At 69.3% G+C, this 55,999-nt stretch carries 53 protein-coding genes, 3 pseudogenes and 2 riboswitches (1 of these 58 cut by a window edge); of the genes and pseudogenes, 30 read left to right on the top strand and 26 right to left on the bottom strand.

Going from position 1 to position 55,999, the window contains the following annotated elements:
- On the bottom strand, positions 1-492 hold a 492-nt coding region (locus A5678_RS20030), incomplete at its 3' end, for a serine/threonine-protein kinase (protein ID WP_231983724.1).
- Between the two features lie 308 nt (positions 493-800).
- Between A5678_RS20030 and A5678_RS28220 the strand changes: the two genes are divergently transcribed.
- Positions 801-932: a hypothetical protein gene (locus tag A5678_RS28220; protein ID WP_255396929.1), complete on the top strand. Its 132-nt coding sequence runs from the start codon at positions 801-803 to the stop codon at positions 930-932.
- A gap of 67 nt (positions 933-999) precedes the next feature.
- Here A5678_RS28220 and A5678_RS20035 read toward each other — a convergent pair whose 3' ends face one another.
- A complete protein-coding gene (locus tag A5678_RS20035) occupies positions 1,000-1,257 on the bottom strand; it encodes a hypothetical protein (protein ID WP_068045678.1) in 258 nt (85 codons plus the stop codon).
- A 529-nt stretch (positions 1,258-1,786) separates the two neighbouring features.
- Here A5678_RS20035 and A5678_RS28040 point away from each other — a divergent pair.
- Positions 1,787-2,275, top strand: a complete 489-nt coding sequence (locus A5678_RS28040; RefSeq protein WP_068045680.1) for a UvrD-helicase domain-containing protein — start codon at positions 1,787-1,789, stop codon at positions 2,273-2,275.
- Positions 2,276-2,686: 411 nt separating this feature from the next.
- On the opposite strand, the gene A5678_RS20045 is transcribed toward A5678_RS28040, so the two are convergent.
- Positions 2,687-3,448, bottom strand: a complete 762-nt coding sequence (locus A5678_RS20045; protein WP_068045683.1) for a 4'-phosphopantetheinyl transferase superfamily protein — start codon at positions 3,446-3,448, stop codon at positions 2,687-2,689.
- A 1-nt stretch (position 3,449) separates the two neighbouring features.
- Positions 3,450-4,202 carry an MBL fold metallo-hydrolase gene (locus A5678_RS20050; RefSeq protein ID WP_068045686.1) on the bottom strand — a complete coding sequence of 251 codons (753 nt, stop codon included), beginning with the start codon at positions 4,200-4,202 and terminating at the stop codon, positions 3,450-3,452.
- An 82-nt stretch (positions 4,203-4,284) separates the two neighbouring features.
- Between A5678_RS20050 and fgd the strand changes: the two genes are divergently transcribed.
- The 4 genes from fgd to A5678_RS20070 all read left to right on the top strand — a co-directional run bounded on the left by fgd (position 4,285) and on the right by A5678_RS20070 (position 9,570).
- Positions 4,285-5,298, top strand: coding sequence for a glucose-6-phosphate dehydrogenase (coenzyme-F420) (gene fgd, locus A5678_RS20055; protein WP_068045689.1), 1,014 nt, complete (start codon positions 4,285-4,287; stop codon positions 5,296-5,298).
- Between the two features lie 14 nt (positions 5,299-5,312).
- Positions 5,313-7,409, top strand: a complete 2,097-nt coding sequence (pta, locus tag A5678_RS20060) for a phosphate acetyltransferase (protein WP_068045692.1) — start codon at positions 5,313-5,315, stop codon at positions 7,407-7,409.
- Entirely contained in the window at positions 7,402-8,559 is a 1,158-nt protein-coding gene (locus A5678_RS20065) for an acetate kinase (RefSeq protein ID WP_068045696.1), read from the top strand. Before pta ends, A5678_RS20065 begins: the two co-directional genes overlap by 8 nt.
- Before the next feature lie 150 nt (positions 8,560-8,709).
- Positions 8,710-9,570 carry a DUF559 domain-containing protein gene (locus A5678_RS20070; protein ID WP_068045702.1) on the top strand — a complete coding sequence of 287 codons (861 nt, stop codon included), beginning with the start codon at positions 8,710-8,712 and terminating at the stop codon, positions 9,568-9,570.
- A gap of 89 nt (positions 9,571-9,659) precedes the next feature.
- Here A5678_RS20070 and A5678_RS20075 read toward each other — a convergent pair whose 3' ends face one another.
- Genes A5678_RS20075 through glnX form a run of 3 tightly spaced genes read right to left on the bottom strand, consistent with a single transcriptional unit; the run spans position 9,660 to position 14,238 of the window.
- Positions 9,660-11,942, bottom strand: a complete 2,283-nt coding sequence (locus A5678_RS20075; protein WP_068045706.1) for a serine/threonine-protein kinase PknG — start codon at positions 11,940-11,942, stop codon at positions 9,660-9,662.
- Positions 11,942-12,922, bottom strand: a complete 981-nt coding sequence (locus A5678_RS20080) for a glutamate ABC transporter substrate-binding protein (RefSeq protein ID WP_068045709.1) — start codon at positions 12,920-12,922, stop codon at positions 11,942-11,944. Before A5678_RS20080 ends, A5678_RS20075 begins: the two co-directional genes overlap by 1 nt.
- The gene (gene glnX, locus A5678_RS20085) at positions 12,919-14,238 is read right to left on the bottom strand and encodes a protein kinase G-activating protein GlnX (protein ID WP_068045713.1); all 1,320 of its coding nucleotides are present in this window, start codon (positions 14,236-14,238) and stop codon (positions 12,919-12,921) included. Before glnX ends, A5678_RS20080 begins: the two co-directional genes overlap by 4 nt.
- Before the next feature lie 134 nt (positions 14,239-14,372).
- Here glnX and A5678_RS20090 point away from each other — a divergent pair, with 134 nt between their 5' ends.
- Positions 14,373-15,005 carry an NUDIX hydrolase gene (locus A5678_RS20090; RefSeq protein WP_068045716.1) on the top strand — a complete coding sequence of 211 codons (633 nt, stop codon included), beginning with the start codon at positions 14,373-14,375 and terminating at the stop codon, positions 15,003-15,005.
- On the opposite strand, the gene thiE is transcribed toward A5678_RS20090, so the two are convergent.
- Entirely contained in the window at positions 14,977-15,657 is a 681-nt protein-coding gene (thiE, locus tag A5678_RS20095) for a thiamine phosphate synthase (RefSeq protein WP_068045719.1), read from the bottom strand. The genes A5678_RS20090 and thiE overlap by 29 nt on opposite strands.
- 36 nt (positions 15,658-15,693) lie before the next feature.
- A riboswitch (TPP riboswitch) is annotated at positions 15,694-15,825 on the top strand.
- Here thiE and thiO point away from each other — a divergent pair.
- The 4 genes from thiO to A5678_RS20115 all read left to right on the top strand — a co-directional run bounded on the left by thiO (position 15,817) and on the right by A5678_RS20115 (position 18,530).
- Positions 15,817-16,830 carry a glycine oxidase ThiO gene (thiO, locus tag A5678_RS20100; RefSeq protein ID WP_068045722.1) on the top strand — a complete coding sequence of 338 codons (1,014 nt, stop codon included), beginning with the start codon at positions 15,817-15,819 and terminating at the stop codon, positions 16,828-16,830. Its footprint overlaps the riboswitch before it by 9 nt.
- A complete protein-coding gene (thiS, locus tag A5678_RS20105) occupies positions 16,827-17,024 on the top strand; it encodes a sulfur carrier protein ThiS (RefSeq protein ID WP_068045725.1) in 198 nt (65 codons plus the stop codon). Before thiO ends, thiS begins: the two co-directional genes overlap by 4 nt.
- Positions 17,017-17,775: a thiazole synthase gene (locus A5678_RS20110; protein WP_068045728.1), complete on the top strand. Its 759-nt coding sequence runs from the start codon at positions 17,017-17,019 to the stop codon at positions 17,773-17,775. The genes thiS and A5678_RS20110 overlap by 8 nt, the downstream gene beginning before the upstream one ends.
- On the top strand, positions 17,772-18,530 hold the full coding sequence (locus tag A5678_RS20115; RefSeq protein ID WP_068045731.1) for an SGNH/GDSL hydrolase family protein: 759 nt from the start codon (positions 17,772-17,774) through the stop codon (positions 18,528-18,530). The genes A5678_RS20110 and A5678_RS20115 overlap by 4 nt, the downstream gene beginning before the upstream one ends.
- A 3-nt stretch (positions 18,531-18,533) precedes the next feature.
- Here the strand turns inward: A5678_RS20115 and A5678_RS20120 are convergent.
- Positions 18,534-19,054, bottom strand: a pseudogene (locus A5678_RS20120) (serine/threonine protein kinase).
- A 64-nt stretch (positions 19,055-19,118) separates the two neighbouring features.
- A complete protein-coding gene (locus A5678_RS20125; RefSeq protein WP_068045734.1) occupies positions 19,119-19,646 on the bottom strand; it encodes a serine/threonine protein kinase in 528 nt (175 codons plus the stop codon).
- Between the two features lie 392 nt (positions 19,647-20,038).
- Between A5678_RS20125 and A5678_RS20130 the strand changes: the two genes are divergently transcribed.
- Genes A5678_RS20130 through A5678_RS20150 form a run of 5 tightly spaced genes read left to right on the top strand, consistent with a single transcriptional unit; the run spans position 20,039 to position 25,346 of the window.
- Entirely contained in the window at positions 20,039-20,374 is a 336-nt protein-coding gene (locus tag A5678_RS20130) for a CD225/dispanin family protein (RefSeq protein ID WP_046183018.1), read from the top strand.
- A gap of 15 nt (positions 20,375-20,389) precedes the next feature.
- On the top strand, positions 20,390-20,815 hold the full coding sequence (locus tag A5678_RS20135) for a DUF2752 domain-containing protein (RefSeq protein ID WP_068045737.1): 426 nt from the start codon (positions 20,390-20,392) through the stop codon (positions 20,813-20,815).
- A 53-nt stretch (positions 20,816-20,868) separates the two neighbouring features.
- On the top strand, positions 20,869-22,362 hold the full coding sequence (locus A5678_RS20140) for a M28 family metallopeptidase (protein WP_068045740.1): 1,494 nt from the start codon (positions 20,869-20,871) through the stop codon (positions 22,360-22,362).
- On the top strand, positions 22,359-23,831 hold the full coding sequence (locus tag A5678_RS20145; protein ID WP_068045743.1) for a M28 family peptidase: 1,473 nt from the start codon (positions 22,359-22,361) through the stop codon (positions 23,829-23,831). Before A5678_RS20140 ends, A5678_RS20145 begins: the two co-directional genes overlap by 4 nt.
- Before the next feature lie 45 nt (positions 23,832-23,876).
- Positions 23,877-25,346: an HNH endonuclease signature motif containing protein gene (locus A5678_RS20150; RefSeq protein WP_068045746.1), complete on the top strand. Its 1,470-nt coding sequence runs from the start codon at positions 23,877-23,879 to the stop codon at positions 25,344-25,346.
- Between the two features lie 16 nt (positions 25,347-25,362).
- On the opposite strand, the gene A5678_RS20155 is transcribed toward A5678_RS20150, so the two are convergent.
- Together A5678_RS20155 and A5678_RS20160 are read right to left on the bottom strand one after the other, a co-directional pair.
- Positions 25,363-26,688 carry an adenylate/guanylate cyclase domain-containing protein gene (locus tag A5678_RS20155; RefSeq protein WP_068045749.1) on the bottom strand — a complete coding sequence of 442 codons (1,326 nt, stop codon included), beginning with the start codon at positions 26,686-26,688 and terminating at the stop codon, positions 25,363-25,365.
- A gap of 264 nt (positions 26,689-26,952) precedes the next feature.
- Positions 26,953-27,525 carry a hypothetical protein gene (locus A5678_RS20160; RefSeq protein ID WP_068045752.1) on the bottom strand — a complete coding sequence of 191 codons (573 nt, stop codon included), beginning with the start codon at positions 27,523-27,525 and terminating at the stop codon, positions 26,953-26,955.
- 85 nt (positions 27,526-27,610) lie between these two features.
- Here A5678_RS20160 and A5678_RS20165 point away from each other — a divergent pair, with 85 nt between their 5' ends.
- Entirely contained in the window at positions 27,611-27,925 is a 315-nt protein-coding gene (locus A5678_RS20165) for a hypothetical protein (RefSeq protein ID WP_068045755.1), read from the top strand.
- A gap of 227 nt (positions 27,926-28,152) precedes the next feature.
- Positions 28,153-29,652: a peptidase gene (locus A5678_RS20170; RefSeq protein WP_156747003.1), complete on the top strand. Its 1,500-nt coding sequence runs from the start codon at positions 28,153-28,155 to the stop codon at positions 29,650-29,652.
- Between the two features lie 17 nt (positions 29,653-29,669).
- On the opposite strand, the pseudogene A5678_RS27295 reads toward A5678_RS20170, so the two are convergent.
- From A5678_RS27295 to thiC, 4 genes and pseudogenes are all read right to left on the bottom strand, one after another.
- A pseudogene (locus tag A5678_RS27295) lies at positions 29,670-29,771 on the bottom strand (LLM class F420-dependent oxidoreductase); the annotation flags it as partial.
- Between the two features lie 37 nt (positions 29,772-29,808).
- The gene (locus tag A5678_RS20175; RefSeq protein WP_068045760.1) at positions 29,809-30,441 is read right to left on the bottom strand and encodes an alpha/beta family hydrolase; all 633 of its coding nucleotides are present in this window, start codon (positions 30,439-30,441) and stop codon (positions 29,809-29,811) included.
- Positions 30,438-31,265, bottom strand: coding sequence for a bifunctional hydroxymethylpyrimidine kinase/phosphomethylpyrimidine kinase (gene thiD, locus A5678_RS20180; protein WP_068045763.1), 828 nt, complete (start codon positions 31,263-31,265; stop codon positions 30,438-30,440). Before thiD ends, A5678_RS20175 begins: the two co-directional genes overlap by 4 nt.
- The gene (gene thiC, locus A5678_RS20185) at positions 31,262-32,896 is read right to left on the bottom strand and encodes a phosphomethylpyrimidine synthase ThiC (protein ID WP_068045767.1); all 1,635 of its coding nucleotides are present in this window, start codon (positions 32,894-32,896) and stop codon (positions 31,262-31,264) included. Before thiC ends, thiD begins: the two co-directional genes overlap by 4 nt.
- Positions 32,888-32,998, bottom strand: a riboswitch (TPP riboswitch). It overlaps the preceding gene by 9 nt.
- 122 nt (positions 32,999-33,120) lie before the next feature.
- On the opposite strand from thiC, the gene A5678_RS20190 reads away from it, so the two are divergent.
- From A5678_RS20190 to A5678_RS20200, 3 genes are all read left to right on the top strand, one after another.
- Positions 33,121-33,813: a PAS and ANTAR domain-containing protein gene (locus tag A5678_RS20190; RefSeq protein ID WP_068045770.1), complete on the top strand. Its 693-nt coding sequence runs from the start codon at positions 33,121-33,123 to the stop codon at positions 33,811-33,813.
- Positions 33,814-33,891: 78 nt separating this feature from the next.
- The gene (locus A5678_RS20195; protein ID WP_068045773.1) at positions 33,892-34,248 is read left to right on the top strand and encodes an STAS domain-containing protein; all 357 of its coding nucleotides are present in this window, start codon (positions 33,892-33,894) and stop codon (positions 34,246-34,248) included.
- Positions 34,245-38,084: an ATP-binding protein gene (locus A5678_RS20200; RefSeq protein ID WP_068045776.1), complete on the top strand. Its 3,840-nt coding sequence runs from the start codon at positions 34,245-34,247 to the stop codon at positions 38,082-38,084. Before A5678_RS20195 ends, A5678_RS20200 begins: the two co-directional genes overlap by 4 nt.
- Here A5678_RS20200 and A5678_RS20205 read toward each other — a convergent pair.
- Positions 38,081-38,356, bottom strand: a complete 276-nt coding sequence (locus A5678_RS20205) for a hypothetical protein (protein WP_156747009.1) — start codon at positions 38,354-38,356, stop codon at positions 38,081-38,083. The genes A5678_RS20200 and A5678_RS20205 overlap by 4 nt on opposite strands.
- 63 nt (positions 38,357-38,419) lie before the next feature.
- Between A5678_RS20205 and A5678_RS28225 the strand changes: the two are divergent.
- Positions 38,420-38,497 (top strand): annotated as a pseudogene (locus A5678_RS28225) (hypothetical protein); the annotation flags it as partial.
- Here the strand turns inward: A5678_RS28225 and A5678_RS20210 are convergent.
- From A5678_RS20210 to A5678_RS20230, 5 genes are all read right to left on the bottom strand, one after another.
- Entirely contained in the window at positions 38,463-42,863 is a 4,401-nt protein-coding gene (locus A5678_RS20210) for a cation-translocating P-type ATPase (RefSeq protein ID WP_156747004.1), read from the bottom strand. The pseudogene A5678_RS28225 and the gene A5678_RS20210 sit on opposite strands and share 35 nt — an antisense overlap.
- A 50-nt stretch (positions 42,864-42,913) precedes the next feature.
- A complete protein-coding gene (locus A5678_RS20215; RefSeq protein ID WP_068045785.1) occupies positions 42,914-43,363 on the bottom strand; it encodes a hypothetical protein in 450 nt (149 codons plus the stop codon).
- Positions 43,364-43,581: 218 nt separating this feature from the next.
- Complete coding sequence (locus A5678_RS20220) at positions 43,582-44,415, bottom strand: exodeoxyribonuclease III (protein WP_068045788.1); 834 nt, start codon at positions 44,413-44,415, stop codon at positions 43,582-43,584.
- Positions 44,416-44,417: 2 nt separating this feature from the next.
- On the bottom strand, positions 44,418-45,209 hold the full coding sequence (locus tag A5678_RS20225) for a GCN5 family acetyltransferase (RefSeq protein ID WP_068045790.1): 792 nt from the start codon (positions 45,207-45,209) through the stop codon (positions 44,418-44,420).
- Positions 45,209-45,802: a peptide deformylase gene (locus tag A5678_RS20230; protein WP_068045794.1), complete on the bottom strand. Its 594-nt coding sequence runs from the start codon at positions 45,800-45,802 to the stop codon at positions 45,209-45,211. The genes A5678_RS20225 and A5678_RS20230 overlap by 1 nt, the downstream gene beginning before the upstream one ends.
- A gap of 203 nt (positions 45,803-46,005) precedes the next feature.
- Here A5678_RS20230 and A5678_RS20235 point away from each other — a divergent pair, with 203 nt between their 5' ends.
- Genes A5678_RS20235 through A5678_RS20265 form a run of 7 tightly spaced genes read left to right on the top strand, consistent with a single transcriptional unit; the run spans position 46,006 to position 51,160 of the window.
- Positions 46,006-46,314 (top strand): DUF3263 domain-containing protein, encoded by a 309-nt coding sequence (locus A5678_RS20235; RefSeq protein ID WP_007167558.1) that lies wholly within the window; start codon positions 46,006-46,008, stop codon positions 46,312-46,314.
- Between the two features lie 18 nt (positions 46,315-46,332).
- Complete coding sequence (locus tag A5678_RS20240) at positions 46,333-46,806, top strand: LytR C-terminal domain-containing protein (RefSeq protein WP_068045797.1); 474 nt, start codon at positions 46,333-46,335, stop codon at positions 46,804-46,806.
- A 28-nt stretch (positions 46,807-46,834) separates the two neighbouring features.
- Complete coding sequence (locus A5678_RS20245) at positions 46,835-47,554, top strand: superoxide dismutase family protein (protein ID WP_068045800.1); 720 nt, start codon at positions 46,835-46,837, stop codon at positions 47,552-47,554.
- The gene (locus A5678_RS20250; RefSeq protein WP_068045803.1) at positions 47,544-48,686 is read left to right on the top strand and encodes a glutamate--cysteine ligase; all 1,143 of its coding nucleotides are present in this window, start codon (positions 47,544-47,546) and stop codon (positions 48,684-48,686) included. Before A5678_RS20245 ends, A5678_RS20250 begins: the two co-directional genes overlap by 11 nt.
- A complete protein-coding gene (locus tag A5678_RS20255; protein WP_068045807.1) occupies positions 48,686-49,312 on the top strand; it encodes an LON peptidase substrate-binding domain-containing protein in 627 nt (208 codons plus the stop codon). The genes A5678_RS20250 and A5678_RS20255 overlap by 1 nt, the downstream gene beginning before the upstream one ends.
- 16 nt (positions 49,313-49,328) lie before the next feature.
- Complete coding sequence (locus A5678_RS20260) at positions 49,329-50,351, top strand: TIGR03617 family F420-dependent LLM class oxidoreductase (RefSeq protein WP_068045810.1); 1,023 nt, start codon at positions 49,329-49,331, stop codon at positions 50,349-50,351.
- On the top strand, positions 50,348-51,160 hold the full coding sequence (locus A5678_RS20265) for an enoyl-CoA hydratase/isomerase family protein (RefSeq protein ID WP_068045814.1): 813 nt from the start codon (positions 50,348-50,350) through the stop codon (positions 51,158-51,160). Before A5678_RS20260 ends, A5678_RS20265 begins: the two co-directional genes overlap by 4 nt.
- Here the strand turns inward: A5678_RS20265 and A5678_RS20270 are convergent.
- Positions 51,141-52,055 (bottom strand): SDR family NAD(P)-dependent oxidoreductase, encoded by a 915-nt coding sequence (locus tag A5678_RS20270; RefSeq protein ID WP_068045817.1) that lies wholly within the window; start codon positions 52,053-52,055, stop codon positions 51,141-51,143. The genes A5678_RS20265 and A5678_RS20270 overlap by 20 nt on opposite strands.
- Positions 52,052-52,837, bottom strand: a complete 786-nt coding sequence (locus tag A5678_RS20275) for a DUF2867 domain-containing protein (protein WP_068045820.1) — start codon at positions 52,835-52,837, stop codon at positions 52,052-52,054. Before A5678_RS20275 ends, A5678_RS20270 begins: the two co-directional genes overlap by 4 nt.
- A 21-nt stretch (positions 52,838-52,858) precedes the next feature.
- Between A5678_RS20275 and A5678_RS20280 the strand changes: the two genes are divergently transcribed.
- On the top strand, positions 52,859-53,467 hold the full coding sequence (locus A5678_RS20280; RefSeq protein WP_068045822.1) for a TetR/AcrR family transcriptional regulator: 609 nt from the start codon (positions 52,859-52,861) through the stop codon (positions 53,465-53,467).
- Here the strand turns inward: A5678_RS20280 and A5678_RS20285 are convergent.
- Both A5678_RS20285 and pssA read right to left on the bottom strand, forming a co-directional pair.
- Positions 53,441-55,627: an AAA family ATPase gene (locus tag A5678_RS20285; RefSeq protein ID WP_068045824.1), complete on the bottom strand. Its 2,187-nt coding sequence runs from the start codon at positions 55,625-55,627 to the stop codon at positions 53,441-53,443. The two genes, A5678_RS20280 and A5678_RS20285, sit on opposite strands and share 27 nt — an antisense overlap.
- Positions 55,624-55,999, bottom strand: partial view of a CDP-diacylglycerol--serine O-phosphatidyltransferase gene (pssA, locus tag A5678_RS20290; RefSeq protein WP_068045827.1) — the end only. It continues 488 nt past the right edge of the window; 376 of the gene's 864 nt are visible here — the last part of the coding sequence; its start codon lies off the right edge, out of view; its stop codon occupies positions 55,624-55,626. Before pssA ends, A5678_RS20285 begins: the two co-directional genes overlap by 4 nt.

A 55,999-nucleotide genomic window follows, 5' to 3' on the forward strand; every position in this document is an offset into this window, starting at 1 on the left:
CGCGATCCCGAAATCGATCAGATAAGCGAAGTCGTGCTCGGCGATCAAGATGTTGGACGGTTTGACGTCGCGGTGGACCAACCCGACCCGGTGTGCGGCGTGCAGTGCGGAAGCGATCTGGTCGATGATCGCGATCGCCCGCGCGGGTTCCAGCGGGCCCTGGGCCAGCAGGGTTTGCAGGTCGCGGCCGGTGACTAGCCGCATGGTCACATACAGTCGTCCGTCGATCTCGCCGAAGTCGTAGATGGGAATGACGTGCGGCTCATCTAGACCCGCCGCGGCGTGGGCTTCGCGGCGAAACCGCTCGACATAGGCGGGATCCTCGGCGACAGTGGCCAACAGCACCTTGAGCGCCACCACCCGATCCATGGCGGTGTCATAGGCCCGCCAGACCTCACCCATGCCGCCGCGACCCAACAACTCCACCAACCGGTAACGCCCAAACGGCGTGCCCTCCACCATGGGCCCCGCCGGCGTCTTTACAGACTCCATCCCCTCGCCCCTAATCCGACGCAATTCCCGCGCGCCGCAGCCTGTGTGCTGATCAACGCAGCGGCCCTCCGCTGTGTGCTGAAATCCTCATTCTGGCCCGGGCTTAGAGGCTGGGCGTAGGGCCGCTTGTCCCCGGCTGCCAGGACCATTGGTCCCACGACCCGGGCCGGTGCGTGCCACCAACCCAACCGGGCCGGCGTCGGTGACAACCAGGTCGATGGCGGCGATCGCCACCACGCCGCCGTCGCTTCGCACGCGAACAGACTCCAGGTGCCGTTGACGAAAGTCCCGTTGCTGCAGTAAGCCTCGTGCATCTTGGCGCCGACCGGGATCGCAGCCAACCCGGCGTAATAGCGCAACGCCACGACGTCCTCAACGACGATCTCGCCGTCGAGGGCAACAACATCGGCCGGCGCCAGATCGGCGTCCGACTGCCGTGAGCGCCAAGACCACGACCACACGTCGGCGCGAGGACCCAGAGCTTCGTCGCATCCGCGCCCAACATGCCTAGTCGCCGGTGCGCACAAACTTTTCGTTGAAATCGACGCCCTTGACATTGCAGGCGCCGGTCTGCTCCTGGTGACCGTACCCGGTCAGCACCGGGATCGGATCCTGCGATGGCCGCGGCAGCGGATACGCCGCGGTGATGTTCGTGTGCCCCGTGCCGCCGCCCGGACATGGCTTGTCGTACCCGGCGTCCTCGCTCCACGTCGCGCCGGCAAACACCAGCGGCACGGCACCGTCGGGCTTGTGGAAATATCTCATGCACCGATCGCCGGTGCGCAGGCAATCCGTGTGGACCGCCAAGTCGTACTCCTGTGATTGGCTCCCGTCCGCGAAAGGTTCTCGTCAGGTGGTAGTGGCCGTGTAGCGCTTCGGCCGGCGACACCACCCGCGGCGGCTGGCCGGCCGGGTCAGGCAACGACGGGCGAGTCCTCGTCACCACCTTCACCTCCCAGCCCGTCTGACACCCTGCAGCTCCGACTGGACACGATCGTCGACGACGAGGACGTCGAGAACCGCATCGAGGTCGCTCGCGTCGACAAACTCGCCCATCGGGTGTTTCGCCGCGTCCACGTTGCCCCCCGCCTCGTCGGCGCCGATAAGGAGAAACAGCTCTGGCGCAGCATCATCGACACACTCGGCCTCGCCTTCACCGAGGTGTCCTGGCCGAGGAGTGGCGCCAGGTCATCCTGGCCCGCAAGATCAACTCCGCCGACGCCTATCTGGCCGCCAAACGCACCGGGCGGGGCCGACCGCTGGGCTCCGCGCAGCGCGCCAGGCCTGGCAGGCGATGTGGGAGTTCGAACAGCTGCTCACCGAGTTGGGCGCCTGGACCCACGAGACCATCCGGCGGGAAGCGACCACCCTGCTTAACGCCAGCACCGACAAGCCCTACCGCCACATCATCATCGACGAAGCCCAAGATCTCAGCCCCGACCAATGGCGACTGCTGCGCGCCGCCGCACCGCAGGCCGGCGACGATATCTTCATCGCCGGCGACACCCACCAACGCATCTACGACAACCGGGTCAGCCTGCGCGACGTCGGCATCAACATCGCGGGCCGCTCGGCGCGGCTGACCCTCAACTACCGCACCACCGCCGAAACCCTGGGCTGGAGCCTGAGACTGCTGCGTGGCGAGCCCATCGACGACATGGACGGCGGCCTGGACTCCATCGCCGGCTGCAAGTCCTACATGCACGGCGCCGCGCCGGCGCAGGCCGGCTTCGACACCGCCAACGCCGAAGCCAAATTCATCGCCGGTGCGGTCAAAGAGTAGATAGCTCAGGGCATCTCCCCAACAGAGATCGGGATCGCCACCCGGGCCCGTTGGTTGGGCTCCAAGCTCGAAGACGTCCTGCACACCCACGGCATTCCGACGGCGACGACGCTGTCAACGTCGCGATCAGTCCGTTTAACACGAGCGCGACAATAACGACGTCGGTCAATGTTTTCCAACCGATTCGGGGTCGGTTTGCATCAATCACAGAGCAGCCCAACGGGGCACGCCCATGCGCGGCAGAAGTCCGCAAGTGCCCTGCAAGTCCCGATACGCCCCGAAGGGGTGCGAGCCGTTGGCCACACCGTGGCCACACATTGTCCACATTCAGAGATATCTTGGGATAGTCACAGACATGTGTTTCCGCTGCTCACACACGACTTAATGCCCTTAACCAGTGAGCGCAGCATGTCAACGGTGTAGCGGCCGGTCGAGCCAAGAATGCCGCGGTTGGGCCGCCGCCAGCGCGCCCGGATCACCAAGGGCGACAGGCGGTTCGGCCGCCACCTGTGCGGTCACCGTGAGCACGAAACGACCGTCTCGGCGCCACCAGCCGGGAAACACCGTCCCCTCCGAGGCGGCCACCGTCAGTTCGCCCCAGCCGTCACCGCGCGGAGCCGTCAGTGCCACCTCCACGGAGCGGGTGTCCCGGCGCAGCCCGGTGCGCAACACCTTCAGCGCGCTTTCTTTTGCGGACCAGATCAGGTTCGCCGCCATGTCGCGCTCTTCACCGGCGGGGCGCGAGGCGACGAGTTGTTGCTCGGTCGCGGTGAGGAAGTCGAGCACGAAACCGGGTGTGCGCGGCTCCACCAGCTCCAGGTCGCAGCCGACGGGCGCCTCCGCGCCCTCGCCCGCCCCCGGCCACGTCACGCAGACCGCCCAACCGGCGCGGTCGGTGATCGACACCTCCAACTCGAGCGGGTCTCCCTCGACGCACACGTACGGGGCGCCACTGGGCGCATTGCGGATCTCGATGCCGGCGAGGGCGGTCGGGTCGGTGGGCCGCTCCGTCACCGCGGCGACGGCGTGCTTGGCGACCAGCCGGCGCAGCAGATATTCGGTGCGCCGCTTGGTGAACCGCAGTGCGGCCAGGTTGGCCGCCTCCGCCGGCGCCAGCCATTGTTCACCGGCGGGCAGGTCGTCCTCGCCCATGGCGAGCCAGCGAACTTCCACCTCATCCCCCGCGGGCCAGTGCGGTCGCCCGATCGGTGGCCTCACGGATCGGGCCCCGCCACAAATCGCCGTGGCCGGGCGCCAGCGTCTCGGTCTCCAGCAGGGCCAGCGCGGCGAGGCTGCGGACGCAGTCGTCCTGGTTGTGGCTGAACACCGCGGGCAGCAGCTGCGGCCCGCCGCGGCGCAGCAGCGGGTGGCCGGTGATCAGCGCGTCACCACTGGCCAGCACCCCGTCGACCAGATACGAGCAGTGCCCGCCGGTGTGCCCCGGGGTGGGAATGGCCATCGGGCGGCCCGGCAGGCCGGCCGCCACCTCGGCGGTCAGCGGCCGGGTGGACGGGATGCCGTCGCGGTTCAGGCCGCCGCTGCGCACCACGTGCAGACCCCACACCGCCCATCGGGGACGCCAAATGCGAACCGCGACATCGAAAACCGAGACCTGCTCCAGGTACTCGCGCTTCGCGTGACCCACTTCGTCCGGGTGGCAGTACACATTCGTGCCGTAGGTGTCGGCGAACCAGATCGCCGAGCCCAGGTGGTCGATGTGCGCGTGCGTCAGCAGGATGGCGCGCACGTCGCCGACCTCGTAGCCCAGCTGCCGCAGCGAGGCCAGCACGTCGTCGCGGTCCCCGGGATAGCCGGCGTCGATCAGCATCACCCCGGTGTCGTCGGCGACCAGCGTCCAGTTAACGGCGTGGCCCTGAGCGAGGTACACCGTGTCGGTGACTTGGACAAGAGTCGGCGCCGGTCCCATGCCCGCGAGTGTAGGAGCGATCGCAAGGGCGGCGTGGCCCCACCGCCGCGCTTGCATTCGCGACGAGGAGTAGAAATAACGGGTGGCCGAACTGAAACTTGGATACAAAGCGTCCGCGGAACAATTCGCACCGCGTGAGCTCGTCGAACTGGCCGTGGCCGCCGAAGCTCACGGCATGGACAGTGCGACCGTCAGCGACCATTTCCAGCCGTGGCGGCACGAGGGCGGGCACGCGCCGTTCTCGCTGGCCTGGATGACGGCAGTCGGGGAGCGCACCGAACGGATCGTGCTGGGCACCTCGGTGCTCACCCCGACGTTCCGGTACAACCCCGCGGTGATCGCGCAGGCGTTCGCCACCATGGCCTGCCTGTACCCGAACCGGATCTTTCTGGGCGTCGGCACGGGGGAGGCGTTGAACGAAATCGCCACCGGCTACGAGGGCGACTGGCCGGAGTTCAAGGAGCGCTTCGCGCGGCTACGCGAATCGGTGCGGCTGATGCGGGAGCTGTGGCGCGGTGACCGCGTCGACTTCGATGGCGAGTACTACCGGCTCAAGGGCGCCTCGATCTACGACGTGCCGGAGGGCGGCGTGCCCATCTACATCGCCGCCGGCGGTCCGGCGGTGGCCAAATACGCCGGTCGCGCCGGCGACGGCTTCATCTGCACGTCCGGCAAGGGCGAAGAGCTGTACCAGGACAAGCTGATCCCCGCGGTCAAGGAGGGAGCGGCCGCCGCGGAACGCAACGTCGACGACGTCGACAAGATGATCGAGATCAAGATCTCCTACGACCCGGACCCCGAGCTGGCGCTGGAGAACACGCGGTTCTGGGCGCCGCTGTCGTTGACCGCCGAGCAGAAGCACAGCATCGACGACCCGATCGAAATGGAGAAGGCGGCCGACGCGCTGCCGATCGAGCAGGTCGCCAAGCGCTGGATCGTGGCGTCGGACCCCGACGAGGCCGTCGAGAAGGTGGCCCAGTACGTGGGATGGGGCCTGAACCACTTGGTGTTTCACGCACCCGGCCACGACCAGCGTCGCTTCCTGGACCTGTTCGAGAAGGACCTCGCGCCCAGGCTGCGCAGGCTGGCCGCATAGGGCGGGCGTTCAGCGTGCCCGACGGCGCCCGGCCGGATTCCCAACCCTCCGCGATCTACATCGCCGCGCCGGAGGGGGACACCGGCAAATCGACGATCGCGCTGGGAATCATGCACCATCTCGCCGCGACGGTGGCCAAGGTCGGGGTGTTCCGGCCGATCACCCGGTTCGGCGAGGACCGCGACTACATCCTGGAGCTGCTGCTGGCGCACAGCACCGCCGGCCTGCCCTACGAGCGGTGCGTGGGCGTGACCTATCAGGAGCTGCACGCCGACCGTGATGCCGCGCTCGCCGACATCGTCGACCGGTACCACGCGATGGCCGAAGCGTGCGACGCGGTGGTGATCGTCGGCAGTGACTACACCGACGTCGCCAGCCCCGCCGAGCTTTCCGTGAACGCGCGTATCGCGGTCAACCTCGGCGCGCCGGTGCTGCTGGTGGTGCGGGCCAAAGGCCGCACCGCCGAGGACGTCGTACACGTCGTGCAGGCGTGTCTGGACGAGTTGGCCGCCCAGCACGCGCACACCGCGGCGGTGGTGGCCAACCGCTGCGAGCCGTCGCAGGTGAGCGCCGTCGCGGAGGCGCTGCGCGCGTCGTTCACCCCACAGAGCTACGTGCTGCCGAACGAGCCGCTGCTGCCCGCCCCGGCGGTCTCAGACCTGCAGAAGGCGGTGAACGGAACGGTGGTCAGTGGTGACACCGCGCTGATGGGACGCGAAGTCCTGGGCGTGATGGTCGCGGGGATGACCGCCGACCATGTGCTGGAACGGCTGGCCGACGGGGTCGCGGTCATCACCCCCGGCGACCGCTCGGACGTGGTGCTGGCGGTTACCAGCGCCCATGCGGCCGAAGGCTTTCCGTCACTGTCGTGCATTGTCCTCAACGGCGGGTTCGATCTGCATCCTTCGATCAGCGCTCTGGTGGCCGGGCTGCGGCTCCGGCTGCCCATCGTCACCACCACGCTGGGCACCTACGACACGGCCAGCGCCGCGGCCTCGGCTCGCGGTCGGGTGACGGCCACCTCGCAGCGCAAGATCGACACCGCGCTGGAGCTGATGGACCGCTACGTCGACGTCGGGGATATGTTGGCCCAACTCGCCATTCCGATCCCAACCGTGACGACGCCGCAAATGTTCACCCACCGCCTGCACCTGCTGGCTCGCGCGGATCGCAAGCACATCGTGCTTCCCGAAGGAGACGACGACCGCATCCTCAAGTCGGCCGGCCGCCTGCTGCAGCGCCAGATCGCCGACCTGACGATCCTGGGCGATGAAGCCGGAATCCGTTTGCGTTCAGCGGAACTCGGCGTGGACCTCGGTGGCACGAAGGTGATCGACCCACGCACCAGCGAATTGCGCGACCGGTTCGCCGACCAGTACGCCGAGTTGCGCAAGGCCAAGGGAATCACCGTCGAGCATGCCCGCGAGATCATGTGCGACGCAACGTATTTCGGCACCATGATGGTGCACAACGGCATGGTCGACGGGATGGTGTCCGGCGCGGCCCACACCACGGCGCACACCGTTCGGCCGGCGTTCGAAATCATCAAGACCATTCCCGAAGTCTCCACCGTCTCCAGCGTCTTCTTCATGTGCCTGCCCGACCGGGTGCTGGCCTACGGCGACTGTGCGATCGTCCCAAACCCGACACCGGAACAGCTGGCCGACATCGCCATCTCTTCGTCGCGCACCGCCGCGCAATTCGGCATCGAGCCGCGGGTGGCCATGCTGTCCTATTCCACGGGCGACTCCGGCGCCGGAGCAGATGTGGAGAAGGTCAGGGCGGCAACGGAACTGGTGCGCTCCAGGGCGCCCGAGCTGCCCGTCGAGGGCCCGATCCAGTACGACGCCGCGATCGAGCCCTCGGTTGCCGCCACCAAACTGCGCGACTCGCCGGTGGCAGGCCGTGCCACCGTGCTGATCTTCCCCGACCTCAACACCGGCAACAACACCTACAAGGCGGTGCAGCGCAGTGCCGGGGCGATCGCGATTGGGCCGGTGCTGCAGGGCTTGCGCAAGCCGGTGAACGACCTGTCGCGGGGCGCGTTGGTCGAAGACATCGTGAACACGGTTGCCATCACCGCGATCCAGGCGCAGGGCGCCCGTGGGTAACGCCAACCGCGCAGTCCTGGTGATCAACTCCGGCTCGTCCTCGCTGAAATACCAGTTGGTCGACCCCGACTCCGGCACGGCCCGGGCGACGGGCAACGTCGAACGGATCGGGGAGGAGTCGTCCCCGGTTCGCGACCACGACATGGCGCTGCGGCAAGCGTTCGACGCGCTGTCCGACGAGGGCATCGACCTACGCAATTGCGATCTGGTGGCGGTTGGCCACCGAGTCGTGCACGGCGGCAAGACGTTTTACAAGCCCACCCCGGTGGATGACGCGGTGCTCGACAAGCTGGACGAGTTGTCGGAACTGGCGCCGCTGCACAATCCGCCCGCCATCAAGGGCATCGAGGTGGCGCGCAAGCTGCTGCCGGACGTTCCGCACATCGCGGTCTTCGATACGGCGTTCTTCCATGACATGCCGCCCGCGGCCGCGACCTATGCCATCGACCGCGACGTGGCCGAACGCTGGCGGATCCGTCGCTATGGCTTTCACGGCACGTCGCACCGGTACGTGAGCGAGCAGGCCGCCGACTTCTTGGGCCGGCCCCTGCGCGGCCTGAAACAGATTGTGTTGCACCTCGGTAACGGCTGCTCCGCCTCGGCGATCGCCGGCACTCGGCCCCTCGACACGTCGATGGGCCTGACGCCGCTGGAGGGCCTGGTGATGGGCACCCGCAGCGGTGACATCGATCCCAGCGTCGTCAGTTATCTCTGCCACACCGCGAAGATGAGCGTCGACGAGGTCGAGTCCATGCTGAACCAACGGTCGGGGGTGCTGGGCCTGTCCGGCGAACGCGATTTCCGGCGGCTGCGCTCGATGATCGAATCGGGCGACGGCGCAGCACAATTGGCCTACAGCGTGTTCACTCACCGGCTGCGCAAATACATCGGCGCCTACCTGGCGGTGCTCGGACACACCGACGTCATCACCTTCACCGCCGGCATCGGGGAGAACGACGCCGCGGTGCGCCGCGACGCGGTGGCCGGGCTGGAAGAGTTGGGCATCGTGCTCGACGAACGCCGCAACCTCGGTGGCGGCAGGGGCGCCCGGCAAATCTCCGCCGAGGCATCGCCGATCGCCGTGCTGGTGATCCCGACCAACGAAGAACTCGCCATCGCCCGCGAATGCGTTAGCGCGCTGTCTTCTTGACCGTGCGCTCACGGCTTTGAGTGTGCGCTGAGGGCGGCGCCTTCCGGCGTGTCGCCGCCCTGAACGCACACTCGATGTGGAGGAAGGCGTGTCGCCGGCCTGTGGATAACCGAAATCGGGATCCGCTACTGATGTGGGAACCTTCGCGTCATGCGGGATGCGGGGCCGTTCATCGGCAGCGAGGCGCTGGCGTCCGGGGCGATGACCCGGCATCAACTGAGAACGTGCTACCGCGCGGTGCTTCCGAACGTCTACTTCTCGATCGGCGTCGAGCCCTCGCTTGAACAGCGGATCCTGGCGGCCTGGCTGTGGTCGGGACGCCGGGCCATTGTTGTCGGGGCGGCCGCCGCCAGATTGCATGGCGCCGAATGGATTCCCGACGACGTGCCCGTGGAGCTCGCGCATACCAATTCCCGCGCGCCACGCGGCGTGCTGACGCGGCGATACGCGCTGCTCGACGGGGAGACGCAGACGACGGGCAGATACCCGGTCACCACGCCCGAACGCACCGCCTTCGACATCGGCCGGCATGGCGCGGTGCGCTCGGCCGTGGTGCGCCTCGACGCGCTGGCCAGGGCAACGGGCTTCAAGGCCGACGATGTGCTGCGAGTGGCGCGATGCCACCCCCGCTCGCCCGGCCTGCGGAGGCTGGAAGCCGCGCTGGAACTGGTCGACGCCGGTGCCCAGTCGCCCCGGGAGAGCTATCTGCGACTGCTCCTCATCGATGCCGGTCTGCCACGGCCGCGGACCCAGGTACCGGTGTTGGGTGACGACGGGATCCCGTTCGCCTTCCTGGATTTGGGCTGGGAGGACGCCATGGTCGCCGTCGAATACGACGGCGACCAACACCGCACCGACCGACGGCAGTACGTCAAGGACATTCGGCGGATCGAAACGCTGGAGCGGATGGGGTGGATCGTCGTCCGGGTCGTCGCGGAGGACCGGCCCGCCGCCATCGTGCGCCGGGTTCGGGACGCGCTGGCCGCATCGAGCGTGCGGTCACGGCTTTGAGTGTGCGTCCAGGGCGGCGCCTTACGGCGTGTCGCCGCCCTGGCCGCACACTCGATGCAAGAGGGCGAGAGCCAAATGGCGCAACCCCGCTAGAACGTGCTCGTGGGCCGTACTTTGTTCGCCATGTCCACCAGCGCGTAGCGGTGGCGCTGGGTGGGCGCCACCCGGGCCAGGTTGCGCAGCGCGGCCTCGACGCCCAGCCGCAGCCCGTGCTCGGTGAACGGGAAGCCGAGGATGTGGTTGGTGCTGGCCTTGTTGTCCTCCAGCCAGTCCATCGCGCAGCCCAGCACCAGCGCGCGGATCTGCAGGACGCGCGGTTCGGTGGGCGGCAGCGCCTCGACGCGCCGGGCGGCGTCGCGGATGTCCTCCTCGCTGATCTCGCTCTTCGTCCGCCCGGACAGCAGGGTGACCGCGCTGGTGAGGCGTGCGGTGGTGAAATGCCTTGAGGTGGGCGGCACCTCGTCCAGGGTGCGCACCGCGGCGGCTCGATCGCCTTCGGTGGAAAGCCATCTGGCCAGCCCGAAAGCCGCCGAGATCACCCCGTCGTTGGTCTTCCACACCGTCTGGTAGTACTTCTGCTCGTCGACATCGCCGGCCAGCTCGGCGGTCGCGGCCAAGGCCAGCTTGGGCGCCAGCTCACCGGGGAAGGTGTCCAGCACCTCGGTGAAATGCGTTGTGGCGGAGTCATAGTCGCCGGTGAGGAGCTCGGCTACGGCCTTGTACCAGACCAGCCGCCATTGCCAGCCCACCCGCTCGGCGAGGTCGTCCAGCTTTCTGGTGGCCTTGGCCACGTCGCCCAGGTCCAGCAGCGCGCGGACCTCCATCAGCGGCAATTCGGTCGACTCGGACACCTCGACGCCGTCGGCGTCGAGCGTGCCGTGGCGGGCGGCCCGCAACGAGTCCAGCGTCTGCACCGGTTGGGAGAGCACCGTCGCCTGCAGGACGGGAGCGGCGACGTCGGCCGGATCGACCAGCGGCACCTGCAGCGCCGTCACGATCTCGCGGGCCGTCAGCCGCTCCGAATGGACCTGGCCGTCCAGGTAGACGTCGGTGTGCGCAACGAGCAGGTCCACCCCGAACGTCGAGCGGCTGGGGCTGAACACCGTCGACAGGCCGGGCCGCGGTATCCCGGTGTCCTGGGCGACCACCTCGCGCAGCACGCCCATCAGCTGGGCGGACATCTCCTCGGTGGTGGCGAACCGGCGCCGCGGGTCGGGATCGGTGGCCCGGCGCAGCAAACGGCGGAACGAGTCATAGGTGGTCAGCACCGGGTCGTCTTCGGGCAGGCCGTCGACGTAGCGGCCGTTGCGGGTCGGCAGGTTCACCGTGAGCGCGGCGAGGGTGCGCCCCACGGTGTAGATGTCGGTGGCGATCGTCGGGCCGGTCCGCACGATCTCGGGCGCCTGGAAGCCGGGGGTGCCGTAGAGGTAGCCGAAGGAGTTGACCCGCGACACCGCGCCCAGGTCGATCAGCTTGAGTTGCTCCTCGGTGAGCATGATGTTCTCCGGCTTGAGGTCGTTGTAGACCAAGCCGATGGAGTGCAGATAGGTCAGCGCGGGCAGTATCTCCAGCAGGTAGGCGATGGCCTCGGCGACGGGCAGCTTCTTGTCCTTGCCGTGCTTGAGCGGCTGCCCGCCGATGTACTCCATGACGATGTAGCCGACCGGGTTGCCGTTCCGGTCCTTGTGCTCGACGAAGTTGAAGATCTGCACGATCTGCGGGTGCACCACCTCCGCGAGGAACTGCCGTTCGGCCATCGCGATGGCCTGCGCCTCCGCGTCACCGGAGTGCACCAAGCCCTTGAGCACCACCGGGCGGTCGTTGACGTTGTGGTCGACCGCCAGGTACACCCACCCCAGCCCGCCGTGCGCGATGCAGCCCTTGACCTCGTACTGCCCCGCGACGATGTCTCCCGGGTTCAGTTGTGGCAGAAATGAATACGCGCTGCCGCAGGCGGGGCACCAGCCCTCGGATGTCCCCTTGCCCTCCTTGCCGGACCGGCCGACCGGCTTTCCGCAGTTCCAGCAGAACCGCTTGCCCTCCGGAACCACCGGGTTGGTCATCAGGGCCTCGAGCGGGTCGATGTCCCGGACCCGCGGGATCTCGACCAGGCCGCCGCCGAGCTGCCTGACCGGCGGCAGCACGCGCGTTCCTATCGTCACCCGGTCTTGCGCATCGCTGTCCAGGGTGCCGAGCGAGATGTGCGGAAAGTCGTCGTCATCGTCGTCGTCGAAATCGGGACGGAACAGCGCCTGGGTGGCCTGGATGCGCCCCGTCGTCGGGCCGCCGCCCTGCGTGTCCGGCGGCTGGGTGCCCGGGCTCACGTCTTCGGAGCCGGATTCCGGCCGTTCGGTCTTCTCTGACTCGGTCATCAGTCCACGTACCTCGGCGTGGGCGGGGCGGGTGCCGGCCCCAGCACCGTTAACCACTTGCGGTACAACGTGTTCCACGTGCCGTCCCGGCGGATCCGCTCCAGCGTGCCGTTGACGAACCGCACCAGCGGCGTGTTGTTGAGGTTGACCCCGATGCCGTAGGGCTGGGTGGCCATGTTCGGCCCGACGATGTGCAGGTAGGGGTCCTCCTCGACCAGCCCGGCCAGGATGGAGTCGTCGGTGCTGACGGCGTCGATCTCGCGCTGCTGCATGGCCACCAGGCAGTCGGCCCAGTTGACCACCGACACGACGACCGGCGGCGGGTCGATCTGGCGGATCCGGTGCAGCGACGTCGTGCCCTTCGCCACGCAGACCCGCTTGCCGGACAGGTCGCCCACCTTGGTGATCGGCGAATCCCGGGGGGCCAGGATGCGCTGGTTGGCGTCGAGGTAGACGGTCGAGAAGTTCACCTGCTTGCGCCGTTCGCACGTGATGGTCATGGTCTTGACCACCACGTCAACCTCGGAGTTCTGCAACGCGGTGACGCGCTCGTCGGACGACAGGATGCGGTATTCGACGTGCGACGGGGCGCCGAAGATGTCGCGCGCGATCTCACCGGCGATGTCGACGTCGAAGCCGGTGATCTCGCCGGTGATCGGGTCGCGGAAGCTGAACAGGTTGCTGCCGATGTCCAGCCCGACGATCAGCCGGCCGCGGGCGCGGATGTCGGCGACCGCGGCGTCGGCCTGGGCCTTGGTGGGGAAGGGCCGCAGGCTCGCCGTCAGGTCGCAGCCCTGGGCCGGGTCGTCCGACGGCAGCGGCGGCTCCGGCGGCAGCTGCTCCATGCCGACCGGGGTGGGCGGCGGCAGCGTCGGCACGGTGGCCACCGTCAGCGATTCGGTGTGCCCGCACCCGGCCAGCATGGCGGCCGCCGCGAGGACGGCGCCCACTCGCCGCGACCGCGCCAGCCGCGTCCTCATCGGTACTCTCTCAGCCGCGGCCACAGGCCCAGCGCCACCGCGATGGCGGCCCCCAGGCTGAGCACCACGCCGCCGACCTGGGCGCCGGACAGCCCACTGCGCGCGTTGAGGACGTCGTTGCGCAGGTGCGTGCGGCTCTGGTCGATGGCCTTGCCCAGTTGGTCCTCGAGCTTGTCGAAGGCCGGGGTGGAGTCGTCCTCGCTGCTGCCCAGGGCGACCTGCGTGGCCGCCCGGTAGTTGCCCACCGAGATGTAGGAGTTGATCCGGTCGTTCGCCTGCCGCCAGCGCAACAGCAGCTGGTCGGCGCCTTCCAGGTCGGGTTTGTCGACGGCGTCGCTGCGGACCATGTACTGGTCCAGCTGTTGGTGCATCGAGTCGATGCGCTGATAGAACGACTGCTTGCGCTTCTCCTCGTCCCCGCGGCGGATCAGCGATAGCGTCTCGTCGGCCCGCGCCTGCTGGGCGGTGATCGCGACGTTGGTCACGATCCGCAGCGAGTCGGCGGCCGTGTTCTTGGCGCTACGGCTGGCGGCCGTGGAGATGGTGAGCGCAGTTCCGACCCATACCACCATGACGAGGATAGCGAGGCCGCCCACCACCAGGCCCGGGTTGATTCGGCGTCGGGTACGCCTGGCCAGCCACCGGTGGGCGAAGGCGCCGAACACCGCGGTGGCGCTGACCACCAGGATGACCGGCGCCGGGATCTGCGTGGACGCGGTGGTCTCCGCGTCGACCCGTTCCGACGTGGCCTGATACAGCTGTGCCGCGTCCGGCAGGATCGTCGACTGCATCAGGCCCGAGGCCTCCGAAAGGTACGACGACCCGACCGGGTTGCCCTCCCGATTGTTGGTACGCGCGATTTCGATCAGGCCGGTGTAGACGGCCAGCTCGGCGTTGATCCGGCCCAGCAGCTGCACCAGCGGTTCGTCGGTGAGCCCGCTCGACGCCCGGGTCACCGCGACCGACGCGTCGGTGATGGCCTGCTCGTAGCGCTGCCGGACGGGCGGCGGCTCGGCTTCGGCGATGAACGCGGTGGCCGCGGCGGCGTCGGCCACCGACAGGGTGGTGTACAGCCGCCCGGCGGCGAACGACAGCGGCTCGGTGTGGTTGAGCACCGTGGTCAGCACCTGCTGGCGGTGGTTGATGGTGGTCGAGGTGGCGAAGGCGCAGATGCCGCCGAGCACCGCCAGCACGATCCCGATGGTGAGTATGCGGCCTGGTGTGGTGGAGATGAACCACCAGCGGGGATGGGCTGGCTCGGCCGGCGACCGCGATCCCTGCGGCTCGGTCGACGGGTGCGCCAGCTCAACCGTCACGTGCTATCAGCCCTCATCTTTCGCGGCCACTGAAACGCTGAACGAACCTCTATAAGCGAATTCTAAGAGAATGTTGCGGCGGATGGGTGGAGGCAGACCAATTGACCAGGCGATCACGTGCATATCCTGAACTCGTGCAGGGCGACGGCGACGGTTGGGTGGTCTCCCACAGCGGCGCCCATTACTGGGGCCGCTACGGCGCGGCCGGTCTGCTGCTGCGGGCCCCGCGGCCGGACGGCACCCCCGCGGTGTTGCTGCAGCACCGCGCGGTATGGAGCCACCAGGGCGGAACCTGGGGCCTGCCGGGCGGCGCCCGCGACAGCCACGAGACCCCGGAGGAGACTGCGGTCCGCGAGGCGCACGAGGAGGCCGGCCTGCACGGCGAGCTGCTGACCGTGCGCTCGACGGTGGTCACCGCCGAGGTCGGCGGGCTCGGCGGCGCGCGCTGGACCTACACCACGGTGGTCGCCGACGCGGCCGAGCTGCTGCACACCGTGCCCAACGGGGAGAGCGCCGAGATGCGCTGGGTCGCCGAGGAGGAGGTGGCCGACCTGCCGCTGCATCCCGGCTTCGCGGCGAGCTGGCACCGGCTGCGCACGGCCACGGCGCTGGTGCCGCTGGACCACGCCGACGAACGACGGCGGCACCTGCCCCGCACGATCGAGATCGACGCCGGCGTCTTCGTCTGGTGCATGCCGGGGGACGCCGACGGGGAGCCGTCGCACCTCAGTCGGCGGATCAGCTCGCTGCTGCAAGCGCCGAACTGAGCCGCTGCGCCGCGGCCCGCGGGTCGGCGGCCGCCGTGATCGCCCGCACCACCACGATCCGCCGGGCGCCGGCGCCGAGCACCTCGGGCAACCGCCGCTCGTCGATGCCACCGATCGCAAACCACGGCTTCGCGGCGCCGAAACTGGCGGCCGCCCGCACCAGCCCCAGGCCCGGCGCCTCGCGGCCCGGTTTGGTCGGGGTGGGCCAGCACGGGCCGACGCAGAAATAGTCAGGGCCTGCCCGCCCCGGAGAGCTAGCCGCCGCGGCCTGCTCGGAGTCATGGCTGGACAGGCCGAGCAGGGTGTCGGGGCCGACGATCTCGCGGGCCGCCGCCAGCGGCAGGTCGCCCTGCCCCAGGTGCAGCACGTCGGCGCCCGCCACCCGAGCGATGTCCGCCCGGTCATTGACCGCGAACAGCGCGCCGTGCCGGCGGGCGGCGTCGGCCAGGATCTCGCACGCCGCCAGCTCGTCGCGCGCCTCGAGGGCCCCGAACCGCTGCTCACCGGGCGATCCCTTGTCGCGCAGCTGGATGATGTCGACCCCGCCGGCCAGCGCGGCGTCGGCGAACTCGGCCAAATCGCCGCGCTCCCGGCGCGCGTCGGTGCACAGATATAACCGTGCGGCCGCCAGGCGGATAACTCGCTGATGCACACCGCGACGCTAGCGCGCTAGCGTGGAAGCCGAAGAACTTACAGACACGGGAGTCCCGGGTAGTCATCTGCGGGGCTGAGAGTGGGCACAGCCGGGTCAGCGGGACCTGCCCTTACCGTCACACCTGATCCGGGTCATGCCGGCGAAGGGAGGCCAAGGATGCCAACAGACCGTGGGTCGTTGGCGGTCATCGGCGGCGGCGTCATCGGACTGGCGGTGGCGCGCCGGGCCGCGCAGGCCGGGTGGTCGGTCCGGGTGCACCGCACTTCCGAGAAAGGCGCGTCCTGGGTCGCCGGCGGCATGCTGGCCCCGCACAGCGAGGGCTGGCCCGGTGAGGAGCGCCTGCTGCAACTGGGCCTGGAGTCGCTGCGGTTGTGGCGCGAGGGCGGTTTCACCGACGGGCTCCCGGCGCAGGTGGTCACCGCGCGCGAGTCGCTGGTGGTGGCCGTCGACCGGGCCGACGTCGCGGACCTGCGCACCGTCGCCGATTGGTTGTCCGCGCAGGGACATCCGGTGATCTGGGAGTCGGCCGCCCGGGATCTGGAACCGCTGCTGGCGCAAGGCATCCGGCATGGCTTTCGGGCGCCCACCGAGCTGGCCGTGGACAACCGCGCGGTGCTGGACGCCCTGACCGCGGAATGCGAGCGGCTGGGGGTGGGATGGGCGCCGCCGGCGCACGACCTAACGGTCGACGGCGACGCGGTGGTGATCGCCAACGGCATCGACGCCCCCGCGTTGTGGCCCGGCCTGCCGGTGCGCCCGGTCAAGGGCGAGGTGCTGCGCCTGCGCTGGCGGCGCGGGTGTATGCCGGTGCCGCAGCGCGTCATTCGCGCCCGCGTGCACGGGCGGCAGGTGTACCTGGTTCCGCGTGCGGACGGGGTGGTCGTCGGCGCCACCCAGTACGAACACGGGCGCGACACCGCCCCGGTGGTCTCCGGAGTGCGCGACCTGCTCGACGACGCGTGTGCGGTGTTGCCCGCGCTCGGCGAATACGAGCTGGCGGAGTGCGCCGCCGGGCTGCGCCCGATGACGCCGGACAACCTGCCGCTGGTGCAACGCCTGGACGAGCGAACCCTGGTCGCCGGCGGCCACGGCCGCTCCGGCTTCCTGCTGGCGCCGTGGACCGCGGAACAGATCGTCGGTCAGCTGGCCCCGGTCGGAGCCCCGTCATGATCGTCGTGGTCAACGAGCAGAAGGTCGACGTCGACGAGCAGACCACGGTGGCGGCGCTGCTGCAGTCGCTGGGTTATCCGGAGCGGGGTGTCGCGGTGGCGATGGGTGACACCGTACTGCCCCGATCCGATTGGACAACAACACTTTTCGATGGCGCGCGGCTCGAGGTGGTGACGGCGGTGCAGGGTGGCTGAATTGAAACTCACGATCGGCGATCGCAGCTTCGCCTCGCGGCTCATCATGGGCACCGGGGGAGCGACCAGCCTGGCCGCGCTGGAGGAGGCGCTGGTCGCGTCGGGCACCGAGCTGACCACCGTCGCGATGCGGCGCGTCGATGCGGAGGGCGGGACCGGGCTGCTGGACCTGCTCAACCGGCTCGGCATCACGCCGCTGCCCAACACCGCGGGTTGCCGCAGTGCGGCCGAGGCGGTGCTCACCGCGCAGCTGGCCCGCGAGGCGCTGAACACCAACTGGGTCAAGCTCGAGGTGATCGCCGATGAGCGCACGCTGCTGCCCGACTCGGTCGAATTGGTACGCGCGGCAGAGCAATTGGTGGACGACGGGTTCGTCGTCCTGCCCTATACCAATGACGACCCGGTGTTGGCGCGCCGGCTCGAAGACGCCGGATGCGCGGCGGTGATGCCGCTTGGTTCGCCGATCGGCACCGGCCTGGGCATCACCAACCCGCACAACATCGAGATGATCGTCGCCCGGGCCGGTGTTCCCGTGGTGCTCGACGCCGGCATCGGCACCGCCAGCGATGCCGCGCTGGCGATGGAGTTGGGTTGCGACGCCGTGCTTTTGGCCACCGCGGTGACCCGGGCCGCCGACCCGGCGACGATGGCGGCCGCGATGGCCGCCGCCGTCACCGCCGGCTATCTGGCCCGCCGGGCGGGGCGGATCCCCAAGCGCTTCTGGGCACAGGCGTCCAGCCCCGGACGATGAAACGGTATGTCGCGCTGGGCAGTTCGATGGCCGCCGGTCCCGGCATCGGGCCCCGCGCCGACGGTGCCCCCTGGGGCTCGGGCCGGTCGGCGCGCAACTATGCGCACCTGGTCGCGCAGCGATCTGACCTCGATCTGGTAGACGTCACCTTTTCGGGCGCGACCACCGCCCACGTGCTCGCCGACCACCAGCGCGGCGTGCCGCCCCAGATCACCGCGCTGAACGGCTCGGAAAGCCTGGTGACCATCACGATCGGCGGCAACGACGTCGGCTACATTCCGCTGCTGATGGCCGCCTCGTTGCCGCGAGCCGTCCGGCGGCTGCCGCTGATCGGCCCGCGCATTTCCGCCCTGCTGGACCGGGATGCGCGGAATCAGGCCCTTGACGCGGTGTTCGAGTCGTTGTGCGCGGTCGGTCTCGCGGTGCGCGATCGCGCCCCGCGGGCCCGGGTCTTCTTCGTCGACTACCTGACCGTCCTGCCGCCCGCGGGCGCGCGGGCCGCCCCGTTGTCGGACACGGACGCCGATCTCGGGCGCCACGTGGCCGCGACGCTGGCACGGCTCACGGCTGACGCGGCGACGGCAACCGGTTGCGAAGTGGTCGGCGCCGCGGCGGCCAGCCGGGAGCACCACGCGTGGTCGGCCGAGCCCTGGACCACGAGACCCGGTGTGCCGCTGCCGGGCCGGGCGGCGCCGTTGCACCCGAACGCCGCGGGAATGCGCGCCGTTGCCGAACTGGTGTGCGCGCGGTGGTGAGGGTCAGCCGTTCGTGCGCCACCACTGGTAGAGGGCGTTGACGTCGGAGTTGGACGACGTGAGGTGTCCCAGGACGTTCTTGGCGTCGGTGGTCCACGTCAACGTCGCGTAGTTCTTGTAGGTGCCGCAGGCGATCTGCCCGCCGGTCTGCCCGTTCTGCTTCCAGGTTCCCGGTGACTGCCCGGCGTCCCCGCACGCGGCGAGGGACACGTCCTTGATGGTGGAACTGAACGCGGAGGCCAAGTTCGTGCCGTTGGAGAAGAGGGCGTAGACGCCGGAGCCCGGGCCGCTCGGGTCGGGGCTTTGCCCGCACAGGAGCTCGGCCAGCTCACCGGATTCGGTCAGCTCCTGCGACTTGCAGTTGTTGAGGCCGTAGCCCTTCGACAGGTTGGCCGCCAACGTGTTCATATCGGCCGCACTGCCGGTGTTGGGTTCGGCGACCGCGGTGCCGCTTCCCGCGAAGCCAAACCGCCGGTGAGCGCTGCGGCCGACACGGCACGCAGCACGATGTTGAGGTGTGACATTTTCGTTGACTCCCTATGGTTGATGGATGGGTGATGCCGAAACCCGTTGCCCCCCATCGCGAACTCAGCCGTTGGCGCGCCACCACTGGTACAGCGCGGCGGCGTCGGTGTTGGATCCGCGGATGTAGCTCAAGATGTTCTTGGCGTCGGAGGTCCAGATGATCTCGGCGGCGTTCTGATACGTCCCACACGCCACCTGTCCGGCATTGCTGCTGTTGCTGCCCTGGTGCCAACTGGTGGGAGATTGGCCGCTGTCCCCGCAGGGGCCAAGGACATCGTCTTTGATGCTGGCCTTGAACGAGCCGACCAGGTTTTCGCCGTTGTTGAACAGGATGTACTTGGCCTGGACCGGGCCGCTCGGGTCGGGGCTCTGCCCGCAGGTCAGCGACGCGAGTTCGCCGGAGGTGATGCTCTGGGCGGCGCAGTTGTTCAGCCCGTAGCCCTTCGACAGCGATGCCGCGAGCGTGTTGATGTCCGACGGGCTACCGGTGTTCGCGGGATCCGCGGTTGCGGTGACCGTGCCCGCTAAGGCGGAACCGCCCGCGAACGCCGCGGCCGTCGCGACCCGCAACGCGTTGCTGAGATGGGACATCCTCTGGCTCCTAAGCGGTTGTGGAACCGGCGTCGCTCACCGGAGAAACGTACTTCCGCTAAGTAGGGATCGTAGGGCTATGTCCAGACAAAGCAACACATTCCGCTGGCAATTGTCTGTCTCGGCATCATTTTCACCACCGCAGCGCAACGGTCGCTCACGCGCGGCTTCGAAACACTCTCCCGGCCAATGCTTTTCACACGCCAGGCTGACTTTGCGGGCGACGGTGCCGATAGGCCGGCAGGAGAACGGCTGTTGAACGCGGGGGGACCGTCGCGCCCGCACGTCAACGGGCCAAAAGGGGATTTTCAAATTGCCAGTGCCGCCCCGACTGTGCTCGGGTATGGTTAGCACCGCTTTACGCCAGCTAACTTCTCGGGACTGGAGAATTCATGACACAACCGCCGGCACCGCCCCCTCCGCCGCCTGGTTACCCGCCGCAGCAGCCCGCCGGGCAAGCGCCGAATAACTATTTGGTGTGGTCCATCCTGGTGACCCTGTTCTGTTGCCTCCCCTTCGGCATCGTGGCGATCGTCAAGTCCAGCCAGGTCAACGGTCTCTGGGCGCAGGGCCGTTATGCCGAGGCGCAGGCGTCCGCCGACAGTGCCAAGAAATGGGTGATCTGGTCGGCGGTCATCGGTGTCGTCGTCGGCATCATCTACGGCATCTTGATGGCGGTGGGCGCGCTGAATACGAACACCAATGCGGCGCTCGCCGCGATGTTCTGAGCCCGGTTCGCGATCATGGTGACCCGCCAAGGGTCGGTGCCGCTGAGTCTGGGTGCGCCACTGGTGGTGGCCGCTTCCACGACCTTGATGTGTGCCGCCATCTGGGCGGGTGACCCGACAACTCCCAACGGTCCGCTGCCGGTGTGTCCCACCAAGGCGCTGTTGGGAATCGACTGTCCGGGATGCGGCAGCCTGCGCATGCTGTATTCCCTGATGCACGGCAACGTCATGGCGGCCGCCAGGTTCAACGCTTTGGGCCTGGCGGCCGTCGTGCTGTTGGTGTGGGCGTACCTGGCCTGGACCTATGGACGGGTGGCGGGCAGGCGGGTCCGGAGCTGGCAGCACGGTCGCTGGTCGGCGGTGGTGACGCTGACGTTGGTTGCGGCGTGGTTTGTGGTGCGCAACATTCCTTTTGCGCCGTTCAATGCGCTCTATGTCTGATACCGCCGTGTCTTGATCCCGGCCGCTCGTCCCGCGGTCTAACCTGGGGCGCGATGGTGAACAAATTCACGGCGATCCCGGCGGCCCTCGTTGCGGTCGCCGTGACCGCATTCTCAACCGGCTGCTTTCATCGGTGCGCGCAACAAGCGACAGGAAACCCCGACGCGGCCAAGTTCGCCGGCGCGTTGCACGACAAAGTCACGACCGACGCCATGATGGCCCACCTGGCAAAGCTCCAGGACATTGCCAACGCCAACAACGGCACCCGCGCGGTGGGCACGCCCGGCTACGAGGCCAGCGTCGATTATGTCGTAAACGCGTTGCGCGGCAGTGGCTTCGACGTGCAGACCCCGGAATTCTCGGCGCGGGTGTTTCACGGGGACAAGCCGGAGGTGACCGTCGGTGGCAGGCCGGTGGAGGCGCACGCGCTCGACTTCAGCCTCGGCACCCCGCCGGAGGGGGTGAGCGGACCGCTGGTGGCCATACCGGCCAACAACGGCCCCGGTTGCGCAGCCTCCGATTACGGCAACCTCCCGGCGCAGGGGTCCGTGGTGCTGGTGGACCGCGGCACGTGCCCGTTCGCTCAGAAGGAGGACGTCGCGGCGCAGCGCGGTGCGGTCGCGATGATCGTCGCCGACAACGTCGACGAACAACAGATGGGCGGCACGCTGGGGCCGGAAACGAACGTCAAGATCCCGGTGGTGAGCGTGACCAAGTCAGTCGGCGTGCAACTGCGGACCCAGCCGGGGCCGGCAACCATCAAGCTGAACGCGAGCGTGCAGAGCTTCAAGGCCCGCAACGTGATCGCGCAGACCAAGACCGGGTCGACGTCCAACGTCGTCATGGCGGGCGCGCACCTGGACAGTGTGCCCGATGGGCCCGGCATCAACGACAACGGTTCGGGAGTGGCCGCGATACTGGAAACCGCCCTGCGGCTGGGTAATTCGCCGCAGGTGCGCAACGCGGTGCGGTTCGGTTTCTGGGGCGCGGAGGAGCTCGGCCTGATCGGATCGCGCAACTACGTCGAGTCGCTGGACCTGACTGCGCTGAAAAACATTGCGCTGTATTTGAATTTCGACATGCTCGCGTCGCCGAACTCCGGCTACTTCACCTATGACGGGGACCAATCGCTGCCGGCGGACGCCCGCGGGCAGCCGGTGGTACCGGAAGGGTCCGCCGGCATCGAGCGCACGCTGGTCGCCTATCTGAAGTCGGCCGGAAAAGCCGCGCAGGACACGTCGTTTGACGGCCGCTCCGATTACGACGGATTCACCCTGGCGGGCATTCCCGCCGGTGGCCTGTTCTCCGGCGCCGAGGTGAAGATGTCTGCAGAGCAGGCGAAGTTGTGGGGCGGGACCGCCGACGAGCCGTTCGATCCCAACTATCACAAGAAGACCGACACCCTCGATCACATCGATAAGACCGCGTTGGGCGTCAACGGCGGCGGCGTCGCCTACGCGGTGGGCCTTTACGCCCAGGACCTCGGTGGCCACAACGGGGTTCCCACGATGGAGGACCGCACGCGTCACCTGCTTACGAAGCCATGACGGGCCGGCTGGGAGCGGCACTGCTCATGGTTGCCGCGCTGCTGGTGGGCTGCTTGTCGGCGCGGCCGGGATCGCCCGCTGTTGCCCCGGATCTGGGTCGCGGCCTGGCCGGAAAAGTGACCGCCGATCAGATGTTCACCCATCTGCACGCGCTGCAGAACATCGCCAACGCCAACAAAGGAAACCGGGCGGACGGCACGCCGGGCTACGATGCAAGCGTCGACTACGTCGCTAAAGCGCTGCGCGGCAAGGGCTTTGACGTGCAAACCCCGCAGTTCGACCGGCTGTTCACCGTTTCCCCGGGCAAGCCGGCGATGACGATCGCCGGCCGCAGCTACCCAGTCGATCAGGCGTCGTTGTTGGTGCGGACGCCGCCCGGCGGCCTGACCGGGCAGCCGGTCCGGCCCGCCCAGCCCTCGGGCTGTGCGGCCAGCGATTATCCGGCCGCGCTGCCCAAGGGTTCGATCGCCGTCGTCGACGACGCGCGTTGCTCGGTGGTGGACAAACAGAACAGCGCGGTGGCCAAGGGTGCGGCCGCGCTGATCGTGCTCAGCGCACCCGCCGGCCAGGGCGCCCCGGCCACCTTGTTCAATCCGGGCTACTTCAAGCAGCTGACCGTGCCCGTCGCGGTCGCGGGCACGTCCGCCGCGACCGCGCTCGCCGGCGCGAGCGCGCCCATACGTCTGGTGCTGGACGCCCAGAACATTAAGATCACGTCGCGAAACGTGCTGGCGCAGACCAAGACCGGTTCTCCGCACGAGGTGATCATGGTCGGGGCGCATCTCGACAGCTCGCGCGGCGGTCCTGGCATCAATGACGACGGATCCGGGGTGGCCGCGGTGCTGGAAACGGCGCTGCAGCTCGGTCCGCTGGCGCCCGTGAACAACGCCGTGCGGTTCGCGTTCTGGGGCGCCGACGAGGACGGGCTCAACGGCGTCATGGACTACGTGTTCGGCCTGGACAGCGACCAGCTCAACGACCTCGCGATGTACCTGAACTTCACCAGGTTGGGTTCGCCCAACGCCGGCTTCTTCACCGACGACGGCGATCAGTCCGGTCCGCCCGCGCCCGGGGTGACTTACGCGGACGTCCCCGACGGGTCGGCTGGCATCGAGCGCACCCTGGCCGGCTATCTGAACCTGGCCGGGAAGCGGCCCGCGGACATGCCGCTGAGCACCCTCGCCGACTACCATCCCTTCATGGTCGCGGGCGTGCCGATCGGGGGCATGACGGCCGGCGCAACGCAGCCGAAAACCACGGTGCAGGCCCGATTGTGGGGCGGACAGGCCGGCGCCCCGTTCGACCCGAACTATCAGGGACCGCATGAAACCGTCGACAACATCAACCGCGACGCGTTGGCCATCATGGGTTCTGGCATCGCCTACGCCGTGGGCAACTACGCGCAGTCGACCGGCGGCGTGAACGGTGTCCCGCCGCACGACAAGCGCCATCGCACCCGGATGCCGTAATCCCTGCCCGAGGACTTGTCGGCGGGGCACATTATTCTAGAACGCATGTTCGATACACGACTGCATGACTACTGGGAGCCGCCACGGTGTGAGCGCTCGCGGGAGCTGGTGGATCGGATGTGCGAGTCATGGCGGTTAGAGGCTCAAGTGGTGGCGGCTCGCTTGGATGCGGTCGGGGAGTTGTTCGAGCTGCGCCGCGCCCAGCGTGGCGAGGAGGCGGATTGGGCGGTCGACACTTGGGCGGCGGTGGGGGCCGAGGTGGCTGCGGCGTTTCGGGTCAGTTTGGCGATGGCGGGCAGCTTCATGCGGTATGCGTTGGCGATGCGTGAGCGGCTGCCACAGGTGGCGGCGGTGTTTCGCGCCGGTGATATCAATTACCGGTTGTTTCAGACCATCGTGTACCGCACCGATTTGATCACCGATGCTGAGGTGCTGGCCGCCGTGGATGACGAGTTGGCCGTGCGCGCGGCGCGGTGGCCGTCGATGACTCGGGGCCGATTGGCCGGCGAGGTCGACAAGATCGTGGCGAAGGCCGACGTTGACGCGGTGCGCCGTCGCCAGCAGTGTCGCGACGAGCGCTGTGTCGGGATCGACGATCTCGAGGGTGGCATGTCCGAAATCCGCGGCAGCCTGTTCAGCCCGGATGCGCACGCCTTGGACGCGCGGTTGGATGCCTTGGCGGCCACGGTGTGTGAGCATGATCCGCGCAGCCGCGATCAGCGGCGCGCCGACGCGCTGGGGGCGTTGGCGGCCTCGGCGGATCGGCTGGGTTGCCGTTGTGGGCGGGCTGATTGCGCGGCCGGAAAGCGGCCTGCGGCAATGCCGGTCGTCATTCACGTGATCGCCGACGAGGCCACCGTGCAGGGCCGCGGGTCGGCTCCCGCGTCGGAGGTGGGAGTGGACGGGCTGATCTCCGCCGAGGTGGTCGCCGAGCTGGCCGGCTCGGCCAGGCTGGTGCCGGTGAGCGCCCCGACGCAGGCCGAACCGCGCTACATTCCGTCGGCCCGGCTGGCCGATTTCGTGCGGTGCCGGGATTTGACGTGTCGGGCGCCCGGGTGTGACCGCCCGGCCGTCGACTGCGATATCGATCATACGATTCCCTACGCGCAGGGCGGTGCGACGCATCCGTCGAACCTGAAATGCCTGTGCCGCCAACATCATTTACTGAAGACGTTTTGGGGCTGGCGTGACGAGCAGTTGCCCGACGGCACGATCATCTGGCGTCTGCCCGATGGGCACACCTACGTCACCACCCCGGGTAGCGCGCTGCTGTTTCCCGGCCTGTGCGCGCCCACCGGCGACCTCCCGGCGCCCGCGGCCGGCCCCGAGCGGTGCGGGCAGCGCCGCGCGATGATGCCGCTGCGCACCCGCACCCGCGACCAGAACCGGGCCCAGCGCATCGCCACCGAACGCCACCACAACCGGATGGCCCGCGAGGCCCGCCAGAGCCCTTGCGAGGCTTATACTTTCGAACCTTACGATGCCGCCAGCGACCCGGATCCGCCGCCCTTCTGACGGTCTGTCAACAGGTTCACGCAGAAGTGACGGCGAACAAGCGCCATTCGCCGGGTACGCCCTTGAGCTCGTGAGCGCCGCGGTCCTCGAACCCAAGTCCTGATCCGATCACCAGATCGCGCAGTGTGCTGGACACCAGCACATCGTTCGGCCCCGCCAATGCGCTCACGCGCGCGCCGATATGCACGCCGATCCCGCCGATGTCGTCGCCCCGCACTTCGCACTCACCGGTATGCAACCCGGCGCGCACCTCGAGGCCCAACGCTTGCACAGCATCTCGAATTGCCACGGCGCATCGGATCGCTCGCTGCGGGCCGTCGAACATCGCCAGGAAGCCGTCGCCTGATGTGTTCACCTCACGGCCCCGAAAACGAGCAAGCTGCGACCGCACAACGGCGTCATGCGCATCGAGCAACGCATGCCAGTCACGGTCACCGATCTCGGCGGCCCGGCGCGTCGAGTCCACGATGTCGGTGAACAGCACCGTGGCCAGCACCCGATCATCGGCTACGTCGGCCTGCTCGCCAGTGAGGAACTGGGCGATCTCCTGGAAGGACGCGCGCCAGTCGGGCTCGAAGAAGTGGATGACGTTGCGCCCCAGAAGCTCAACGTATTTCGCGCCCGGTATGCGATCAGCTAGGTCTTTGCCCCACTCCGGCGGGATCAACAAGTCGTCGGCGTGCTGGATGACGAGGGTAGGCACGCGGATTGAGGGAAGCAACGCCCGCACGTCCATCTCGGCCACTAGAGGCATCATGAGCGCGACGGTCCCTGGGCTGGCCGCCCCGCGTTCCCAGCGCGCCAACGCTGCCCGGATTTCCTCGTTCCACGGCATGTCCGGGTTGAATAAGCGTTGGTATTCGCCCGTTCCCCACATGGCGACCGCGGCGGCAGTGATCTGCTCGGATGTGGGTCCCTCGTCGGCGCGCTCAGCCGTCGGATTCAGGTAGCCCTCCAGCACGACGAGCGCGGTGGTGCGAGACGGATATGTTGCTGCAAAAAGCGCCGCTGGTGGGACCGCACCGACGATCGCGAGGAGGACCGCTTCTCGACTGCCGATATCGTCGAGCACCGCGGTGATGCTGTCGGCCCACTGCTCCAAGGTCGGCAGCGCGCCCGGCGAGACGGGATCGGATGACCCGGTGCCCGGCTGGTCGAACAAGATGACCCGACCCAGCGATGTCATCGCCTCGACCCACCCTCGAAGCGGCGGCAGCTCCGGAAGAACCTCACAATTTGTGAACCAGTTAGCGACGAGCACGATGTCGCGCGGGCCTTCGCGCGACGCGCGATACGCGACACGCAAGTCACCGTTCAGCGCATACCGCGTCTCCGAGAACATCGCAGAAGTCTAAACCGGGGAGCGAGGACCGGGGAGCCGGTCGGGTGGTGCATACCGGCAGTGTTTGTGCTGCTCACGAACGAGCAGTTGCCTGATGGCACCGTGATCTCCCGACTGCCCGATGGGCACACCTACGTCACCACCCCGGGTGGCGCGCTGCTGTTTGCCGGCCTCTGCGTCACTCGCGCCCGGAACCGGGCCCAGCGCAACGCCACCGAACCCGCCCAAATCGGCCCCGCACCCCCCGCCTTAAGGCGTTGGGCGTCAAGGCCTGCGAGGCCCCATCATCCGGCCGCACCCCATCCCGCCCGGACCCATCGACTGTTGCATCATGGCGGGCATCCCGTCCCGCACGAAACCGGTCACCTCGCGCGCGTGCGCACGGATGACGTCGGTGAGGGCCGGATCGTCGGCGGTCTCCTCGGCGATCACGCCTTTAGGTGTGAACGTGAGCTGGCGGCGGTAGCCGCCGGCACGACGGAAAAGGGTCGGCAGGCTTTGGCTCATGCAACGGATTTCGGTTCCCTGATCGAGGTGGGCGTACATGCTCGAAACATGCTCTTGCAGTTGGGCGGTCAGCTCTGGCGACGCCGATTCGGTGGTGGTGCGCACACCGCCGGGAACGTCCTCGACGACGCGGTCGATTTCGCTGTGCCGCATGAACATCTCCATGTAGCGGCTCATGTCCATGTGACCGGCGCCCATGCAACCGCCCCCGTCCGTGAGGCGGATAGCCGTCGAGGGCGGCTGAAAGACGCTCCGACGCAGATGTGTCAGACCCAGGATGCTGCCCGCGCCGATCGCGGCAAGCGCCGCCCGCCGAGTCAGTCCAGCCATACGGCAAGCCGACCAGGTACGCGACGCCTTTTCTAGGGCCAATGGTCCCTACCCCCGGTGGGTATCCCTGTGCCATCGTTTGGGCATGACGCAAAATCCTGAATCCAGCGTCGGACCGACCACCGTGACCCCCGGGGACGGGTATCGATTCGGCGCGCACAGTCGACTGAGTCAAGTGGTCGCGTGGGTGGTCATCGTCGCCGGCGTCGTGTTCGTCGTCGCGGTGATCTTCTTCTCGGGCCTCTTTTTGGGCGCGGCCTCGGGTGACCGTTACGGCTGGCACCACGGCTACGGCGGCGGACGTGGCGGTACCTGCCCGATGATGGGGCCCGGCGGCATGATGGGCCCGGGGATGATGGGACCTCAGCAAACGCCCACGCCGACGGCGCCGCGCCCCTAGCGGACGCGCCAACGCGACACTCGAAGGCGCCCTGGAGTTCGCTGATCAGAACATGAAACCTGCCCGGCGCGTGTCGTTCCGCAACGCGCAAGCTGGCCGCAACCCCGCGCTGCCGTGGCCGGGGCCGGCGCTCAACCGCGGTCTTCATTCGGACTGTCAGGGTTAGCCAACCGCTCTAGAATGAGACGCTTTGGTGCTGCCCTGTAACCGGCCGGGATGAGGTTCGTATGAATAGCCCTGCGCACAATCGACGTCAGCCGGCCGGTGGCCGCCCGCGCAGGGCGGCCGCCTTGCTGCGGGTGGCGTTCAGCTGTGCAGCGGCGGCAATCGTGGTGTCGGGGTGCACATCCTTCGTCGACGGGCGGGCGCTGTCGATGCTCAACGACCCGTTCCGGGTGGGCGGCCTGCCCGCGACCAACGGCCCCAGTGGGATCCGCTCGAACGCACCCGCCCCCACCGGCACGGTCGTCAACACCGACAACGGCGAGATCGACAAGTTGGCGTTGCTGTCGATCAACGACATCGAGGAATACTGGAAGTCGGTCTACAGCCAATCGCTGAAGGGCGATTTCGTCCGGGTCGGCAAGATGGTGTCGTACAACTCCAACCAACCGTCCAGCCTCACCGTTTGCCACAACGACACGTATAAACTCGTCAACGCCTTCTACACGTCGCGCTGCAACCTGATCGCCTGGGACCGCGGGGTTTTCATGCCCGTCGCGCAACGGTATTTCGGCGACATGTCCGTCAACGGCGTGCTGGCCCACGAATTCGGCCACGCCTTGCAGACCATGGCGAAGCTGGTGACGAAACGAGACCCCACGATCGTGCGCGAGCAGCAGGCCGATTGTTTCGCGGGCGTCTACCTGTTCTGGGTCGCCGACGGTAAGTCACCGCGGTTCACGCTGAGCACCGCCGACGGGCTGGACCACGTGCTGGCGGGGATCATCACCACCCGGGACCCGGTAATGGACAGCGACACCGAGAACGACGACGAACACGGGTCGGCCCTGGACCGGATCAGCGCCTTCCAAATGGGTTTCATCGACGGCGCCTCGGCCTGCGCGGTGATCGACAGGAAGGAAATCTCGCAGCGCCGCGGCGACCTGCCCAATGCCCTGCGCGTCGACAGCAGCACCGGGAACCCGGAGACCGGTGAGGTCCCGATCGACCAAGACACCTTGTCGACGCTGATGGAACTCTTGGAAAAGGTGTTCTCGCCGAAGAATCCGCCGGCGTTGTCCTATCAGGCCGCCGATTGCCCCGACGCCAAGGCCAGCCCGCCGGCGTCCTACTGCCCGGCCACCAACACGATCGTGATCGACCTGCCGAAGCTGGCGGCGATGGGGAAGGTTGCCGACGAGAACGAGCAAACGCTGCCGCAGGGCGACGACACCGCGCTGTCGGCCGTGATGTCGCGGTACGCGCTGGCCGTGCAGCACGAACGCGGGCTCGCCATGCAGAGCCCGTGGACCGCCCTGCGCACCGCGTGCCTGACGGGCGTGGTGCATCGCAAGATGGCCGAACCCATCGAGCTGTCGTCGCAGAAGCAGCTGCTGCTGACGGCCGGCGATCTCGACGAAGCGGTGGCCGGGTTGCTCACCAACCACCTCGTCGCAAGTGACGCGGACGGCACCAGCGTGCCGGCCGGTTTCACCCGGATAGCGGCGTTTCGCGGCGGCGTGGCCGGCAACATGGACGCGTGCTACTCCCGCTATCCGGGATAACCGAACGGCCGTCCCTATCAGCCGATCTGGGCGAGCTTGGGTATCACTTGGTCGCCGAGGCAGCGGATGAAGCCGACCGGATCGGGATTGCCGGGGAACGGACCGGCATTGACCATGTCTTAGATTAGACAGTCCAAACTGTCCAGCCCAGGCTGTCTAACTACGGCCGAGCAGCTGCAGGGCGGCGTCGACCGCCAGCGCCGGCACGTTCAGGGTCTTGGACCGCAGATCGTGTCGCGCGCCGGCGATTTCGACGACGGCGGTTGTGCCGGCGACGAGCGCGGCGGCGGCGCGCAGTTCGTCTGGCGTGCCGAAGGGGTCCGATGTTCCGTGCGTGAACACCGTCGGCACTCTGATGTCGGGCAGGTGTTCGGTGCGGGCCCGCTCCGGCTTTCCCGGCGGGTGGACCGGATACGAGAACAGCGTCAACAGGTCCACTTCAACAGGGCGGGCCTCGCGGGCGGCCACCACCAAGGACGTCTGCCGGCCGCCATAGGAATGCCCGCCGGCGATCAGCGGGCCGCCGGCCAGTCCGCGGCACAGCCTGATCGCCTCGACGATTCCGGCGCGGTCGGTGGCCGCCGACCCGGACGGCGGGCCCTTGGGCCGGCGCCGGCGGTACGGCAGGTTGTACCGGACGGCGAGCCAGCCGCGCCGCGCCCATTCGTCGCAAACCTGTTGCAGCAGTGGCGAATCCCGGTCTCCTCCGGCGCCGTGGGTCAGCACCACCACGCCCGACGCCGAGCCTTCGGGTTCGTGCGCGACGCCCGCGATGTCCTCGAGATTCATGACAGCCTGAACAGGGGGGAGACGGGGCCGTGGCCATGGCCCAGCGGATAGGAGGCGCGCAAGCATTCGGTTACCCATCGCTTCCCGAACCCGACCGCGTCCGGCATGGTGAAGCCGTGCGCCAGCGCGCAGGCGATCGCCGAGGCCAGCGTGTCGCCACCGCCGTGGTCGTTACCGCCCGGCAACCGCTCCGAATCGAATTCATAGCAGGAGGCACCGTCATAAAGCAGGTCGCAGCTTCGATCGGACGACCGCAGGTGCCCGCCCTTGACCAGCGCCCACCGCGGCCCCAGCGCGTGCAGCGCCTTGGCCGCCGCGCGCTGCGACTCCGCGTCCACGACATCGATGTCCACCAGCAGCCGCACCTCGTCAAGGTTGGGTGTGACGAGCGTGGCCAATGGAAAAAGCTGGCCGCGAAGGGAATCCAGGGCGGATGACTCCAGCAGGGCGTCGCCGTGCATGGACGCGCACACCGGATCGACGACCAGCGGCACCGCCAGGCCCAGCCGGCGCCACGTGGCGGCCACCGCTTCGATGATGGCCGACGACGCCAGCATCCCGGTCTTGGCGGCCTGAACGCCGATGTCGGAGACCACCGCTTCGATCTGTTCGGCGACGACACCGGCAGGCACCTCGTGAAAGCCCTTGACACCCACCGTGTTCTGAACGGTGACCGCGGACACCGCGACGCAGGCGTGCACTCCCAGCAGCGCCATCGTGCGCATATCGGCCTGAATGCCCGCGCCGCCGCCCGAGTCGGATCCGGCGATGGACAGCACCCGCAGCGGCGTGGTGCCCGGCGCAGGCAGAGGCAGGAGATTCACTGGGTGATCGGCAGGTACACCCGCTTGCCGTGCTCGGCGAACTCGCGCGACTTCTCGGCCATGCCCTCGTTCATGACCGCCTCGATCGCCTCCTCGCTGTCGAGCCCGTGCTCGGCGGCATAGGCCCGAACGTCGGCGGTGATCCGCATGGAGCAGAACTTGGGCCCACACATCGAGCAGAAGTGCGCCGTCTTGGCGGGTTCGGCCGGCAAGGTCTCGTCGTGGAAGTCCCTTGCGGTGTCGGGGTCCAACGACAACGCGAACTGGTCGTTCCAGCGGAACTCGAAGCGCGCCGTGCTCAGCGCGTCGTCACGTTCCTGGGCGCGCGGATGCCCCTTGGCCAGGTCCGCGGAGTGGGCGGCGATCTTGTAGGCGATCACCCCGTCCTTGACGTCCTTGCGGTCGGGCAGCCCCAGGTGTTCCTTGGGCGTCACGTAGCAGAGCATCGCGGTGCCGGCCTGGGCGATGATCGCCGCGCCGATCGCCGACGTGATGTGGTCGTAAGCCGGCGCGATGTCGGTGGCCAGCGGCCCCAGCGTGTAGAACGGGGCCTCCTCGCACAGCTCCTCTTCCAGGCGCACGTTCTCGACGATCTTGTGCATCGGGACGTGTCCCGGCCCCTCGATCATCACCTGCGCCCCGCGGGCTTTCGCGATCTTCGTCAGCTCGCCCAGGGTGCGCAGCTCGGCGAACTGCGCGGCGTCGTTGGCGTCGGCTATCGACCCGGGCCGCAGCCCGTCACCGAGCGAGAACGTGACGTCGTAGCGGGCGAAGATGTCGCAGAGCTCCTCGAAGTTGGTGTAGAGGAACGACTCCCGATGATGCGCCAGGCACCAGGCCGCCATGATCGACCCGCCGCGGGACACGATGCCGGTGACCCGCTTGGCGGTCAGCGGCACGTACCGCAGCAGCACGCCGGCGTGCACGGTCATGTAGTCAACGCCCTGCTCGCACTGCTCGATCACGGTGTCGCGGTAGATCTCCCACGTCAGTTCGGTGGGGTCGCCCTTCACCTTCTCCAGCGCCTGGTAGATGGGCACGGTGCCGACCGGAACGGGCGAGTTGCGCAGGATCCACTCACGTGTTTCGTGGATGTTCCTGCCGGTGGACAGGTCCATGATGGTGTCCGCACCCCAGCGGGTGGCCCACACCATCTTGTCGACCTCCTCGGCGATCGAGGACGTCACCGCGGAGTTGCCGATGTTGGCGTTGACCTTCACCGCGAAGGCCTTGCCGATGATCATCGGTTCGATCTCGGGGTGATTGTGGTTGGCGGGGATCACCGCCCGGCCGCGGGCGACCTCGTCGCGCACCAGCTCGGCGGGCATGTCCTCGCGTGCGGCGATGTAGGCCATCTCGGCGGTGATCTCGCCGGCCCGGGCCCGCTGCAGTTGGGTGCCGCGGTCGCGGACCACCCCCGGGCGGCCCGGCAGCCCCGCCGTCAGATCGATGACGGCGTCCGCGTCGGTATAGGGACCGGAGGTGTCATAGAGGTCGAAGTGGTCCCCCGTGGACAGGTGCACGCGCCGGAACGGGACTCGTGCGCCGGGGAACCCCGCAACCTCGCGGTAGACCTTGCTGCTCCCCGCGACGGGTCCGGTGGTGACGGACGGTTCGACAGTGACGGTCATTTTTCATCTCCCTACGCCGGCATTACCCGGTCAGGTTCGTACGGTCGACGGCCCCGAGCCGTCCTCTCAGCGCATTCGACGTGCGCTCCCGCGTTTTTGGATGGTCCGCACGCGACGTTACCCCCACCCCGGACCTCCTGACATGTGGGCGGGCCTTTTGGCCAGCGCGGTAGCCGGTGGTATCCCCCGAGTGCGAGGATGCAAACGTGCAACAGCAAGGCGGAATGGACGGGTTGACACCCGCCGGGTCCCGCAGCGGCCAACAGTCGAGCCCGCCGGCGGACGTCGCCCGCTATCTCAACGTAGGCACTTTCCGGTTCTGGTTCATCGGGGAGCGCTGGGAGTGGTCCGACGAGGTGGCCAGGATGCACGGCTACGAACCGGGCACCGTCGAACCGACGACGAAGCTGTTGCTGTCGCACAAGCACCCCGATGACCGTGCGCACGTCCAGGAAGTGCTCGACTACGCCCTGCGGTCGGCGGAGTCGTTCTCCAGCCGGCACCGGTTCATCGACACGGCCGGCAAGGTGCACGACGCCATCGTGGTGGCCGACCGCATGCACGACGAGTCGGGCGCCGTGGTGGGCACAGCGGGCTACTACATCGACCTCACCAACACCTTCGACGAGACCCGGCAAGAGGTGCTCGATGAGGCGCTCCCCGACCTCTTCGAAAGCCGTGCGGCGATCGAGCAGGCCAAGGGCGTGCTGATGTTCGTCTACCGGGTCAGCGCCGAGCAGGCCTTTCGCGTGCTGCAGTGGCGGTCGCAAGAGACGAATGTGAAGCTACGGGCGCTGGCCCGGCAACTGCTCGCCGAGGTGACAACCCTGGAAGGCTCGACGGCCACCCTGCAGAGTCAGTTTGATCATCTGCTGCTGACAGTGCATGAACGGATATCCGCCGAGTCTGCTGGGTAACCAGGGGAATACGCGAACGCGGCAGCCCGCAAACAGTTAGTGTTCCGAGACACTCCGAACGGTGAAAGGCACTGAAGGTTGTTGGCGGTGGAACATGAGCCTCTCGAGGATGCGGTCGTCGTGCGCGTTAAAGGCGGCGTCGACTCAAGTACCGTCGATGAGGTAACCGCTCACCTGACCGCCGCGCTCAAGCTGGCCGAGACACACCCGGCCCGGCTGGTCGTCGTCGACCTGCAAGCCGTCGACTTCTTCGGGAGCGCGGCGCTGAACGCCGTGCTCGAGTGCCACGACGAAGGCAAGGAAGCCGGGACTACCGTCCGGCTGGTCGCGAACAACGACCAAGTGCTTCGTCCGATCGAGGTGACCGAACTGGATCGGATCTTCGACATCTATCCCACGCTTGCCGAGGCTCTGCAACACAAGCGACAGCAATGAACCCGGCGTTGCCGGCCGATCTGGTGGCTGCGGTCGGTTTGGGCGGGGAAGTGGGCCGCCTGTTCGCCGAATTCGACTGGGACACCCATCCTTTGGGACCGCCGCGGGAGTGGTCGGCCGAGATCCGGACTGCGGTGGCGGTCGCCCTGACGTCGCGATTTCCCATCGTGCTCTGGCTCGGACGGGATCTCTTCCTGATGTACAACGACGCGTACGCGCAGATCCTGGGCGACAAACATCCGGCGGCCCTCGGTTGTCCCGCCGACCAGGTGTGGTGGGAGATCTGGCAACAGATCTCCCCGATGCTCGTCAGCGTCATGGACACCGGCGTCGCGACCTGGTCCAACGACCTGATGTTGCCGCTGATGACCGCCGGGCAGTCCCAGGAGCGGTACTTCACCTTCACCTACAGCCCCATCATCGGCAGCGACGGCGTCGTCACCGCCATCTTCTGCGCGGTGATCGAGACGACCGACCGGGTGTTGAGCGAGCGCCGGCTCCAGTTGCTCAACGCGGTGGCGACCGCCGTGATGGACGCGCACGCCATCGACGACGCGGTCAGCAGCGCCGTCGCGGTGTGCGGCGCACAGCCGATGGACCTGCCGTTCATCGCCGTGTACGTGGCGGGCGACGGAAAGGGGGCGCGCGTCAACACGCTGCGCGGGGCCACGCCGTCCATCCGCCCGCTGCTGCCGGGCTCGCTGGCCGAGCTCACGGGTGGGGACGTGACGCAACGCGCCCGGGCCGCGCGCGTCATCGACCGGCTCGAGGACCTGATCCCCGGCATCACCGAGCTGTTCGGCGAGAACTGTCCGCGACAGGCCCTGGTTTTGCCGTTGGGTGACACGGCGAACGCCGGTGCGGTGGTCATCGGAATAAGTCCGCGGCGTCCGCTCGATTCGATGTACCGCGGGTTCTGCCAACTGCTGGCCGACCAGCTGTCCGCGGCGTTCGCCTCCGCCGTCTCCTACGAACAGCAGCGGCGCCGGGCCGACGCGCTGGCCGAATTGGACCGCGCGAAAACGGCTTTCCTGACGAACGTGAGTCACGAGTTCCGCACCCCACTGACGCTGCTGCTCGGGCCCCTCGACGATGCGCTGTCCGAAGCGACGCCGGGAAGCACATTGGCGGAGCGGCTCGGCACGGCGAGCCGCAACGCTCGGCGCCTGCAGCGCCTGGTCGACTCTCTGCTCGACTTCTCCCGCATCGAGGCCGGCCGCGCGAACGCGGAACTGGCGTGTACCGATGTCGGCGCGCTGACCGCCCACATTGCGTCGTCTTTTACCGAGCTGTGCCATCGGGCGGGGCTCGATCTCGTGGTGAACTGCTCCCCGGTGCTGGCCGACGTCGACCCGGGCATGTGGGAGACGATCATCCTGAACCTCCTGTCGAACGCGGTCAAATACACCCTGCGGGGCTCGATTTCGGTCGAGGTGCGCGCCGAACCCGCGCACTGCGTCGTCACCATGCGCGACACCGGAGTGGGGATCGCCGCCGAGGACCTGGACCGCCTGTTCGAGCGCTTCTACCGGGCCGACAACCTGCGCGGCCGCAGCGTGGAAGGCACCGGCATCGGGCTCTCGCTGGTGCGCGGGCTCGTCGAGCTGCACAGCGGAACCGTGGAGATCGACAGCGAATTGGACCGCGGCACGACGGTGACCATCCGGTTGCCGCAATCCGTCGGTACGGCGGCCGATCACTCGCCCGCCGGCCCGCTGGACGAGACCAACCCGTACGTGGCGGAGGCCCGGCAATGGCTGACGCCCGTTTCCGCACGCGACCCATCGACGGCCGAGAGGTCTCGCCAGTTGGTGTTGATCGCCGACGACAACGCCGACATGCGCGACCATCTCGACCGGGTGCTGTCGCCCCATTGGGAGACGGTTTGTGCCGCAGACGGCGAGTCGGCGCTCGCGGCGACCCGAAACCTGCGCCCGGACGCGGTGGTCACCGATGTGATGATGCCGGGCGTCGGCGGCTTCGAACTGGTGGCGGCCATCCGCGCGGACCCCGAACTGGCGGCGACGCCGGTCCTCATGCTGTCCGCCCGGGCCGGTGCGGAGGCGGTCGACGAGGGCTATGCCGGTGGAGCCGACGACTACCTGCCCAAGCCGTTCCGATCGCAGGAGCTGGTCGACCGGCTGAAGTCGCGACTGTCGGCGGTGGCCCGCGAGCGCGACCGACAGCGCCGCGCGGCGGCCTCCGATCTGGTGCCACTCGACTCCGCGCTGCAGGCCACCGACTCGGTCGCCGGCATCCTGGATGCCTTGCTCGAATCGCCATTCGGCTCGGCCGACGCCACCGCCGTCGCGATCGGCGTCCTCGACGGCGAACGCCACATCCGGTTCGAGTACGCCGGTGACCTCCCGGGCGAACTGCGCGACCGCTACCACGTGACCGAGCTCGACTCGCCGGTGGTCGGCGCCGACGTGGTGCGGAGCGGCGAGCCGATGGTCATCACGGACACGTTCGACCTGCCGCCGCGCTATCAGCACGCGGTGCAGGACACCGCCGACAGCGTTCGCGCGTGCGTCGCCCATCCGCTGCGGGATCACACGGGCCGCGTCATCGGCATGCTGGGCCTGCTGTGGGCCGCGCCGCGTCAGTTCGGTGCCGCCGAACTCGACGCGTTCGGCCGGGTGGCCGAGCTGACGTCCTCGGCCCTGGACCGGATTCGCGTGATGGCGCGCGAACACCGCATCGCCGTCGACTTCCAGGAGCACCTGCTGGACCTGGACCGCGGCTCGACCGCGGCGGTCGTGGCCGCCGTGTACCAGCCCGCGGGTGAGGCGATGCGCGTCGGCGGGGACTGGTATTCGGTCACCCCGCTGGATCGCGCCGGGCGGGTCGGGATCTCGGTGGGCGACGTCGTCGGGCACGGATTGGCCGCCGCGATCGTGATGAGCAGGCTGCGCGCCGCGGTCGCCGCCTCCGCCCTGACCGCGGGCGAACCGGACGCGGTGCTGGGCGCGCTGGACCGATACGGGGCCAGCGTCGCGGGTGCGCGCTGCGCGACGGTGGCCTACGCGCTCGTCGAGACCGAACCGGACACCGGTTGCGCCACCGTCCGGTACAGCTGCGCCGGCCACCCCTATCCGCTGCTGGTCTTTCCCGACCATCGCGCGGTGTACCTGACGTCCGGGCGGCGTCTCCCGGTGGCCATCAAGGAATACGACGCGGAGAGCTATCCGTCCGGCGTCACCGCGACGGCGAACCTGCCGCCGGGAAGCCTGATCCTGCTCTACACCGACGGGCTCATCGAACGCGCCGGGGAGACGCTCGATGACGGCCTCGGCCGCCTGCAGGCCGCGGCCGCGGAATGCGCCGACCTGCCGGTCGAGGCGATCTGCGCCGGGCTGCTGTCCCGAATGGCCCCGCCTGCCGGCTACCGGGACGACGTCGTCGTGCTCGCCCTGCGGCCGAGCCACGAGACCCCGCGCAGCTTCGCCACCGTGGTGACGGCATCGCCGGGGCAGATCCCCGTGGCGCGCGAGCGGTTACACAACTGGCTGGCCGGCATCAACGTCGACCCGAAGCGCGAAATGGACATCCTGTTGGCGACCGGCGAAGCCGTCACCAACGCGATCGAGCACGGCAGCGACGGCGAACCCCGCCGAACGGTCTCGGTGGAGGCCTTCCTGCGCCGGCAGACGATCGCGGTCACGGTCAGCGACACCGGGCAATGGGTGGGGGATTCCTCGGCCAGCCTGCGCAGCCGGCGGCGCGGCCGCGGTCTGACCCTGATCGGCGGCCTGGCCGATCACGTCGACACGCTCCGCACTTCCGGGGGCACCCGGGTCACGTTGCGGTTCGACCGGGTCGTCGGGACCGGTTAGGCCTCTTCCATCGCCTCGCCGAGCTCTTCGAGCATCTTGTTGTGGTGATTGCTGGCCAGGAGGTGCCCGGCGGCGATCACCACGGCCACCGGCCAGTCGATGAGTTCGAGCGCCGCCAGGGCGGCCAGGCCCCCGAAATAGGCCAGCTGCTCCGGCCGGGGAATCTCCATCTGACCGAGCACCGGAAGGTTGACGTGGAACGTTTCGCCTTCGCGGATCTTTTGCACCGCATCCCGCTGCGAGGTCCCCCTGCGTGACTTCTTTTCCGCCATCATTTGCCTTTCGGTAACGAAGGGTTTGCCGACTCGCCGGGTGGTGCGACCACCGTCGGACTTATGTCGACGATGACCGACACCGGGGGCGATCCGCTAGTCTCATCTATTGCTCTGGTGCTGAAGGTGCCGTTACAGGAACTCTATGCGCTGCTATGGCGGGCCGGGGTCGTCGAGGTTCGCGCACCTCAGCGCGAGTATCGGCCGATTTGCCCGGACCCGTCAGCGCACGATTCAGAACGCCGATCGCGACGGTCGCCGCGGCAGCGGATCCCAGCCCCTGCGCCCAGCCGACTGGACCCAGCGGTGTGCAGCCGAGCAACTGGCTGACCACCGGGATGCTGATCAGCGTCCCCATCGCCGCGAGCGAACCCACCGCGGTGAACACCACCAGCGGGGCATGCGAATCCAGCAGGGTTTGACCCAGCTCGGCGCCCACCAGGGCGACCAGCGCGACGGTGGATGCCCGCTGCGGGCGACCGGTGACGCTTCCCATCGCCCACGCCGCCGTCGTCGCGGCCGCCGTGGTGACGCCGCGGATGGCGACGGCCCGCCACAACGCGGGCTGGTCGGGGCCCCGGATGCCCGGGTCGACCGGGCCGCTGGGCTTGCTGACCGCCAGGGCGGCCGCCGGCAGCGCGTCGGTCATCATGTTCACCAGCAGCAGCTGCCGCGTGTTCAGCGGCGAGGTCCCGGTGATCGCGCTGCCGACGATCGCGAACAACACCTCGCCGGCATTGCCGCCGAGCAGCACCGAAACGGCGGCCTGCACCCGCTGCCAGAGTTGGCGCCCCTCCTCGATGGCGTGCAGCAGGCCCTCGATGCGTGCGTCCACCAGCACCACGTCGGCCGCCATGTGCGCCGGGTCGCTGCCGCCGGCGACGACGCCGATGCCGACGGTGGCGGCCCGGATCGCGGCGGCGTCGTTGGCCCCGTCGCCGACCATCGCGGTGCGCACGCCCGCGCTCTCGAGCGTCTGCACGACCTGGACCTTGTTCTCCGGTGTCATCCGGGCGAAGATCACCCGTTCGGTCACGACGCGTTCTTGATCCTTGCGCGACATCGCGTCCCATTCGGCGCCGCTGATCACCTGTTCGGCGGTCACGCTCAGCCCGAGCTCCTCGGCGATGGCTTTGGCGGTGATCGGATGGTCCCCGGTGATCAGCTTGACGCCCACTGAGAGCCGGCGCAGATCCGCGAGCAGGTCGGCCGCTTCGGCGCGGGGGGTGTCGGACAAACCCAGGAATCCGGTCAGGGTCAGCCCGTCCCGGGCGAAATCCGCGATGTCGTCGGGCTCCTGCCGGATCGCCCGCGCCTGGGCCGGACTGAGCTGCCGCCGCGCCACCGCGATCACCCGCAGGCCGCTGCCGGCCATCTGCGCGACCGTCTCCTCCAGAGCGGGGCTCACGTTGCCGCAGGCCGCCAGCACCACCTCGGGCGCCCCCTTGACGGCCAGCTCGGTGTCCGTCACCGAGGCGGAGAACGACCGGCCGGAGCGGAACGGCAGGTGCGCGACGGGCGCATTCGAGTTGTGCCCATTGAGGGACGGGACCGCCGCGGCGGCCTCGACGATGGCGACGTCGGTGGCGTGCACGTGCGGGTTGCCGTTGGACGCGGGCGCGGCGTGCGCGGCACACCGCAGCACCTCTTCGCGCGACGTTCCCGGCGCGGCGACGACCTCGGCCACCCGCAGCCGGTTCTGGCTGAGCGTCCCGGTCTTGTCGAAGCACACCACGTCGATGCGGCCGAGCGCCTCCACCGAACGCGGAACGCGGACCAGCGCGCCGAACTTCGTCAGCCGCCGCGCCGACGCCGCTTGCGCCAGGGTGGCCACCAACGGCATTCCCTCGGGAACCGCCGCGACGGCGATCGCGATGCCGCTGGCAACCGCCTGGCGCAAAACCGAGCCCCGCAACAGACCCAGCACGCTGACCAGCGCGCCGCCCGTCATGCTGACCGGGAAGGCCCGGTTGGTGAGCTGGCTGAGCTGGTGTTGCAGACCGATGTCCGACGACAGGTCGCCGGACACCAGCTCGGCGGCGCGGCGTTCCTGGGTGTCCGCCCCGACCGCGGTCACCACCGCCACCGCGGTGCCCGCCACGACGGTCGTTCCCGCGTAGAGCATGCAGCGGCGTTCGGCGAGGGCGGCGCCGGGCGTCGGCTCGACCTGCTTCTCCACCGACAGGGACTCACCGGTCAGCGTCGACTCGTCAACCTCGACATCGACCTCCTCGATGATCCGGGCGTCGGCGGGCACCACCTCGTGGGTGCGCACCTCGATGACGTCGCCGGGCTGCAGCTGCGCCGCGATGACGTCGGTGTACACCCGGTCGGCGCCATCGGACATCACCTTGCGCGCCGGTGGGATCTGTTGCGCCAGCAGGTGATTGAGCCGGTTTTCGGCGCGCAGCCGCTGGCTGGCCGCGAGCATGGAGTTTCCCGCCAGCACCGAAAAGACCAGAACGGCGTCGACCGGGGAGCCGAGCACCGCGCTGGCCGCCGAGCCGAGTGCCAGCACGGGGGTCAGCGGGTCGGTCAGCTCCGCGCGAACGGCGACCACGAACTGCAGGAAGGCGTGCGCGCGCGTTTCGGGCTGCGGGGCGCCCAGGGCGGCCAGCGCGAGCTGGCGCGGATCGCCGGCGGGTTCCGAGTCGGGCGGCGGCAACGCCCGGCGGACGTGCTCGACCGCCATCGCGTGCCATTCCTGCACGGGGGCCGGGCGCGGAGCGTCCGCCTTGATGATGCCGCGCGCCAACAGGTATCCCGACATCAGACCCGCCGCCGCACCAGTGGTCACCGGTCCGCGCCCGATGCCGCGGACACCGGGAATCATCAGCAGCGAGCCCATCGCCGTCGCGCCGGCGGAGATCCCGACGCCGCGTTGGGCGGCGGCCCGGGCCGCCGGGAGCGCGTGCAGCACCCGCCAGGCGGCCGCCAGGTCGGGCAGCAGCAGGTCGGCGTACCACGGTGGCGGGCCGGCCCCGGGCTCGGGCATCATGCCCAGCGCCACGTCGGCCGCCCAAATTGCTTGGGCCCCTGGGGATGACAGCACGGCGACCGTGCGGCCCGCCTGCTGCAGATCGGCCACGGCACGGGCCAGGGCGTCGTCGACGGACCCCCGTTCCACCGGCGTGATCTCGTCGAACGCGGGGCGCAACTCGCCCAGCGAATCGTCCTCCACCGAAACCAATTCCGATCCCGTCCGGTGCGCCTCGGCGACGACGGCCGACGCCAACGGGTCGTGCGTGAAACAGAAAAGGGCCTCGACTTTGGCGGTCGGCGAGCTCGCGGCTATTCCGGGCACCGGGTGCCAGCCCGGCCGCAACCGATGATTTTCGAGCATCAGCTGGGCGCGCGACCACGCCGCCGACAGCTCGGCTTCCCGGGCGCCGCGGATGAGCGACACCCGCAAGCTCTTGGTACACAACACCCGGGGGTCGATGACGATCGCGTCCACCCGGTCCAGGCGGCGCAGCGCCTCCGGACGCAGCGACAGGACCGCGTGTCGGTCCGCCAGCCCCTGGCCGAGCGCCGCCGCGAACGCCTCGGGCGTGGTGCGGTTGGCCGCGGGGGTGGTCACCAGGACGGCCAGGGCCGCCTGGTGAAGGTTGCGGGTCGTGGCGCCGACGACCCCGGCGCTGATCGCCTGGACCAGCGCGAAGCGGTCGGCATGATGATCGGCGGGCCGGCCGCGGGCCGGCTTCGACCGCGCCGAGGCGTCAGTGTGCGGGTGATCGGCGTGACTGGCCAGTTGCGGCTCGTGCTGGACCCAGGCGCGGGCCTCCGCACGGCATTCCGCGGCTTTGAGCGACTGCATCAGCAGACCCACCGACAGCGACGCGGGGGACAGCGTGAGCGTTTCCGCGGTCGTCACGGCCAGGGCCAGCACGGTGTCGGTCGCGGGCCGGCCGATGCGGTCCTCGAGCAGGCGGCGCAGCCAAGGTTGGTAGTCGACGGCCACCACGGCCGCCAGGACACCGACGGGCATGCGCGGCCAGCGCAGCGCCCGGCCGGTCAGCGCTATGCCCAGTCCGGCCGCGCTGGCGGCCGCCGTGGCGGCCCGGGTCGCCAGCACCACGCCATCGCCCGGCAGACTCGTCGGGGGCGCCATCGGCTTGGCGAATCCTTTTGGGGTGCAGCGCTTCTCGGCGGCCTCGACGCTGTGGCAGAGGTCGCGCAGCGAGGTGTCCGCATCGCCGAAGGTGACCACCACACGGGACAGCGGGTAGTTCAGGGCGGCCGACGCGATCCCGGGATGGGCCAGCACCGCGTCGAGCACCGCGCGCCCGAGCGCGTCGCCTTCGGCGCCGTCCAGCCCACGCACCTCGATCCAGGCGCGCTCCTCGCCGCGCCAGCACCGCCGGCTCAGTGTTGCCGGTATGTCTTGCGGCAGTTCGCCGGAGATCGCCCGGGCGCCCTCGCGCAGCGGAATCGCGGCGATGGTGATGCCGGCCTCGACGAGCGAGGTGGTCGCCTGAACGCCCGTCGTAACGGCGCGCAACGGCATGGATCGTCGGATCGCCGTCGCAATGCTCAAAGCGTTTTCGAACAGTGCCGTTAGTTGGTGCTACGCAACTGGGCGCTGCCCGCCCGGCGCCCGGCGGCCTTCTTGGCCGTCGACTTGCCGGCCGACTTCTGCGGCGCGGCCTTCTGCGGCGCGGCCTTCTGCGGCGCCGGCTCCACCGGTACCGCCTTGAGGCTCGCCTTGGCCGGTTCTTGTTTGCGGCTCAGCCGTTGCAGCAACAGCGCGCTGCCGCCGACCGCCAGCAGTACCGGCCACTCGACCAGACCCGCGACGCCAAGCGCACCGAAGGCCACCGCCGCCGCCGGCGCCGAGTGGCTGCCGCTGCTCATTCCCTTTTTGACGCCCTCAGCGGCTCCGGTGACGCCGCCGATGACTCCGTTGACCGCCGCGCCACCCACAGCGCCGGCGGCCGCGGTCGTCGTGGTCGCCACGCGACTCACCGCCTGACCCACGCCTCGGACCGCTCCGCCGATGACACTCATGCTGACTCCCTGGCTTCTATGCCCTTGCCGCGAACCCGCGTCACCAGCGAGGCAGGCACACCCGCTGAACGCTGCGTTAACAGCAAAACAACACCGTTCGTTGCTTCTAACAAAATCAAAGCCTGCCACCTTGCCAACGCGCAGACAACGAGCAGCCGCATTTAATTTGCCTGAGCTTAACCCGGTTGTGAGCATGGCGCGAACGCAGTAAACGCGATTTAGCCTCGCCTTACGTCGATCTGCACCGGAGCGTGATCGCTGGCGGCCTTCCCCTTGCGTTCCTCGCGGACGATCTGCGCGTCCGTCACCCTGCGGGCAAGTTCCGGCGAGGCGAGGATGAAATCGATGCGCATGCCTTGCCGTTTGGGGAACCGCAGCTGGGTGTAGTCCCAATAGGTGTATACGCCCGGGCCGGGCGCGAAAGGCCTTACCACGTCCGCGAATTGCGCGTCGACGATGGCGCCGAACGCGCGGCGCTCCGGCTCGGAGACGTGGGTGGCGCCGGCGTAGAAATCGGTGCTCCAGACGTCGTCATCGGTGGGCGCGATGTTCCAGTCGCCGGCCAGCGCGATCTGCGCGCTGGGATCGTCTCGCAACCAGCCGGCCGCCGTATCACGCAGCGCCGCAAGCCATTCCAGCTTGTAGGTGTAGTGCGGGTCGCCCAGCGCGCGGCCGTTGGGCACATACAGGCTCCAGACCCGGATGCCGCCGCAGGTGGCGGCCAGCGCGCGGGCTTCGGCCGTCGCGGCCACCTCCGGCTTGCTGCTCCAGGTCGGCTGCCCGTCGAAGCCGATCTGCACGTCATCGAGGCCCACCCGCGAGGCGATTGCCACGCCGTTCCACTGGTTGAAGCCGACATGGGCCACCTCGTAGCCGAGTTCGAAAAACGGCAGGGTCGGAAACTGGCTGTCGGAACACTTGGTTTCCTGCATCGCCAGTACGTCGACGTCGGCGCGGGCCAGCCAGTCGAGGACGCGGGGCAGGCGGCTGCGAATGGAATTCACGTTCCAGGTGGCCAGCCGGAGCACACCGTCAACGGCGCCGTCGGGCATGGCTAGACGGTATCCCAGGCGGGCGAGCGGGCCGGAAAGTAGTGGCGGCGATGGTGCGCCCGGAAACCCAGCGCGTCGGCGAGCGCCATGAAACCGGCACCCGAACCGGTGTCGGGGACGACCAGATAGGCGCGGGTGGCCCCGCGCGCCGCGGCCCAGGCCAGCAGCGCCTCGCACGCGGCGGGGGCCGCCGGGTCGTCGGCGGAATGCGTCGGCGACAGCCCCACCCACCGGCCGCCGTCGGGCGCGTCGGTCACGGTCGCCCGCGCGAGCGCCAGCTCGCCGTCGGTTGCCGGTTCGACCGGGGCCGATGCGGAGACGTCGCGCACCAGAACGCGTTCGGTGTGTTCGGCGCTCAGCCCCGGCGGCAGCGCCAACAAGCGATCGGGAATCGCCAGACGCGGCGCCAGTCCGCGGCGCTCATACCAGGCCGCGATCGCCGCAATGGTACCCGGTCGAGCCGAAACATCAAGCGGCATAGCGTAATCGACCCCGTCGCCGGCGCGCAGCAGCCAGCCCTCGAGCCAGGCCCGTTCGCTGCCGGGCGACGCCGCAGCGGCCGCGTGCTCGAGCGCCCGGATCTGCCAGGTGCGTACCGGCGCGTCGGTCAGCACCCGCAGCGCGACCACGTCGTCGGCCGCCACCTCGACGACCGCGCCGGTCTTGGTCCGAACCCGCACCACCGGCCCGACCGCCAGCAGGTGTCCCACCGCATCGGTCAGCGGGGGGACCGAGCCTTTCGCGCGCCGGTAGCGAAGCGTCACCCGCGTGCCCAGGTCCGGCCACGAGAACATCAGTGGCCGAAGGGGTCCGGCCCTTCACCGGGTAGCCACGACAGCCCGGGCACACCCCAGCCGTGCGACTTGACCGCGCGTTTGGCACTACGGGCGTGGCGACCGATCAGCCGGTCCAGGTACAGAAAGCCGTCCAGGTGACCGGTCTCGTGCTGCAGCATGCGCGCGAACAGGCCGGTGCCCTCGATGTCGACCGGCTTACCGTCGGCATCCAGACCGGTGACTCGCGCCCAGGTGGCGCGGCCGGTGGGAAACGACTCGCCCGGGACCGAGAGGCAACCCTCGTCGTCGTTGTCCGGATCCGGCATGGTCTCCGGCACCTCGGAGGTCTCCAGCACCGGGTTGACGACCACACCGCGGCGACGGTCTGTCCGCCCGCGGTCGTCGGCGCAGTCGTAGACGAAGACCCGCAACCCGACGCCGATCTGGTTGGCGGCCAGGCCGACTCCGTGCGCGGCGTCCATGGTGTCGTACATGTCGGCGATCAGCTGCGGCAAGTCCGCCGGTAGCGACCCGTCGGCGCCGACGGGGACCGGCTGCGTCGGGGTGTGCAACACCGGATCCCCGACGATCCGGATCGGTACGACTGCCATGGTCGGCTAAGCTACCGCACGCGCGTGCGCGTCGAAGCCGGCCATGTTCTGCTCGGGCAATCTGAGCCAATCGGCCGACTCGCGGGTCTGGATGACGGCTTGAGGGTTTGCGCCGTGGTTGAATATTCGCCGAAACACGCCCTCAGGTAAGTCAAGTCATCAGAGCAGCCGAGAATTCGCCGGAAGGGTCCAGGGGAAGCTATATGGACAGCGCCATGGCGCGGGCAAATCGATCGGGGGACGATGCTGAGATCGCAGATGGCCTCACCCGCCGCGAACACGACATCCTCGCCTTCGAACGTCAGTGGTGGAAATTCGCGGGCGTAAAAGAAGAAGCAATCAAAGAACTGTTCTCGATGTCGGCGACGCGCTACTACCAGGTGCTCAACGCGCTCGTCGATCGGCCGGAGGCGCTGGCCGCCGACCCGATGCTGGTGAAGCGGTTGCGGCGGCTGCGTGCCAGCCGGCAGAAGGCGCGGGCGGCGCGGCGCCTCGGGTTCGAGGTGACCTGACTCGCTACAGTGGGCTCGATGAAAGAGCGAGTCCCCGACTCCACGGGGCTTCCCCTACGGGCGATGGTGATGGTGCTGTTGTTCCTGGGGGTCATTTTCCTGCTGCTCGGCTGGCAGGCGCTGGGGTCGTCCGGCAGCTCCGACGAGGACTCGTCGGCGGCGGTCTCCACGTCGACCACCGCCAGCTCGGCCACGCCGACGAGCACTAAGCCCGCGGCCGGCCGGTCCGAGGTGCAGGTGTACAACATCTCGGCCAAAGAGGGCGTCGCCGCCCACACCAAGGACCAGCTCACGGCCGCCGGTTTCAACGTCACCAAGGTCGACAACCTGTCCGTGCCCGACGTGTCGGCCACCACGGTGTACTACACCGACGCCGACGACGAGCACGCGACCGCCGACGCGGTGGGCAAGGCCCTGGGCGCGCCGGTCGAACCCCGCATCCCCGCACTGACCGGCCAACCGCCCGGGGTCATCGTCCTCGTTACGGGCTGACGACCGCTGAAGCGGTTAGGCTTCCGCTATGCCTCAGCTCGCTGGTCACCGCACTGCCGCCGTCACCATGTCCGCGCTTTCCGCAGCCACTTCCGTCGCCCTGCTGGGGGCGTGCTCGTCGCCCCAGCACGCCTCGTCCTCGCTGGGCACCACGCCGGCGGTCTGGACCGGATCGCCGGCACCGTCGGGAACCGGTGCCCCGGAGGGCGGGCCCGTCGCCGCGCCGCAGGAAAAGAACATCACCACCCACCTGAGGGCGCCCGACGGCACCGAGGTCGCGACCGCGACCTTCCAGTTCAACAGCGGCTACGCCACCGTCACCATCGCGACGAAGGCCGACGGGGTGCTGACGCCCGGCTTCCATGGGGTACACATCCACAAGGTCGGCAAATGTGAGCCCAACTCCGTCGCCCCGACCGGTGGCGCGCCCGGCGATTTCCTGTCCGCCGGCGGGCACTTCCAAGTGCCCGGGCACGCCGCCCACCCCGCCAGCGGTGACCTGACCTCGCTGCAGGTGCGCAAGGACGGGTCCGGAATGATGGTGACGACCACGGACGCCTTCGCCATGGAAGACCTGCTTACCGGCGAGAAGACCGCGATCATCATCCACGCTGGCGCCGACAACTTCGCCAACATCCCGCCGGAGCGTTACAGCCAGACCAACGGAACGCCGGGTCCCGACCAGATGACGATGACCACCGGTGACGCCGGCAAGCGGGTCGCGTGCGGTGTGATCGGTGCCGGCTAACAGGGCCCTCAAAAGGGCCGAGTCGCGCATAGATTTCGCCCGTTCACCGAGGCCGACCCTCGGCGTGGAGTGGGAGTTCGCGCTCGTCGACGCGCAGACCCGCGACCTGAGTAACGAGGCGACGGCGGTGATCGCCGAGATCGGCGAAAACCCGCGCGTGCACAAGGAGTTGCTGCGCAACACCGTCGAGGTCGTCAGCGGGGTCTGCCATTCCACGTCAGAGGCCATGGACGATCTGCGGCAGACCCTGGGCCCCGCGCACCGGATCGTCCGCGACCGGGGAATGGAGCTCTTCTGCGCCGGCGCACACCCGTTCGCGCAGTGGTCGACGCAGAAGCTCACCGACGCACCCCGGTATGCCGAACTGATCAAGCGCACCCAGTGGTGGGGGCGCCAGATGCTGATCTGGGGCGTGCACGTGCACGTCGGAATCTCCTCGGCGCACAAGGTGATGCCGATCATGACGTCGCTGCTGAAGTACTACCCGCACCTGCTGGCGCTGTCGGCATCCTCGCCCTGGTGGACCGGCGTGGACACCGGGTACGCCAGCAACCGCGCGATGATGTTCCAGCAGTTGCCCACCGCCGGCCTGCCGTTCCAATTCCAGACCTGGGCGGAGTTCGAAGGGTTCGTCTACGACCAGAAGAAGACCGGCATCATCGATCATGTCGACGAAGTCCGTTGGGACATCAGGCCTTCGCCGCACTTGGGCACCCTCGAGGTGCGGGTGTGTGACGGCGTGTCCAACCTGCGGGAGCTGAGCGCGCTGGTGGCGTTGACGCATTGCCTGGTGGTCGACCTGGACCGCCGGCTGGAAGCCGACGAGACCCTGCCGACCATGCCGCCGTGGCACAACCAGGAGAACAAGTGGCGCGCCGCCCGCTACGGGCTGGACGCGATCATCATCCAGGATGCCGACAGCAACGAGCGGCTGGTCACCGAGGATCTCGACGAGGTGCTGAATCGGCTTGAGCCCGTTGCCAAGTCGTTGAACTGCGTCGACGAGCTGGCCGCGGTGGCCGAGATTCCCAGGCGGGGCGCCTCGTACCAGCGGCAGCGCCGGGTGGCCGAGGAACACGACGGCGACCTGCGGGCCGTCGTCGACGCGCTGGTGGGCGAGCTGGAGATCTGATGGAGCTGGCGATGTTCCCGCTGGAGTCGGCCCTGCTGCCCGGCCAGGACCTGCCATTGCGGATCTTCGAGCCGCGCTACGGCGCGCTGGTCCGGCACTGCCTCGACTCCGGCGACCCGTTCGGCGTGGTGTTGATCTCGCGGGGCCGCGAGGTCGGCGGCGGCGACGCGCGTTGCGATGTCGGCGTGTTGTCCCGGATCACCGAATGCGTCGAGCACGGGGCGGGCCGCTACTCCATGCACTGCCGGACCGGTGAACGGATCCGGGTGTCCGAATGGCTGCCCGACGATCCCTATCCGCGGGCGACGGTGACGCTGTGGCCCGACGAGCCCGGGGACCCGGTCACCCCGGCCCAGCTGCTGGAGGTCGAGGACCGGGTGATGGCCCTGTTCGAGCGGATCGCCGACGCGCGCGGCGTGGCGCTGCCGGAGCGCGCGGCCCTCCTGGGCCCCGACACGGCCGGCGATCCCGGACAACGCCTGTACGCGTTGGCGGCTCGCATCCCCATCGGCACGGCCGACCGGTACACGGTGCTGTCGGCGCCGTCCGCAGCCGAGCGGCTGGCCGCGCTCCGCGAGGCCGTGGCCGCGGTTGCCGAGGTGGTGGAATTCCAGCTTTCCGAATAGTGCGACAGGGGAATACATGAAGGTACACCTACAGGTCAACGGCTCACCGGTGGAGGCGGCGGCGAGCGCCGCCGACCTCGCCGCGACGGGAGCCGACGGCCTGTTCACCTTCGAGGGCCAGCACGACGTGTTCTTCCCGCTGATCATCGCCGCCGGCGCGACCGACCTGGACCTGATGACCAACGTGGCGATCGCCCCGCCGCGCAGCCCCCTGCACCTGGCGCACGCCGCCTACGACTTGCAGCTCTACAGCGGCGGCCGGTTCCGGCTCGGCCTGGGCTCACAGGTGAAGGCCCACATCGAAAAGCGTTATGGCAGCAAATGGGAGCGGCCGGCGGCGCGGATGGCCGAAACCATCGCCGCGATCAAGGCGATCTTCTCGGCCTGGGAAGGCCAGTGCCGCCTGGACTTTCGCGGCGAGTTCTTTACGCACACCATCATGGCGCCCAACTTCAACCCCGGGCCCAACCCGTTCGGGCCGCCGCCGGTGCTGCTGGGTGCCCTGGGTCCGGTGATGACGCGCACCGCCGCCGAGGTGGCCGACGGGCTGCTGGTGATGCCGTTCAACAGCGCCCGGCACTTCGCCGAACGCACCGTCCCCGCGGTCGCCGACGGGCTGCGCCGGGCTGGCCGATCGGCCGACGGGTTCCAGATCGTCGCCCAGGCCATGGTCGCCGTCGGCCGCGACGAGGCCGCCCTGGCCGCCGCGATCGACGGTGTGGCGGCGCTCATTTCGTTCTACGGCTCGACTCCGGCCTATTTGCCCGTGCTCGAGGCCGAGGGGTGGGCCGACGTCCAGCCCGAGCTCAACGCGCTGTCCAAGCAGGGCCGCTTCGCCGACATGCGCCGCCTGGTCGGCGACGAGGTGGTGGCCCGGATCGGCGTCGTCGGCACCCCCGAGGAATGCGCGGAGCAGATCGGCGCCAGGTTCTCCGAGCACGCCACCGAGGTGTGCTGCTACTTCCCGGGCTACACGCCGCGCGCCGCGGACATCGCCGACCTGATCGGCGCCCTGCACCGCGCCCCGGCCCTGCGATGAGCCCCGATCTGACGGTCGACGTCGACGCGGGCGTGGCGGTGCTCACGCTCAATCGGCCCGAGCAGCTCAATGCCTACACCGCCGAGATGGGCGCGCTGCTGAGCCGGGCGTACGCCGAGTGCGACGGTGACGACGACGTCCGGGCCATCGTCGTGACCGGGGCGGGCCGCGCCTTCTGCGCGGGCGCCGACTTCTCCGGCGCCGCAAGCCCATTCGACACGCCGGCCGGGGAGTTCTCGGCGTCACCGATCAGCCCGGCAGCGTTCGAGTTGCGCAAGCCGGTGATCGCCGCCCTCAACGGCCACGCGATCGGCATCGGCCTGACCATCGCCTTGCAGGCCGACCTGCGCGTGGTCGCCGAGGACGCGAAATACGGTGTGGTGCAGGTCCGCCGGGGGGTGATCCCCGATTGCATGTCGCACTGGACGCTGGCGCGGCTGACCACCCTGGGCGTGGCCGCGGACATCCTGCTCACCGGGCGAACCTTCGGCGGGGCCGAGGCTGTGGCGCTCGGCATCGCGAACCGGGCCCTGCCCGCCGGCCGGGTGCTCGACCACGCGGTGGAGCTGGCCCGCGACATCGCTGTCAACGTGGCGCCGATGTCGGCGGCGCTGTGCAAGCGGCTGCTGTGGGACACCGCGATGAACAACTACACCCCGCGGCAGGTCGCCGCGCTGGAAACCCAGCTGCATCAACGGGTCATGGGCACCGCCGACGCCCGCGAGGGGGTGGCCGCCTTCCTCGAGCGCCGGCCGCCGTCCTTTACGTCGCGGCTGTCCCGCGAGTGGACTACGCCGCCGGAGCCGTGAGCTCCTCGGAAAGCTCCCACCACCGGGCCGCGCGCCGCTCGTCGCGAGCGTAGGGCGCCACCGCCTCGCTGACCCGGCAGTCTTCGAGATACAGGCCGCCCCGGCCGGCCAGCTCCGGGCTGACCGCCGCCCACACCTGGGTGGCCGCGCCGCGGTCGGGCGTGGTGACGTCGAGCCGCTCGCCCGTCGGTTTGCGCAGCCGCGAGAAGTCCGCCCGGGACATGTGCCGGGCGAGCGCGGTGGCAACGGTGCCGGGATGGACGGCGTAGGCGCGGATTCCCGTGTCGCGCAAGCGGCGATCGGCTTCCACGGCGTGCAGGATGTTCGCCGTTTTCGACGCGCCGTAGGCGACGAACTTGTCGTAGTCCCGCCGCTCCCAGTTGGGATCGTCGAGGTCGACGTCACCCAAGACGTGGCCCGCCGACGACAGGTTGACGATCCGGGCCTGACCATGAACCCGGGCGGCCGCGGCGAGTTGCGGGACGAGGAGCCGGGTGAGTTCGAAGTGCCCGAAATGGTTTGTGCCGATCTGCATCTCGAATCCATCGCGCGTCCTGCCGAACGGCGTGAACATCACGCCGGCGTTGTTCATCAGCACGTCGATGGCCGGGGCCAGTTCTCCGATTGCGGCCGTCGCCGCCGCGACGCCGGCCAGCGTCGTGAGGTCGAGCTCGACGGCCGAGGTTCGCGCGCCGGGCACTTCGGCCGCGATCCACTGGGCCGCCTGCGCCAGCGCCGCTGGGTTGCGGGCGGCCAGGACGACGTGGGCGCCGGCGGCGGCCAGCGCGCGGGCCGACTCGCGCCCCAACCCGGAGGACGCGCCGGTGATCACACAGACCTTGCCGGACAGGTCGATTCCGCCGACGACGCCCAGCGCGGTCGCAGGCTCGGTCATGCCGGTATACGCTGCCACACCGCCGCGCGCTTCATCAGCCGCGGCGCCACCGCCCGGTGCAGCGGGCCGACGAAGGCCCACACCGTTCGGGCGGTGGCCTTGTGGCGGTACTGCACGCGGGTGGTGAGGCTGGCGCGCCGATCGTCCTCGCGTCGCAGCGTCAGCTCGCCGTGCATGAGCGGCCCGCGCGCCCTGAGCACGAGCTCGTCGTGATCCGAACGCACGATCGTCCAGCCGATGATGTGGTCCGGCGACGAAATCGGCCCGAGGTCAAACCTCAGGACGTGGCGGTGGATCCACAAGACGACGCCCCCGCCCGAGCCACGCCCCACCGCGTCGCGGAACGTTTCCTCGGCCGTGCGTGAGTCGCCTTGGGGGAGCGGCACTTCGAAGACGTCGGTGTAGTCGGCTTGCTCGGCGGCCCGGGCGATCCGGTTCAGTGTCCACCGGACGGCGACGCGGTGCCCGCCGGTGCCGATGACGAGCGCCCGGTAGACCTTGCCGTGCAGGCCCGGGAAGGCCGCCCAGGTCGCCGAGCGCACGCGGGTGCGGCCCGCCGCCGCGTCTGCCAGCTCGAACACCCACTGGTACACCGCGAAGGGGTGCCGGCCCTTCAGCGCGAACCGGGCCGGCGGCCGCGCCTCGTCCAGAACGAAGCCGATCGGCACGGTGGAGGGGTAGCCCGGGTCCCGGCACATCACGCGCAACAGCGCCGACCAGGTGTCCGCGCGCCCCGCGTCCACGGTTATGGCATGCTCATCGATATAGGGTAATCGTTCCATATAGAAGGACCATACTAGATCGTGGCACCTCCGCGGAAGCATGAAACCGATGTGATCCTCGACGCCGCCCGGGCGCTTGTGCTCGACGGCGGACCGCGCGCGGCCAGCGTCGCCGCCATCGCCAAGACCAGTGGCGCGCCCGCGGGCACCCTCTATCACCGGTTCGGCAACCGCGACGGCATCCTGACGGCGGCGTGGCTGCGCGCGCTGGAGCGGTTCCAGGCCAGGGCGCTGGCCGCCGGCGGCGAAACCCCGGCGGCTGACGCCCTGGAAACGGCGATAGCGACGGCCGTGGCCGCCGTCAGCTTCGCGCGCGAGTTGCCCGACGACGCCCGGCTGTTGTTGACGATCCGGCCCGGCGACCTGCTCGACGAGGAGCCCGACGCGCAGTTCCAGCGGACGCTGGCCGCGATGAACGCCCCGCTGACCGAGCGGATCGCCGGGTTGGCCCGGCAGCTGTATGGGAACGCCAGGCCGCGGTCGGTCGACGCCGTCGCGCGGGCGGTCGCGGACCTGCCCTATGCGGTGGTCCGGCGCCACGCCCGCGACGACCCGATGCCCAACTGGCTGGAAGGCGACGTCGCTGCGTCGGCGCGGGCCGTGCTACGGAGCTTTGGCGAACGCCCGTAGCGCCTCCACCTGCGCGGGATCCAGTGAGGGCCGCACGATTCGGCACGCGGCCGCGATGTCGGCGGCCGTCACGTCCGTGGCGTCGATGGATCGCCGCATCGCGGTCAGCGCCGCCTCCCGCAGCAGCGCCACGCAGTCGGCGGCGCTGTAGCCGTCGAGCCCGGCGGCCACCTCGTCGAGGTCGACGTCGTCGCTCAGCGGGACGGATTTGCCCGCGGTGTGCAGGATTTCGCGGCGGGCGGCGGCGTCGGGCGGTTCGACGAACACCCGCCGCTCCAGCCGGCCCGGGCGCAGCAACGCCGGGTCGATCAGGTCGGGCCGGTTGGTGGCGCCCAGCACGACGACGTCGCGCAGGGGATTGACGCCGTCGAGCTCGGTAAGCAGCGCGGCCACCACCCGATCGGTAACGCCCGAGTCGAAGCTCTGCCCGCGCCGGGGCGCCAGCGCGTCGATCTCGTCGAGGAACACCAGGGACGGGGCCGAGTCGCGGGCGCGCCGAAACAGTTCGCGCACCGCCTTTTCCGAGCTGCCCACCCACTTGTCCATCAACTCGGACCCCTTCACGGCGTGCACCGACAGCTGCCCGGTGCTGGCCAGCGCGCGCACGACGAAGGTCTTGCCGCAGCCGGGCGGCCCGTACAGCAGCACCCCGCGGGGCGGTTCGACACCCAGCCGGGCGAAGGTGTCGGGGTGCTGCAGCGGCCACAACACGGCCTCGGTCAGCGCTTGACGGGCCTCGGCCATGTCGCCGACGTCGTCGAGGGTGATGTTGCCGACGGTCACTTCCTCGCTGGCCGAACGGGATAGCGGCCTGATGACGGTCAGCGCGCCGACGAGGTCGTCCTGGTTCAGCTCGGGTGGCCGGCCGTCGATGCTGGCGCGCGAGGCCGCGCGCAGCGCCGCCTCGCGTAGCAGCGCGGCCAGGTCGGCGACCACGAAACCCGGTGTGCGCGCGGCGATCTCGTTGAGATCCAGGTCGACGGCGGGCACCGCTTTCAGCAGCGATTCCAGCAGCGCCTTGCGGGTGCCGGCGTCGGGCAGCGGCAGGCTCAGCTCCCGGTCGCACAGGTCCGGCGCGCGCAGCCGGGCATCGAGCTGGTCGGGCCGCGCGGACGTGGCGATCAGCGCGACGCCCTCGGTCGCCACGGCGGTGCGCAGCTCGCCCAGAATCAGGGCGGCCACCGGCTCGGGGGTGGCCGGCAGCAGGGCGTCGACATCGGTGATCAGCAGGACGCCACCGCCGTCGCGGACGGCCTGCACGGCCGCGCTCACGGTCTTGAGCCGGTCTTCCGGCGTCAGCGCGCCCACCTCCGGGCCGTCCACTTTCACCAGCCTGCGGCCGTCGCACACCGCGCGCACCAGCGTCACCTTGCCGACGCCGGCGGGACCCGACACCAGCACGCCGAGGTTGGCGCCGGCGCCCAGCGTCTTGAGCAGGTGCGGTTCGTCGAGTGCGAGCTTGAGCCATTCGGCGAGCTTGGCGGCCTGCGGCTGCGATCCCTTGAGCTCCTCGACTACCGTCTCCGGGCTGGCGACGTCGACGAAGTCCTGCGACGTGGCCCCGGATGGCACGCCTGACCCAACGGCGGAGCCCCAGGTGACCAGCGAGTTGGGCTGCACGCTGACCGGTCCCACGGGGTCGACGCCGGTGACCGTCAACAGCTCCGAGGTCCAGCTGATGCCCACCGACGCGGCCAGCGCGCGGGTGGCGGCGGACGTCGAGGTGCCCGGGCCCAGGTCGCGGGGCAGCAGCGACACGGCGTCGCCGACGGTCAGCACCTTGCCGAGCAGGGCCTGCCGCAACGTGACCGGCGAAATCGACTGGCTGGCCAGCGACGAGCCGGACAGCGTCACCGAGCGGGCGCCGTAGACCGTGACCGCGCCGACGATCACCGGGGTGCCCTCGCGCAGCCCGGCGTTGGACAACGTCACGTCGTCCAGCAGCACCGTCCCGACCGGGGTGTCCGGCCCGGCGAGGGCCGCCACGGCCGCCGTGGTCCGCGAGCCCGTCAGCGCCACCGCGTCCCACTCGCGAATGCCGAGCGCGGCAACGGCGCTCGGATGCAACCGGATGACGCCGCGGCGCGAGTCGACGGCGGAGGTGTTCAACCGCGCGGTGAGCGTGAGCTGACGGGCCGCTTCCTCGCCCGGCCGGCTCATGGCAGGCGCCCACCCGGTTTGCGCAGCCCCAGACGCGCCATCGACCGGCGGTTCGGTTGCGCCCGGCGGATCGCGCGCCGCGCGGCGCGGCGCTGCTTGGGCTCGTCGGCCCAGGCCTCGGGGTGCGCGGCCAGCCAGCGCTGGTTGCGGACCGCGAACGGGACGTGGCACAGGTAGGCGATGATGATGACCCAGATCAGGACGTAGGGCGCCAGCACCGCCGCGGCCGCGCAGATCGCCAGCAGCGCCAGCAGCGGCGCGGCCCAGCTGGGCGGCACCGCCGCGGCGTGCATCTTGCGCATCGGGATCTTGCTGATCATCAACATCGACGTCCCGGTGATCCAGATGCACAGGAACGTCGTCGAGGTCCAC

It is taken from the genome of Mycobacterium sp. E2733 (assembly GCF_001667585.1).
GTDB lineage: Bacteria > Actinomycetota > Actinomycetes > Mycobacteriales > Mycobacteriaceae > Mycobacterium.

Coding starts and splice junctions, on each gene's coding strand:
- A5678_RS20235 (WP_007167558.1), top strand. CDS start 46,006: ATGGACAGCGCCATGGCGCGGGCAAATCGATCGGGGGACGATGCTGAG.
- thiS (WP_068045725.1), top strand. CDS start 16,827: ATGATCGTCGTGGTCAACGAGCAGAAGGTCGACGTCGACGAGCAGACC.
- A5678_RS20270 (WP_068045817.1), bottom strand. CDS start 52,055: ATGACCGAGCCTGCGACCGCGCTGGGCGTCGTCGGCGGAATCGACCTG.
- A5678_RS20200 (WP_068045776.1), top strand. CDS start 34,245: ATGAACCCGGCGTTGCCGGCCGATCTGGTGGCTGCGGTCGGTTTGGGC.
- A5678_RS20260 (WP_068045810.1), top strand. CDS start 49,329: ATGAAGGTACACCTACAGGTCAACGGCTCACCGGTGGAGGCGGCGGCG.
- A5678_RS20160 (WP_068045752.1), bottom strand. CDS start 27,525: ATGGCTGGACTGACTCGGCGGGCGGCGCTTGCCGCGATCGGCGCGGGC.
- thiO (WP_068045722.1), top strand. CDS start 15,817: ATGCCAACAGACCGTGGGTCGTTGGCGGTCATCGGCGGCGGCGTCATC.
- A5678_RS20220 (WP_068045788.1), bottom strand. CDS start 44,415: ATGCCCGACGGCGCCGTTGACGGTGTGCTCCGGCTGGCCACCTGGAAC.
- A5678_RS20080 (WP_068045709.1), bottom strand. CDS start 12,922: ATGAGGACGCGGCTGGCGCGGTCGCGGCGAGTGGGCGCCGTCCTCGCG.
- A5678_RS20210 (WP_156747004.1), bottom strand. CDS start 42,863: ATGCCGTTGCGCGCCGTTACGACGGGCGTTCAGGCGACCACCTCGCTC.
- A5678_RS20075 (WP_068045706.1), bottom strand. CDS start 11,942: ATGACCGAGTCAGAGAAGACCGAACGGCCGGAATCCGGCTCCGAAGAC.
- A5678_RS20115 (WP_068045731.1), top strand. CDS start 17,772: ATGAAACGGTATGTCGCGCTGGGCAGTTCGATGGCCGCCGGTCCCGGC.
- A5678_RS20245 (WP_068045800.1), top strand. CDS start 46,835: ATGCCTCAGCTCGCTGGTCACCGCACTGCCGCCGTCACCATGTCCGCG.
- A5678_RS20285 (WP_068045824.1), bottom strand. CDS start 55,627: ATGAGCCGGCCGGGCGAGGAAGCGGCCCGTCAGCTCACGCTCACCGCG.
- A5678_RS20240 (WP_068045797.1), top strand. CDS start 46,333: ATGAAAGAGCGAGTCCCCGACTCCACGGGGCTTCCCCTACGGGCGATG.
- A5678_RS20275 (WP_068045820.1), bottom strand. CDS start 52,837: ATGGAACGATTACCCTATATCGATGAGCATGCCATAACCGTGGACGCG.
- A5678_RS20265 (WP_068045814.1), top strand. CDS start 50,348: ATGAGCCCCGATCTGACGGTCGACGTCGACGCGGGCGTGGCGGTGCTC.
- A5678_RS20165 (WP_068045755.1), top strand. CDS start 27,611: ATGACGCAAAATCCTGAATCCAGCGTCGGACCGACCACCGTGACCCCC.
- A5678_RS20070 (WP_068045702.1), top strand. CDS start 8,710: ATGCGGGATGCGGGGCCGTTCATCGGCAGCGAGGCGCTGGCGTCCGGG.
- A5678_RS20125 (WP_068045734.1), bottom strand. CDS start 19,646: ATGTCCCATCTCAGCAACGCGTTGCGGGTCGCGACGGCCGCGGCGTTC.
- thiC (WP_068045767.1), bottom strand. CDS start 32,896: ATGACCGTCACTGTCGAACCGTCCGTCACCACCGGACCCGTCGCGGGG.
- A5678_RS20150 (WP_068045746.1), top strand. CDS start 23,877: ATGTTCGATACACGACTGCATGACTACTGGGAGCCGCCACGGTGTGAG.
- A5678_RS20050 (WP_068045686.1), bottom strand. CDS start 4,202: ATGGGACCGGCGCCGACTCTTGTCCAAGTCACCGACACGGTGTACCTC.
- A5678_RS20215 (WP_068045785.1), bottom strand. CDS start 43,363: ATGAGTGTCATCGGCGGAGCGGTCCGAGGCGTGGGTCAGGCGGTGAGT.
- A5678_RS20035 (WP_068045678.1), bottom strand. CDS start 1,257: ATGAGATATTTCCACAAGCCCGACGGTGCCGTGCCGCTGGTGTTTGCC.
- A5678_RS20225 (WP_068045790.1), bottom strand. CDS start 45,209: ATGTTCTCGTGGCCGGACCTGGGCACGCGGGTGACGCTTCGCTACCGG.
- A5678_RS20130 (WP_046183018.1), top strand. CDS start 20,039: ATGACACAACCGCCGGCACCGCCCCCTCCGCCGCCTGGTTACCCGCCG.
- A5678_RS20135 (WP_068045737.1), top strand. CDS start 20,390: ATGGTGACCCGCCAAGGGTCGGTGCCGCTGAGTCTGGGTGCGCCACTG.
- A5678_RS20175 (WP_068045760.1), bottom strand. CDS start 30,441: ATGAATCTCGAGGACATCGCGGGCGTCGCGCACGAACCCGAAGGCTCG.
- A5678_RS20140 (WP_068045740.1), top strand. CDS start 20,869: ATGGTGAACAAATTCACGGCGATCCCGGCGGCCCTCGTTGCGGTCGCC.
- A5678_RS20170 (WP_156747003.1), top strand. CDS start 28,153: ATGAATAGCCCTGCGCACAATCGACGTCAGCCGGCCGGTGGCCGCCCG.
- A5678_RS20145 (WP_068045743.1), top strand. CDS start 22,359: ATGACGGGCCGGCTGGGAGCGGCACTGCTCATGGTTGCCGCGCTGCTG.
- A5678_RS20255 (WP_068045807.1), top strand. CDS start 48,686: ATGGAGCTGGCGATGTTCCCGCTGGAGTCGGCCCTGCTGCCCGGCCAG.
- A5678_RS20205 (WP_156747009.1), bottom strand. CDS start 38,356: ATGGCGGAAAAGAAGTCACGCAGGGGGACCTCGCAGCGGGATGCGGTG.
- A5678_RS20230 (WP_068045794.1), bottom strand. CDS start 45,802: ATGGCAGTCGTACCGATCCGGATCGTCGGGGATCCGGTGTTGCACACC.
- A5678_RS28040 (WP_068045680.1), top strand. CDS start 1,787: ATGTGGGAGTTCGAACAGCTGCTCACCGAGTTGGGCGCCTGGACCCAC.
- A5678_RS20190 (WP_068045770.1), top strand. CDS start 33,121: ATGGACGGGTTGACACCCGCCGGGTCCCGCAGCGGCCAACAGTCGAGC.
- A5678_RS20155 (WP_068045749.1), bottom strand. CDS start 26,688: ATGTTCTCGGAGACGCGGTATGCGCTGAACGGTGACTTGCGTGTCGCG.